General features: G+C 73.1%; 44 protein-coding genes (2 of these 44 cut by a window edge). 20 read left to right on the plus strand and 24 right to left on the minus strand.

Annotated features, from left to right (window positions below):
* Positions 1 to 35: the 5' portion of an iron-dependent transcriptional repressor DtxR gene (locus KHP12_RS24260; protein WP_037958355.1), read on the minus strand. It extends 658 nt beyond the left edge of the window; 35 of the gene's 693 nt are visible here — the first part of the coding sequence; its start codon is at positions 33 to 35; the stop codon falls past the left edge of the window.
* A 152-nt stretch (positions 36 to 187) separates the two neighbouring features.
* On the opposite strand from KHP12_RS24260, the gene KHP12_RS24265 reads away from it, so the two are divergent.
* Entirely contained in the window at positions 188 to 943 is a 756-nt protein-coding gene (locus KHP12_RS24265) for an SIS domain-containing protein (RefSeq protein ID WP_037958358.1), read from the plus strand.
* A gap of 115 nt (positions 944 to 1,058) precedes the next feature.
* Here the strand turns inward: KHP12_RS24265 and KHP12_RS24270 are convergent, their stop codons facing one another.
* Both KHP12_RS24270 and pdxH read right to left on the minus strand, forming a co-directional pair.
* Positions 1,059 to 2,621, minus strand: coding sequence for a PAS domain-containing protein (locus KHP12_RS24270; protein ID WP_086886201.1), 1,563 nt, complete (start codon positions 2,619 to 2,621; stop codon positions 1,059 to 1,061).
* Positions 2,622 to 3,132: 511 nt separating this feature from the next.
* A complete protein-coding gene (gene pdxH, locus KHP12_RS24275; RefSeq protein WP_037958364.1) occupies positions 3,133 to 3,834 on the minus strand; it encodes a pyridoxamine 5'-phosphate oxidase in 702 nt (233 codons plus the stop codon).
* A gap of 351 nt (positions 3,835 to 4,185) precedes the next feature.
* On the opposite strand from pdxH, the gene KHP12_RS24280 reads away from it, so the two are divergent.
* Entirely contained in the window at positions 4,186 to 5,289 is a 1,104-nt protein-coding gene (locus KHP12_RS24280) for a citrate synthase 2 (protein WP_037958368.1), read from the plus strand.
* Between the two features lie 91 nt (positions 5,290 to 5,380).
* On the opposite strand, the gene KHP12_RS24285 is transcribed toward KHP12_RS24280, so the two are convergent.
* From KHP12_RS24285 to KHP12_RS24325, 9 genes are all read right to left on the minus strand, one after another.
* Positions 5,381 to 6,049: a TetR/AcrR family transcriptional regulator gene (locus KHP12_RS24285; protein ID WP_086882753.1), complete on the minus strand. Its 669-nt coding sequence runs from the start codon at positions 6,047 to 6,049 to the stop codon at positions 5,381 to 5,383.
* Positions 6,046 to 6,897: an enoyl-CoA hydratase family protein gene (locus KHP12_RS24290; protein WP_244202929.1), complete on the minus strand. Its 852-nt coding sequence runs from the start codon at positions 6,895 to 6,897 to the stop codon at positions 6,046 to 6,048. Before KHP12_RS24290 ends, KHP12_RS24285 begins: the two co-directional genes overlap by 4 nt.
* Before the next feature lie 113 nt (positions 6,898 to 7,010).
* Positions 7,011 to 8,594 (minus strand): 4-coumarate--CoA ligase family protein, encoded by a 1,584-nt coding sequence (locus KHP12_RS24295; RefSeq protein ID WP_086882755.1) that lies wholly within the window; start codon positions 8,592 to 8,594, stop codon positions 7,011 to 7,013.
* 70 nt (positions 8,595 to 8,664) lie between these two features.
* On the minus strand, positions 8,665 to 9,825 hold the full coding sequence (locus tag KHP12_RS24300) for an acyl-CoA dehydrogenase family protein (RefSeq protein ID WP_086882756.1): 1,161 nt from the start codon (positions 9,823 to 9,825) through the stop codon (positions 8,665 to 8,667).
* 258 nt (positions 9,826 to 10,083) lie between these two features.
* The gene (locus tag KHP12_RS24305) at positions 10,084 to 12,039 is read right to left on the minus strand and encodes an ATP-binding protein (RefSeq protein WP_086882757.1); all 1,956 of its coding nucleotides are present in this window, start codon (positions 12,037 to 12,039) and stop codon (positions 10,084 to 10,086) included.
* 138 nt (positions 12,040 to 12,177) lie between these two features.
* Positions 12,178 to 13,776 carry an acyl-CoA carboxylase subunit beta gene (locus KHP12_RS24310; RefSeq protein WP_086882758.1) on the minus strand — a complete coding sequence of 533 codons (1,599 nt, stop codon included), beginning with the start codon at positions 13,774 to 13,776 and terminating at the stop codon, positions 12,178 to 12,180.
* Positions 13,777 to 13,855: 79 nt separating this feature from the next.
* On the minus strand, positions 13,856 to 15,556 hold the full coding sequence (locus KHP12_RS24315; RefSeq protein WP_211833723.1) for an acyclic terpene utilization AtuA family protein: 1,701 nt from the start codon (positions 15,554 to 15,556) through the stop codon (positions 13,856 to 13,858).
* Positions 15,553 to 16,431: a TIGR03084 family metal-binding protein gene (locus KHP12_RS24320; RefSeq protein WP_308289504.1), complete on the minus strand. Its 879-nt coding sequence runs from the start codon at positions 16,429 to 16,431 to the stop codon at positions 15,553 to 15,555. Before KHP12_RS24320 ends, KHP12_RS24315 begins: the two co-directional genes overlap by 4 nt.
* A 240-nt stretch (positions 16,432 to 16,671) precedes the next feature.
* Positions 16,672 to 19,527 carry an FAD-binding and (Fe-S)-binding domain-containing protein gene (locus tag KHP12_RS24325; RefSeq protein ID WP_211833725.1) on the minus strand — a complete coding sequence of 952 codons (2,856 nt, stop codon included), beginning with the start codon at positions 19,525 to 19,527 and terminating at the stop codon, positions 16,672 to 16,674.
* A 235-nt stretch (positions 19,528 to 19,762) separates the two neighbouring features.
* Here KHP12_RS24325 and serC point away from each other — a divergent pair, with 235 nt between their 5' ends.
* Positions 19,763 to 20,881, plus strand: coding sequence for a phosphoserine transaminase (gene serC, locus KHP12_RS24330; protein WP_086882517.1), 1,119 nt, complete (start codon positions 19,763 to 19,765; stop codon positions 20,879 to 20,881).
* Between the two features lie 66 nt (positions 20,882 to 20,947).
* Here the strand turns inward: serC and KHP12_RS24335 are convergent, their stop codons facing one another.
* Complete coding sequence (locus KHP12_RS24335) at positions 20,948 to 21,952, minus strand: hypothetical protein (RefSeq protein WP_086882516.1); 1,005 nt, start codon at positions 21,950 to 21,952, stop codon at positions 20,948 to 20,950.
* A 346-nt stretch (positions 21,953 to 22,298) separates the two neighbouring features.
* On the opposite strand from KHP12_RS24335, the gene KHP12_RS24340 reads away from it, so the two are divergent.
* Together KHP12_RS24340 and KHP12_RS24345 are read left to right on the plus strand one after the other, a co-directional pair.
* Positions 22,299 to 22,850 carry a hypothetical protein gene (locus tag KHP12_RS24340; RefSeq protein ID WP_086882515.1) on the plus strand — a complete coding sequence of 184 codons (552 nt, stop codon included), beginning with the start codon at positions 22,299 to 22,301 and terminating at the stop codon, positions 22,848 to 22,850.
* Between the two features lie 288 nt (positions 22,851 to 23,138).
* Entirely contained in the window at positions 23,139 to 24,134 is a 996-nt protein-coding gene (locus KHP12_RS24345) for an aldo/keto reductase (RefSeq protein WP_086882514.1), read from the plus strand.
* A gap of 176 nt (positions 24,135 to 24,310) precedes the next feature.
* On the opposite strand, the gene thpR is transcribed toward KHP12_RS24345, so the two are convergent.
* The 4 genes from thpR to KHP12_RS24365 all read right to left on the minus strand — a co-directional run bounded on the left by thpR (position 24,311) and on the right by KHP12_RS24365 (position 28,666).
* The gene (gene thpR, locus KHP12_RS24350) at positions 24,311 to 24,904 is read right to left on the minus strand and encodes an RNA 2',3'-cyclic phosphodiesterase (RefSeq protein WP_211833728.1); all 594 of its coding nucleotides are present in this window, start codon (positions 24,902 to 24,904) and stop codon (positions 24,311 to 24,313) included.
* A gap of 138 nt (positions 24,905 to 25,042) precedes the next feature.
* Positions 25,043 to 26,476, minus strand: coding sequence for an MFS transporter (locus KHP12_RS24355; protein ID WP_211833730.1), 1,434 nt, complete (start codon positions 26,474 to 26,476; stop codon positions 25,043 to 25,045).
* Positions 26,477 to 26,509: 33 nt separating this feature from the next.
* Positions 26,510 to 26,971, minus strand: a complete 462-nt coding sequence (locus tag KHP12_RS24360; protein ID WP_037960379.1) for a MarR family winged helix-turn-helix transcriptional regulator — start codon at positions 26,969 to 26,971, stop codon at positions 26,510 to 26,512.
* A 228-nt stretch (positions 26,972 to 27,199) separates the two neighbouring features.
* Positions 27,200 to 28,666, minus strand: a complete 1,467-nt coding sequence (locus tag KHP12_RS24365; protein ID WP_086882511.1) for an NCS2 family permease — start codon at positions 28,664 to 28,666, stop codon at positions 27,200 to 27,202.
* 209 nt (positions 28,667 to 28,875) lie between these two features.
* Here KHP12_RS24365 and KHP12_RS24370 point away from each other — a divergent pair, with 209 nt between their 5' ends.
* Together KHP12_RS24370 and KHP12_RS24375 are read left to right on the plus strand one after the other, a co-directional pair.
* The gene (locus KHP12_RS24370; protein ID WP_086882510.1) at positions 28,876 to 29,157 is read left to right on the plus strand and encodes a DUF2530 domain-containing protein; all 282 of its coding nucleotides are present in this window, start codon (positions 28,876 to 28,878) and stop codon (positions 29,155 to 29,157) included.
* A 445-nt stretch (positions 29,158 to 29,602) separates the two neighbouring features.
* Entirely contained in the window at positions 29,603 to 30,421 is an 819-nt protein-coding gene (locus KHP12_RS24375) for an SAM-dependent methyltransferase (RefSeq protein WP_086882509.1), read from the plus strand.
* Positions 30,422 to 30,482: 61 nt separating this feature from the next.
* On the opposite strand, the gene KHP12_RS24380 is transcribed toward KHP12_RS24375, so the two are convergent.
* Together KHP12_RS24380 and KHP12_RS24385 are read right to left on the minus strand one after the other, a co-directional pair.
* Complete coding sequence (locus KHP12_RS24380) at positions 30,483 to 34,061, minus strand: sacsin N-terminal ATP-binding-like domain-containing protein (RefSeq protein WP_246649146.1); 3,579 nt, start codon at positions 34,059 to 34,061, stop codon at positions 30,483 to 30,485.
* 1,264 nt (positions 34,062 to 35,325) lie between these two features.
* Positions 35,326 to 36,228, minus strand: coding sequence for a DUF3027 domain-containing protein (locus tag KHP12_RS24385; RefSeq protein ID WP_210610436.1), 903 nt, complete (start codon positions 36,226 to 36,228; stop codon positions 35,326 to 35,328).
* Between the two features lie 420 nt (positions 36,229 to 36,648).
* Here KHP12_RS24385 and KHP12_RS24390 point away from each other — a divergent pair, with 420 nt between their 5' ends.
* The 4 genes from KHP12_RS24390 to KHP12_RS24405 all read left to right on the plus strand — a co-directional run bounded on the left by KHP12_RS24390 (position 36,649) and on the right by KHP12_RS24405 (position 40,921).
* Positions 36,649 to 38,190 (plus strand): MFS transporter, encoded by a 1,542-nt coding sequence (locus KHP12_RS24390; RefSeq protein WP_372455224.1) that lies wholly within the window; start codon positions 36,649 to 36,651, stop codon positions 38,188 to 38,190.
* Between the two features lie 214 nt (positions 38,191 to 38,404).
* Positions 38,405 to 38,911 (plus strand): hypothetical protein, encoded by a 507-nt coding sequence (locus tag KHP12_RS24395; RefSeq protein ID WP_086881114.1) that lies wholly within the window; start codon positions 38,405 to 38,407, stop codon positions 38,909 to 38,911.
* Positions 38,912 to 39,035: 124 nt separating this feature from the next.
* Complete coding sequence (gene mqnB, locus KHP12_RS24400) at positions 39,036 to 40,010, plus strand: futalosine hydrolase (protein WP_211833737.1); 975 nt, start codon at positions 39,036 to 39,038, stop codon at positions 40,008 to 40,010.
* Positions 40,007 to 40,921, plus strand: coding sequence for a 1,4-dihydroxy-6-naphtoate synthase (locus KHP12_RS24405; RefSeq protein WP_244202691.1), 915 nt, complete (start codon positions 40,007 to 40,009; stop codon positions 40,919 to 40,921). The genes mqnB and KHP12_RS24405 overlap by 4 nt, the downstream gene beginning before the upstream one ends.
* Positions 40,922 to 41,195: 274 nt before the next feature.
* Here KHP12_RS24405 and KHP12_RS52475 read toward each other — a convergent pair whose 3' ends face one another.
* Positions 41,196 to 41,579: a cold-shock protein gene (locus tag KHP12_RS52475; RefSeq protein ID WP_014177506.1), complete on the minus strand. Its 384-nt coding sequence runs from the start codon at positions 41,577 to 41,579 to the stop codon at positions 41,196 to 41,198.
* Between the two features lie 167 nt (positions 41,580 to 41,746).
* On the opposite strand from KHP12_RS52475, the gene KHP12_RS24415 reads away from it, so the two are divergent.
* Positions 41,747 to 42,055, plus strand: coding sequence for a hypothetical protein (locus KHP12_RS24415; protein ID WP_051573697.1), 309 nt, complete (start codon positions 41,747 to 41,749; stop codon positions 42,053 to 42,055).
* A gap of 69 nt (positions 42,056 to 42,124) precedes the next feature.
* Here KHP12_RS24415 and KHP12_RS24420 read toward each other — a convergent pair whose 3' ends face one another.
* Complete coding sequence (locus KHP12_RS24420; RefSeq protein ID WP_086881116.1) at positions 42,125 to 42,766, minus strand: HAD family hydrolase; 642 nt, start codon at positions 42,764 to 42,766, stop codon at positions 42,125 to 42,127.
* A 66-nt stretch (positions 42,767 to 42,832) separates the two neighbouring features.
* Here KHP12_RS24420 and KHP12_RS24425 point away from each other — a divergent pair, with 66 nt between their 5' ends.
* Genes KHP12_RS24425 through KHP12_RS24435 form a run of 3 tightly spaced genes read left to right on the plus strand, consistent with a single transcriptional unit; the run spans position 42,833 to position 46,097 of the window.
* Positions 42,833 to 43,927, plus strand: a complete 1,095-nt coding sequence (locus KHP12_RS24425; protein WP_246643174.1) for a FecCD family ABC transporter permease — start codon at positions 42,833 to 42,835, stop codon at positions 43,925 to 43,927.
* A gap of 5 nt (positions 43,928 to 43,932) precedes the next feature.
* Entirely contained in the window at positions 43,933 to 45,105 is a 1,173-nt protein-coding gene (locus KHP12_RS24430) for a FecCD family ABC transporter permease (protein WP_086881119.1), read from the plus strand.
* A complete protein-coding gene (locus tag KHP12_RS24435) occupies positions 45,102 to 46,097 on the plus strand; it encodes an ABC transporter ATP-binding protein (protein WP_246648695.1) in 996 nt (331 codons plus the stop codon). The genes KHP12_RS24430 and KHP12_RS24435 overlap by 4 nt, the downstream gene beginning before the upstream one ends.
* Positions 46,098 to 46,177: 80 nt before the next feature.
* On the opposite strand, the gene KHP12_RS24440 is transcribed toward KHP12_RS24435, so the two are convergent.
* Positions 46,178 to 47,473 carry a hypothetical protein gene (locus tag KHP12_RS24440; RefSeq protein WP_210609441.1) on the minus strand — a complete coding sequence of 432 codons (1,296 nt, stop codon included), beginning with the start codon at positions 47,471 to 47,473 and terminating at the stop codon, positions 46,178 to 46,180.
* A gap of 186 nt (positions 47,474 to 47,659) precedes the next feature.
* Here KHP12_RS24440 and KHP12_RS24445 point away from each other — a divergent pair, with 186 nt between their 5' ends.
* A complete protein-coding gene (locus tag KHP12_RS24445; protein ID WP_211833738.1) occupies positions 47,660 to 50,806 on the plus strand; it encodes a helicase-associated domain-containing protein in 3,147 nt (1,048 codons plus the stop codon).
* A gap of 33 nt (positions 50,807 to 50,839) precedes the next feature.
* On the opposite strand, the gene KHP12_RS52920 is transcribed toward KHP12_RS24445, so the two are convergent.
* Entirely contained in the window at positions 50,840 to 51,736 is an 897-nt protein-coding gene (locus KHP12_RS52920) for a VanZ family protein (RefSeq protein WP_308036125.1), read from the minus strand.
* Positions 51,737 to 51,903: 167 nt separating this feature from the next.
* Between KHP12_RS52920 and KHP12_RS24455 the strand changes: the two genes are divergently transcribed.
* From KHP12_RS24455 to KHP12_RS24465, 3 genes are all read left to right on the plus strand, one after another.
* Positions 51,904 to 53,553, plus strand: a complete 1,650-nt coding sequence (locus KHP12_RS24455; RefSeq protein WP_086882466.1) for a DNA repair helicase XPB — start codon at positions 51,904 to 51,906, stop codon at positions 53,551 to 53,553.
* A 218-nt stretch (positions 53,554 to 53,771) separates the two neighbouring features.
* Positions 53,772 to 54,278, plus strand: coding sequence for a hypothetical protein (locus tag KHP12_RS24460; protein WP_246643172.1), 507 nt, complete (start codon positions 53,772 to 53,774; stop codon positions 54,276 to 54,278).
* A 264-nt stretch (positions 54,279 to 54,542) separates the two neighbouring features.
* Entirely contained in the window at positions 54,543 to 56,615 is a 2,073-nt protein-coding gene (locus KHP12_RS24465) for a HelD family protein (RefSeq protein ID WP_086882467.1), read from the plus strand.
* A 152-nt stretch (positions 56,616 to 56,767) separates the two neighbouring features.
* Here the strand turns inward: KHP12_RS24465 and KHP12_RS24470 are convergent, their stop codons facing one another.
* On the minus strand, positions 56,768 to 57,490 hold the full coding sequence (locus KHP12_RS24470) for a copper homeostasis protein CutC (RefSeq protein ID WP_211833740.1): 723 nt from the start codon (positions 57,488 to 57,490) through the stop codon (positions 56,768 to 56,770).
* Positions 57,491 to 57,634: 144 nt separating this feature from the next.
* Here KHP12_RS24470 and KHP12_RS24475 point away from each other — a divergent pair, with 144 nt between their 5' ends.
* On the plus strand, positions 57,635 to 57,671 hold the 5' end (the start) of the coding sequence (locus tag KHP12_RS24475) for an HD domain-containing protein (RefSeq protein WP_210609445.1). It continues 641 nt past the right edge of the window; 37 of the gene's 678 nt are visible here — the first part of the coding sequence; its start codon is at positions 57,635 to 57,637; its stop codon lies off the right edge, out of view.

A 57,671-nucleotide genomic window follows, 5' to 3' on the forward strand; every position in this document is an offset into this window, starting at 1 on the left:
AGATACATCTCCGTGGTGTCGATCAGTCCGGACATGCGTGCCCCTCGAAGTGTCGTGCGGTGGCCCTCAACCAATTCTGACGCATCCCACCGACAACGGGGCCGAGTCGGCCCCTTCCGCCACGAGGGACCGGGCTGCTATTCACAGCGTCATGATCGAAACCCCCCACAGGGAAGGCGACGCGTTGATGAGCGAGTCCAAACCGGCCGGGCGATTCTTCGACGCGGCCATCGGCCTGCTGCGGCAGGTGCGGGACGAGGAGGGCGAGCATATCGCCGCGGCGGGCACCCTGATCGCCGATACCGTCGCCGCGGGCGGCCGCCTCTTCACATTCGGCGCCGGGCACTCCTCCCTGCCCGCGCAGGACGTCGTCTACCGCGCGGGCGGGCTCGCGCTGATGAACCTGCTGCCGGTGCCGGGCGCGGTGGGCGTGGACGTCGTCCCCGCCACCCTGGGCAGCGCGCTCGAACGCGTCGACGGGCTCGCCACGACCGTCCTCGACAGCAGCCCGCTCCGGGCCGGGGACCTGCTGATCGTGATCTCGCTGTCCGGGCGCAACGCCCTGCCCGTGGAGATGGCCATCAGCGCGCGGGAGCGCGGCATCAAGGTGATCGGGTTGACCTCGGTCGGCTACGCGACCGGCACGACCTCGCGCAACCCTTCCGGTGGCTTCCTCAAGGACCACTGCGACCTGGTCGTCGACAACAAGATCGCGGTCGGGGACGCGGAGCTCACGGCGGACGGCGTCGGCGCGCCCTTCGCGCCCGCGTCCACCGTCGTGACGAGCGCGATCATGCAGTCCATGGTGGCGGCCGGGATCGGGGAGCTGGCCGAGCGCGGGATCGAGCCGCCCATGCTGAGGTCGGGGAACGTGGACGGCGGGCACGAGTGGAACCGTAAGGTGATGGCCGAATACGGGGACCGGATCTTCTACCGCCGATGACGGTCCGCCGCCGGTGCTCCACTGCCCGGTGCCCCCCGTGGGCACCGGGCGCGCGCCGGTTCCGGGTGCCGCGTCAGCGCCGCCCGGCACGCCGCCAGCACCGCCCGGCACGGCGTCAGCGCCTGCGTACGGCCAGGTCCACCGAGGCGGCGACCCGGGCCGCGACGTCCTCCGCGTACGTCGCGTCCGTCCGGTCGAAGCCCCGGCGGCTGGAGGTGCGCAGGAAGGTGACCACGCCGAGGGTGCGGCCGCGGCTGCGCAGCACCGCGCACAGGCCGTGCACCGCGCCCTCCGGCCATTTGCGGGTCGCCGCCCACTGGACCGCCCCCGACTCGTCCGAGCGTCTCGCGCTCGCCCGTACCGAACCGCAGCGCTCGACCGACTGGAGCGCCGGATGGCCCTCCGGGTAGGCCAACGGGATGCCGCCCGGGACGACGGGCGGGCAGGGGCCGGGGGTGCCGGTGGGCGTGGCCGCCGCCCGGACCAGCCGGATCCGGTCGGCCGGGGCGCCCGGCGGCGGGTCCAGGACCAGGTCGATCAGGGCGTGGTCGGCGAAGCCGGCCAGCGCGAAGTCCAGGTGGACCGAGGCGGCCTCCATCGGGTCCTCGCATTCGGCCGCCGCCCGCGCCGCCCGGTGCAGCTGGTTGCCCCGGAAGCGCATCCGGGCGCTCTCCTGCTCCTGGCCCTTCGCCTCCGTCACGTCCTGGAAGATCCAGGCCACCCCGAGCGGCGCCGGCTCCTCGGTGAGCGGTGAGGCCAGCCGGAGGAAGCCGCTGCGCCAGCAGCGGCGGCGCGCCGCCGCCCCGGTCTCGCCGCGGTCGGTGCCCTCGCCGCGCACGGCCTCGTCGTCGTCGAGCAGTTCGTAGCGGACACCCTCCGCGCCCTCGAGACCGTCCGCCGCGTCGGCGTCGGTGTCGGTGTCCCGCAGCGTCACCCACAGCTCGGTGGGCGCCGGGGGCGCGCCCTCCGCCAGGACGTGCTGGAGCGCGGCCTCCGCCTCCTCCACACCCTGGTCCAGGAAGTCGCCCAGCGGCCGTCCGGGCGCGGCCTTACGGGTGGTGCGCAGCGCGCCCGCCGCGTTGGCGTTGACGACGGCCACCCGCAGATCCGCGTCGACCAGGACCACGTTCCACGACGCGTCGTCCAGCAGCGCCTCGCTCAGCGCGATCGACCGCTCCAGGTCGACCTGGGCGTGCACCTCGCTGAAGGCGCAGTACACCCCGGCCGGGCGGCCGTCCGCGCCCGGCACCCCCGAGGACTGGGTACGGACCAGGACCCGGCCGCCGTCCTTGGTCAGCAGCGCGAACTCGTGCACCCGGCGCCCCGTGGCGCCCATGGCCTCCGTAAGGCGCGCCTCGACGTCCCGGGCGTCCCCCGGGCGGGCCGCCCAGCCGCCCAGCCCCTTGCGGCCGACCGCCTCCGCCGCCGTCCACCCGAGGATGCGCTCGGCCTCGTGGTTCCAGTGGGTCACCGTGCCGTCGGCGTCGAACGCGCACAGGGCGGCGTCCATCCCGTCGAGCAGCGCGGCGAGCAGTTCGGAGTCGGACCGCTCGGGGCCGTCCGGGCAGTCGGGGTGGCCGGACGCCGACGGGGCCGCGCCCGGCTGTCCCGGGACCCCCCGCGAGGACCGGGCGGAACGCGCTGGACGTGCGGGTTCGGAACGTTGTGAAGCGCTCACCTGACACCCCTTGCTGGACGTGGCTGTCTGTGGTGGGGCACGTCGGACATTGAACTCGAACGTGACGCGCGCCACACCGCATTCGTCGAAATCGTTGCCTCACGGAAATTCGCTTGTGTGTGGCAGGAGGGGGTTCTTAGTGTGGCGGTACACGAGAAGGGAGGTGGTTCGGCAGATGTATGAAATCCGGACGCGTGAGGTGACTGCGGGCTAGCAGTCCGTCGTCGCGCTCAGCGCATTCGCCGGACTTGCGCACCAGAGGTGCGCGGCCGGCCAATCCCAAGCAGTCACCCGACCCGCGGGTCGCCGGTACGTCCGACCGGCCCCCTACCGCCTCAGGGCGTCAGGGGAGAGACCCGCGGGTTGTCCGCGTTCTGAGGGCGTTCTGCGTACTCAGTGCGTTCTGCGTACTCAGTGCGTTCTGCGTGCTCAGGGCGCTCTACGTCCTCAGGGCGTTCTACGTGCTCAGTGCGTTCTACGTGCTCAGGGCGCTCTACGTCCTCAGGGCGTCCTACGGGTACAGCCGCTCGACCCGCCAGCCGCCGCCCTCCTCCTCGGGCAGCCGGACATACCGCAGCCGGTCGTGCAGCCGGTTCTCCCGGCCCTGCCAGAACTCCACCGCCTCCGGCACCACCCGGAACCCGCCCCACTCCGGCGGCACCGGCACCTGCTCGCCCGGTGGATAGCGGTCCGCCAGCTCCTCGTACGAGCGGTCCAGCTCCTCCCGCGAGCCCACCACCGTGGACTGCGAGCTCGCCCACGCCCCCAGCTGCGAGCCGTGCGGCCGGGTGCGGAAGTACGCCGCCGTCTCGTCACGCCCGGTGCGCCGCGCGGTGCCCGTCACGATGACCTGCCGGGCGATGGGGTGCCAGGGGAAGAGCAGGCCGACCTGCGGGTTCTCGCCCAGCTCACGGCCCTTGCGAGAGCCGTAGTTGGTGTAGAAGACGAAGCCGCGCTCGTCGAAGCTCTTCATCAGGACCGTGCGGGAGCTGGGGCGGCCCTGCGCGTCGGCCGTCGAGACGACCATGGCGTTCGGCTCGAACAGCCCGCTGCCGACGGCGTCCTCGAACCACCGGGTGAACTGCCCGAACGGATCATCCGCCAGATCCGCCTCGTCGAAGCCGGCCGCGCGGTAGTGCTCGCGCATGGCGGCCGGGTCGTACGTACGCGCGGAGGAAGCCGAGGGCTCCGAGTCAACGTGAGGCACGGGCATATCTTGCAACATCATCGGTCCGTCGCACGGGCGGCCCCGGAAGAGCGCTCTCCCTCCCCCGCCCCGGCACCCCGTAACCCTCCCGCGATCCGGAGGGGATGTGCCACTTCTCACGCTTCCCCATGGGCAGCGCACGCACCAGACTGAGCGGACCACGCGCCACCCGTTCGGCGCCTGGGCAGGCACCACCCCCCGTGTCCCGGAGGTCACTCCCCGCCACGGTTGGGTGACCACCACCCGCACGGGGCACATCACGGAGTGACCGGTACGGACCGCGAGCCGTGTCAGGCGGCCGCGTAACCGTTCCGGCATCGTCCGCCGCCGACCGTCGTCCGCATGAGGAGCCGCCTGATGTCCGACTTCGTACCCGGACTCGAAGGAGTCGTCGCGTTCGAGACGGAGATCGCCGAACCCGACAAGGAAGGCGGCGCGCTCCGCTACCGAGGCGTGGACATCGAGGACCTGGTGGGTCACGTCTCCTTCGGGAACGTCTGGGGGCTGCTGGTCGACGGCGCCTTCAACCCGGGGCTGCCGGCCGCCGAGCCGTTCCCCATCCCGGTCCACTCCGGGGACGTCCGGGTCGATGTGCAGTCCGCGCTGGCCATGCTCGCGCCCGTCTGGGGCCTCAAACCACTGCTGGACATCGACGAGGAGCAGGCCCGCGAGGACCTGGCGCGCGCGGCGGTGATGGCCCTGTCCTACGTGGCCCAGTCGGCCCGCGGCCAGGGGAAGCCGATGGTGCCGCAGCGGGAGATCGACAAGGCCGAAACCATCGTGGAGCGCTTCATGCGGCGCTGGCGCGGTGAGCCGGACCCCAAGCACGTGGCCGCCGTCGACGCGTACTGGACCTCGGCGGCCGAGCACGGCATGAACGCCTCCACCTTCACCGCCCGCGTCATCGCCTCCACCGGCGCCGATGTCGCCGCCGCGCTCTCCGGCGCGGTGGGCGCCATGTCGGGGCCGCTGCACGGCGGCGCGCCCTCCCGGGTGCTCGGCATGATCGAGGAGATCGAGCGCACCGGGGACGCCACCCGCTACGTCAAGCAGGCGCTCGACCGGGGTGAGCGGCTGATGGGCTTCGGCCACCGGGTCTACCGCGCCGAGGACCCGCGGGCGCGGGTCCTGCGGCGCACCGCCAAGGAGCTGGGCGCACCGCGCTTCGAGGTCGCCGAGGCGCTGGAGCGGGCCGCCCTGGACGAGCTCCACAACCGCAGGCCGGACCGTGTGCTGGCGACGAACGTGGAGTTCTGGGCGGCCATCGTGCTGGACTTCGCGGAGGTCCCGGCGCCCATGTTCACCTCGATGTTCACCTGCGCCCGTACGGCGGGCTGGAGCGCGCACATCCTGGAGCAGAAGCGGACCGGCCGTCTGGTGCGGCCGTCGGCCCGGTACGTCGGCCCCGGCACGCGCAGCCCGCACGAGGTCGACGGCTACGGGGACACCGCCTCGCGGTAGGCCCGCTCGCGATAGAGCCACTCGCGGTAGGCCAGCTCGCGATAGAGCCGCTCGCGATGGGTCCGCGCGCGACAGGTCAGCGCGCGACAGGTCAGGAGGCGGCCGGGGCGGGGTGGTCGTGGGCCGGGTGGTCGCCGGCCGGGTGGTCGTCCGGGTCCTTCTGGGCCAGGATCCCCTCCAGGATCCGCGACCACTGGGCCACCACCCGCTCCCGGCGGTGCCGGTCGTCCGTCAGCAGGTTGGCCAGGCCGAGGCCCCGCCCCATGTCGAGCAGGCCCTGGACGGCCTCCCGGACGCCCGGCACCGACTCGTCGGCGCCCAGCAGCTCCACCGCGATCCGATGCGTCTCCCGGCCGATCTTCGCCTCCAGCGCGCTCACCCGGGCGCCCAGCTGCTCCTCGTACGAGGCCGCCACCCACAGCTGGAGGGCGGCCCGGAAGAGCGGGCCGGTGTAGAGGGTGATCAGCGCCTCGACCACCGCGGGGACGCGGCCCTCCCGGTGCGGGGCGGGGAGGGCGCGCAGCTCCGCCGAGCGCTCCTCGGCGACATGCTCGACGGCGGCCGTGAAGAGGTCCTCGCGGGTCGGGAAGTGGTGCTGGGCCGCGCCCCGCGACACCCCGGCCCGCTCGGCGACCACCGCGACCGTGGAACCGGCCCAGCCGCGCTCGGCGAGGCATGCCACGGCGGCCTCCAGCAGCCGCCTGCGGGTGGCGCGGCTGCGGTCCTGCTTGGGGTCGCGCAATGCCGTACGGGGGGTCATCGGGACGCCCCGGCGGGGCCCGTGTTTCCTGCGGCCCCCTCGTCCCCCGCGTCCGGTATCGCCTCCGTGTCCGGTACCGCCTCCGCGTCGGACGCCGTCTGCCGCACCCACGCCGGATCGCGCCGCTCCAGGAACGACGTCATGCCCTCGCGCGCCTCCTCGGAGGCGAAGAGGCGGGCCGACAGCGCGGCCAGCGCCTCGCCGTCCCGGTCGAAGGCGCGCAGCACATCGGCGGTCACCAGCCGCTTGGACTCGGCCAGGCCCCGCGGGGAGCCCCGGCGCAGCCCGTCGAGGACCGGCGCCAGCGCCTCGTCCGCGTCCCCCTCCGGATCCGCGAGCGTGACCAGCCCGATCCGGGCCGCCTCGGCGGCGTCGAACCGCTCACCCGTGAGGTAGTAGCGGGCCGCCGCGCGCCGGTCCAGCCGGGGCAGCAGCGGCATCGAGATGACGGCCGGGGCGAGGCCGAGCCGGGCCTCGGTGAAGGCGAAGCTGGCGCCGCGCCCGGCCGCCGAGATGTCGCAGGCCCCGAGCAGCCCGAGCCCACCGGCCCGTACGTGCCCGGTGACGCGGGCGACCACCGGCTTGGGCAGCTCCACGATCGACCGCAACAGATCCACGAGACCGGACGCCCCGGACGCCGAGGGCGGTTCGCTCAGATCCGCGCCCGCGCAGAAGGTGGTGCCGGTGTGGGTGAGCAGCACCGCCCGCACACGATCGTCCCGCCCGGCCGCCGCCAGCGCCTCGCGCAACTCGGCGACCAGACGCGAGGAGAGGGCGTTGCGGTTGTGCGGCGAGTCCAGGGTGAGGGTGGTGATCCCGCGCGCGAAGGCGGACCGTACGAAGGGCATAGGTGCTTCGGCCGTAAGGCCGTCGCTCGTGGAGCCGTCGGCCGTAAGGCCCTCGTCCAGCGGGCGGTCGGTCAGCGGGCGGCCGGCCGTGGGGCCGGCCGTGGGGCTGTCGGTCATGGGGCGGTCGAACTCCTTTCCCTGGCGCGCAGTTCACGCCTGAGGATCTTGCCGGTGGCCGAGCGCGGCACGGCGTCCGTGAACTCCACACGGCGCACCTTCTTGTACGGGGCCACCTGTCCGGCAACGTAGGCGATCAGGTCGTCCTCCGAGATCCGGGTCCCGGGCCTGGGCACCACATACGCCTTGGGGATCTCATTGCCCGCCCCGTCCGTCACCCCGATCACGGCGGCGTCGACGACGGCCTCATGCGCGAGCAGCACGGCCTCCAGGTCGGCCGGGGCGACCTGGTAGCCCTTGTACTTGATCAGCTCCTTCACCCGGTCCACCACATACAGCCAGCCGTCCGCGTCCACATGCCCGACGTCACCGGTGTGCAGCCAGCCCTCGGGGTCGATCATCGCGTCGGTGTCCTCGGGACGGCCCAGGTAGCCCTTCATCACCTGCGGTCCCCGGATGACGATCTCGCCGTCCTCGCCCACGGCCACGTCCGTGCCGCCGTCCGGGTCCACGATGCGCATCTCGGTGCTCGGGAGCAGCTTTCCGACGGTCCCGGGCGGGGCGTTCTTCGCGTCGCGCGGCACCAGATGGGAGCCCGGGGACAGCTCCGTCATCCCGAACGCCTGAAGCAGCGGCGGTACGCCGAGCCGCTGGGCGCACGCCTCCGCGAGCCGGGCGTCCAGCGGGGCCGCCGCGCTCAGCACATACCGCACCGACGACAGGTCATGGCCGTCCACGGCCGGGTGCTTGGCGAGCGCGAGCACGATCGGCGGGGCCACATAGAGCGCCTGGGCGCGGTGCTTCTCGATCGCCGCGAGGAAGGTGTCGAGTTCGAAGCGGGGCAGCACGATCACGGTGCCGCCGTTGCGGAGCGGCGCGTTCATGAGCGCCGTAAGGCCGTAGCTGTGGAAGAACGGCAGGACGGCCAGCACCCGCTCCCCCGGCCGGTTGGGCACCAGCGTCTCCACCTGCGCGAGGTTGGTGGCGACGTTGCGGTGGGTGAGCATCACGCCCTTGGGGGTGCCGGTGGTGCCGGAGGAGTACGGCAGGACGGCGATGTCCTCGGCCGGGTCGATCTCCACCACCGGTTCGGGCGCGGTGCTGCTCAGCATCGAGCGCAGCGAACGGTGGCCGCTCGCCTCGTCGCAGACGAAGATCTCCCGTATCCCGCCCGCCCGTTCGGCGGCCTGCCGCGCCACGCCCAGCAGCGCCGAGACGGTGATGATCCACGACGCGGCCGCGTCCCGTAGCTGCTTGGCGAACTCCTCCGGCGTCGCCAGCGGATGCACCGTGGTGACCGCGGCCCCGGTGCGGGTGGCGCCGTAGAACGCCGGTGGGTACATGATCGAGTTGGGGCTGTGCAGGGCCACCACATCGCCCTTGCGCACCCCCGCCTCGGCCAGCGCGGCCCCGATCCGGCGCGACGCGCGGTCCAGCGCGGCATAGCTCAGGGCCGCCCCGGTCACGCCGTCCACCAGCGCGGTCAGGTCGCCGAACTCCTCGGCCGGGCGGGCCAGTACGGCGTCGTGGATGGGCAGATCGACGGGCGGTACATCGGGATACTCGCTGCGCAGCACCATGGCCGCTCCCCTCAGCTCTGATGGACCTACCTGTCCGTTCTGCCCTACCCGCGTACGGCTTGAAGCCCGCTCAGTACGACTTGGGCAGACCCAGGGTCTGGTGGGAGACGTAGTTGAGGATCATCTCGCGGCTGACGGGGGCGATCCGGGCCACCCGGGCGGCCGTGATCAGCCGGACCAGCCCGTACTCGGCGGTCAGGCCGTTGCCGCCGAGGGTGTGCACGGCCTGGTCCACCGCCTTCACCGCGGCCTCCCCGGCCGCGTACTTGGCCATGTTGGCGGCCTCGCCCGCGCCCGCGTCATCGCCCTCGTCGTACAGGTACGCCGCCTTCGCCATCATCAGCCGGGCCAGCTCCAGCTCGATATGGGCCTGGGCGAGGGGGTGGGCGATCGCCTGGTGTGCGCCTATGGGCTCCTTCCACACCTGGCGGGTGCGGGCGTAGTCCACGGCCTTGTCGAGCGCGTAGCGGCCCATCCCCAGCGCGAACGCCGCCGTCATGATGCGCTCCGGGTTGAGCCCCGCGAACAGCTGGAGCAGCCCGGCGTCCTCGTCGCCCACCAGCGCGTCGGCGGGCAGCGTCACGTCGTCCAGCACCAGCTCGAACTGCTTCTCCGCGGCGGCCAGCTCCATGGGGATGTGGTGGTGGGAGAAGCCGTGGGTCTCGCGCGGGACGATGAACAGACAGGGCTTGAGCTTCCCGGTCCTGGCGTCCTCGGTGCGGCCGACGATGAGAACCGCGTCGGCGTTGTCCACACCGGTGATGAAGACCTTACGGCCGTTGAGTATCCAGCCGCCGCCCTCGTCCCGGCGGGCGGTGGTGGTGATGCGGTGCGAGTTGGATCCGGCGTCGGGCTCGGTGATGCCAAAGGCCATGATGACGCTGCCGTCGGCCAGGCCCGGCAGCCAGCGCTCCTTCTGCTCGGCGGTGCCGAACCGGGCGATGACGGTGCCGCAGATGGCGGGCGAGACGACGAGCATGAGCAGCGGGCAGCCCGCCGCACCCAGCTCCTCCAGGACGATGGACAGCTCGGTGATGCCACCGCCCCCGCCGCCGTACTCCTCGGGGAGGTTGACGCCTAGGTAGCCCAGCTTTCCTGCCTCGGCCCACAGTTCGGCGGCCCCGTCGCCCTCCTGGGGGCCGCCCGGGGCGTGTCCCTTGGCGAAGGACGACACCGCGGCGCGGAGCGCCACGCGCTCCGGGGTGTCCACCGGCGTGTGCGAGCTGGTCATGGACGGCTCCTCCCACGTGCGTGCGTTGTGCGGGCCACGTGCGCTGTGCTGTGCGGGCCCCTTGCGGTGCGTTGCGCGGTCCGGCTGTGCTGCGGTGCGTCGCGGTCCCACGCGGCCCGTACGGAGTGGTGTGCGAGCTGTGCGGCCCGTACGGACGGTGTGGCCCGTACGGACGGTGCGGCCCGTACGGACGGTGCGGCCCGTACGGACGGTGTGGCCCGTACGGGCCGTACGGGCCACACCGTGTGCGGGGCCGGGTCACTCCCCCGCCGCCACGACGGCGAGCAGGGCTCCGACCTCGACCTGGCGGCCGGGGGCGGCGTGCAGGGCGGTGAGCACCCCGGCGGCGGGCGCGGTCACGCGGTGCTCCATCTTCATGGCCTCCAGCCACAGCAGGGGCTGTCCGGCCTCGACCCGGTCCCCGACGGCCACCTCGGCGACCCGCACCACCGTGCCCGGCATGGGCGCCAGCAGCGAGCCGGGCTCGGTGCGGGCGGTGGGGTCGGGGAAGCGGGGCAGCGCGGTGAACACATGGCCGCCCTGGGGCGTGTCGACACAGCGGCGGTCCCCATAGGCCGTCACCTCGAACGTCCGCCGGACCCCGGCCACGACCAGGACGACCCGCGCCGGCTCGGCCTCCCGCCCCGGCTCGGCGTCCCGCCCCGGCTCGACGCCCAGCAGCCGGACGTCGGAGAAGCCCTCCGCGAGCAGTCCGTCGCGGGTGAGGCGGTAGCGCACCTCGTGCTCGGTGCCGCCCGGTTCCGCGCGGTAGCTCCTCAGCTGCGGCTGGGACGGCACATTGCGCCAGCCGCCCAACCGCCCGGCCACGGTCGCCGGCCGCCGCGCCGCGTCGGCGAGGGCGGCGGCGAGGGCGGCGAGCGGGCCCGACTCGTCGTCGTCCGAGGCGGCGGTCAGCTCGGGCAGACGGCGTTCGAGGAACCCGGTGTCCATACGGCCCGCCGCGAACTCCGGGTGGCGCAGCACCCGTACGAGCAGCTCGCGGTTGGTCACCGGGCCGTGGATCCGGGCCCGCTCCAGCCCGTGGGCCAGCCGCCGCACCGCCTCGGCCCGGGTGGGGGCCACGGCGATGACCTTGGCCAGCATCGGGTCGTAGTGGACGCCGATCATGTCCCCGCCGTCCGGCCCGGAGTCCACCCGCAGCCCGGGGATCTCCAGCCGGTGCAGGATCCCCGTCTGCGGCCGCCAGTCGCGCGCCGGGTCCTCGGCGTACAGCCGCGCCTCGATCGCGTGCCCCCGGGGCGCGGGAGGCTCGGCGTCGAGCCGCTCCCCCTCCGCGATCCGCAGCTGGAGCGCCACCAGGTCGAGGCCGTGGATCTCCTCGGTGACCGGGTGCTCGACCTGGAGGCGGGTGTTCATCTCCAGGAAGTACGCCCGCCCCGAGGGCGAGACCAGGAACTCCACCGTGCCCGCGCCCTCGTAGCCGATCGCGCGCGCCGCGTTCGCCGCCGATTCGGCCAGGGTGCGCCGTAGTTCCTCGCCCAGCCCGGGGGCGGGGGCCTCCTCGATGACCTTCTGGTGGCGGCGTTGGAGGGAGCAGTCGCGGGTGCCGAGGGTCCATACCGTGCCGTGGGTGTCGGCGAGCACCTGGACCTCGACATGGCGGGCGCCCTCCATATAGGGCTCCACGAAGATCTCGCCGTCGCCGAAGGCGGAGGCCGCCTCGGCGCGGGCGGAGTCGAGTTCGGCGGGGAGCGCGTCGAGCTCGCGCACCACCCGCATGCCCCGGCCGCCGCCGCCCGCCGCCGCCTTGACCAGCACGGGCAGATCGTCGGCGGTGACCTCGGCCGGGTCGAGCGGATCGAGCAGCGGCACGCCCGCCTTGCGCATGATCTCCTTGGCCCGGGTCTTGGAGGCCATGGCCTCCATCGCCTCGGGCGGCGGCCCCACCCACACCAGCCCCGCCGCCCTTACGGCGCGCGCGAAGTCGGCGTGCTCGGAGAGGAAGCCATAGCCGGGGTGGACGGCGTCGGCCCCGGCGACCAGGGCCGCCTTCACCAGGAGATCGCCCCGCAGATAGGTGTCGGCCGGGGCGTCGCCCGGCAGCCTTACGGCGGCGTCGGCCTCGCGCGCGTGGGGCGCGCCGGCGTCCGCGTCGGAGTGCACCGCGACGGTGGCGATGCCGAGATCACGGCAGGTGCGGACGATACGCCGCGCTATCTCGGCGCGGTTGGCGACCAGGAGGGAACGGATCACGGGTTCCTCACTCACATCCGGAAGACGCCAAAGCGAAACCACGACGCGCGCCCGGCACCAACGCGGCGAGCGAGGCAAGCGAGGCAAACGAGGCAAACGAACGGGCGGACAAACAGGCACGGCTCACGGGTTCCTCACTCACATCCGGAAGACGCCGAAGCCACCGCGCGCGCCCTCGACCGGCGCGGTGTGCAGGGCGGACAGACACAGGCCGAGCACGGTGCGGGTGTCGCGCGGGTCGATGACGCCGTCGTCGTAGAGCCGCCCGGAGAGGAAGAGCGGCAGCGACTCGGACTCGATCTGCTGCTCCACCATGGCGCGCAGCGCGGCGTCGGCCTCCTCGTCGTACGGCTGCCCCTTGGCGGCGGCGGACTGCCGGGCGACGATCGACATCACCCCGGCGAGCTGCTGCGGCCCCATCACGGCGGACTTGGCGCTGGGCCAGGCGAAGAGGAAGCGGGGGTCGTACGCCCGGCCGCACATCCCGTAGTGACCGGCGCCGTACGAGGCGCCGATGAGCACCGACAGATGCGGTACGCGGGAGTTGGAGACGGCGTTGATCATCATGGCGCCGTGCTTGATGATCCCGCCCTGCTCGTAGTCGCGGCCGACCATGTAGCCCGTGGTGTTGTGCAGGAAGAGCAGCGGGATGTCGCGCTGGTTGGCGAGCTGGATGAACTGCGCGGCCTTCTGCGACTCCTCGCTGAACAGCACCCCCTGGGCGTTGGCCAGGACCCCGACCGGATAGCCGTGCAGCGCGGCCCAGCCGGTGGCCAGGCTGCGCCCGTACAGCGGCTTGAACTCGTCGAAGTCGGAGCCGTCGACGATCCGGGCGATCACCTCGCGCGGATCGAAGGGGACCTTCAGGTCGCTCGGAACGATGCCGAGCAGCTCCTCGGCGTCGTACTTCGGCGGTTCGGCCGGCCCCGGATCGGAGTGCGCCTTGCGCCAGTTGAGGCGGGCCACGACCCGGCGGGCCTGGCGCAGCGCGTCCGGCTCGTCGGTGGCGAAGTAGTCGGCCAGCCCGGAGGTGCGGGCGTGCATCTCGGCGCCGCCCAGCGACTCGTCGTCGCTCTCCTCGCCGGTGGCCATCTTCACCAGCGGCGGACCGCCCAGGAAGACCTTGGAGCGCTCCTTGACCATGATCACGTGGTCGGACATCCCGGGGATGTACGCGCCTCCGGCGGTGGAGTTGCCGAAGACCACGGCGATCGTGGGAATTCCCTCCGCGGACAGCCGGGTGAGATCCCGGAACATCGCCCCGCCGGGGATGAAGATCTCCTTCTGGGAGGGGAGATCGGCACCGCCGGACTCGACGAGGCTGACGACCGGGAGGCGGTTCGCCCGGGCGATCTCATGCGCGCGCAGCGACTTCTTCAGCGTCCACGGATTGCTCGCACCACCCCGCACGGTGGGGTCGTTGGCACTGATCAGGCACTCGACACCGGAGATCACCCCGATACCGGTGACGACGGACGCCCCGACCGGGTAGTCGCTGCCCCACGCGGCCAGCGGGGACAGCTCCAGAAAGGGCGTATCGGGGTCCAGGAGCAGTTCGATCCGCTCCCGGACGAGCAGCTTCCCGCGCTTGCGGTGCCGCTCGACGTACTTCTCGCCGCCGCCCGCCAGTGCCTTGGCGTGTTCGGCCTCCAGCTCACCGAGCTTGGCGAGCATCGCCTCGCGGTGGGCCGTGTAGTCGGCGCCTGCGGGATCGAGCGCGGACGCGAGCACGGTCACAGCGACACCTCCGGTATGTCCAGACGGCGAGAGGGCGACCCATCGCCAACGGCCGTGGCCGGGGGGCCGGAACGGGGGGTCACAGCAGTACCTCCGGTATGTCGAGGTGGCGGGAGCGCAGCCACTCGCCGACGGCCTTGGCCTGGGGGTCGAAGCGGGCCTGCGCGGCGACGCCCTCGCCGAGCAGCCCGTCCACGACGAAGTTCAGGGCCCGCAGCCGGGGCAGCGGATGGCGGGTGACGTTCAGTTCGGCCGTCTCCGGGAGCAGCTCCCGCAGCCGGTCGACGGTGAGGGTGTGGGCCAGCCAGCGCCAGGCGCCCTCGCCGCGCGCCCAGACGCCGATGTTGGCGCTGCCGCCCTTGTCGCCGCTGCGGGCCCCGGCGACGGCGCCGAGCGGGGCACGGCGGGTCGGGCCCGGCGGCAGCGGGGGCGGCAGCGGCAGCGGGGGTTCCGGCACCCGGACCCCGGCCGAGGTGGGCGCCGGGGGAACGGACAGCCGGGAGCCATCCGGCAGTACGGCGGTGTGCGGCACGGTGTCGGCCGGGGTCTCCACGGCCTCGAAGACGCCGTAAGGGGAGCCCTTTCCGGGCGGGGCGGTGACATGGAAGCCGGGGTAGCTGGCGAGGGCCAGTTCGACGGCGGCGCCGCTGATCACCCTGCCCACCGCCGCCGGGTCCCGGTCGCGCACCACCAGCCGCAGCAGCGCGCTCGCCTCCTCCTGGACGGCCGCGTCGGGGTGGTCGGTACGGGAGAGGGTCCAGCGGACCTCGGCGGGGCGGCGTTTGCTCATCGCCCCCTCCATCTGGTCCCGTACGAGCGCCGCCTTGGCCTCGATGTCCAGGCCGGTGAGCACGAACACCACCTCGTTGCGGTGGCCGCCGAGCCGGGTCAGCCCGGTCTTGAGGGTGCGGGGCGGCGCCTCGCCCCGTACGCCGTGGACGCGCACCCGGTCCGGGCCGTCCTGGGCCAGCCGCACCGAGTCCAGCCGGGCGGTGACATCCGGGCCCGGATAGCGGGCGCCCGCCGTCTCGTAGAGGAGCTGGGCGGTGACGGTGCCGACCGTGACGGCGCCGCCGGTGTGCGGATGCTTGGTGATCACGCTGGAGCCGTCGGGGTGGATCTCGGCGAAGGGAAAGCCGGGGCGGCGGACGTCGTGCTCGGCGAAGAAGGAGTAGTTGCCGCCGGTCGCCTGGGTACCGCACTCCAGGATGTGCCCGGCGACCACGGCTCCGGCGAGCGCGTCCCAGTCGTCGGCGGCCCATCCGAAGTGCGCGGCGGCCGGGCCCGTCACCAGCGCGGCGTCCGTCACCCGCCCGGTGACCACCACATCAGCGCCACCGCGCAGACAGGCCGTGATCCCGGCCCCGCCGAGATACGCGTTGGCGGTGACCACGCCCGGCCCCCAGTCGCGGGCGCCCAGAAGGTCGTCGCCCTCCACATGGGCCACCCGGCACGCGATCCCGAGCCGCTCGGCGAGCTCGCGGATCGCGTCCGCCAGCCCGGCCGGGTTGAGCCCGCCCGCGTTGGTGACGAGCCGTACGCCGCGCTCCATGGCGAGCCCCAGGGTGTCCTCGAGCTGGCGCAGAAAGGTCGTGGCATAGCCCCGCGCCGGGTCCTTGGCGCGGTCCCGGCCCAGGATGAGCATGGTCAACTCGGCGAGGTAGTCACCGGTCAGCACGTCCAGGGGCCCACCGGTGAGCATCTCGCGCAGCGCGTCGAAGCGGTCGCCGTAGAAGCCGGAGGCGTTGCCGATGCGGAGGGGGCGGGGCGGAGGGGTCACGGGGCGCCTCCGGGGCGGTGTCCGGGCACGTCGCCCTGCGGGGCGGGGCTTATGGCGTCACCTGGGGCATCACCGCCGTTGTGCTCCGTCCGCTGCCCCGGAGCGCGCCCCTTGCCGGGCGGGCCCGCGAACGCCTGGGCGATGTCCAGCCAGCGGTCCGCGTCCGGCCCTTCGGCGCGTACGGCCAGATCGTCGCGGTGGGCCCGCTGGGTCACCAGCAGACAGAAGTCCAGCGCGGGCCCGGTGACCCGCTGGCCGGCGGCCTCCGGCCCGTACGTCCACAGCTCACCGTCCGGAGCGGTGAGTTCGACCCGGAACTCCTCGGCCGGCGGCTCCATCCCCCGCGCCGCGTACGCGTAGCCCCGCGCCCGGACCCCGATCCGGGCCACATGGCGCAGCCGGGCGGTGGGGGCCCGGCGCACGCCCAGGGTGTCGGCGACGTCCTGGCCGTGCGCCCAGGTCTCCATCAGCCGGGCGGTCGCCATCGACATCACGCTCATCGGCGGCCCGTACCACGGCAGCCGGGCACGCGGCGGCTGCGCGGCCAGCGTCCGGAGCAACCGCTCCCGCCCCTCCCGCCACCGCCGCAGCAGCACCTCGGTCGGCACGGCCGCGCCGCGCTCGGCGCCCTCGTCCACGAACGCGTCCGGCGCGGCCCACGCCCGGCGCACCTCGTCCGCGAACCCCTGGGCGTCCTCGGCGGCTTGTACGGCCCGCTCGTCGGTCCACGCGAGATGGGCGATCTGGTGGGCGATGGTCCACCCGGGCGCGGGCGTCGCCAACCGCCACTCCGCACCCCCGAGCCCGGCCACCAGACCGTCCAACTCGTCCCCCTCCGCCCGCAGATCGCCGAGCAGAGCCTCCGTCTCGGACACGCGTCGCTCCCGTCGTCGGGTCTGTCGTGTGTCGGCCTTCTCTCGCCCTCGTCGAGTGCGTCGAGTGCGTCGAGTGCTCTCGACGAGCGAGGGTGGCAGCGCGACGAGAAACAATCAAGCACGCTTGCATGATTCAGCCGGTTGAGACGGCCCGTCAGGGCACGCCGACAGTGGGGCCGGCCGGCCCGATGGGGTGTGTGGCTCGGCCGACCGGCCCCCGGCAAACGCGACCGGCTCGCCTTACGGCAGCCGTTCCGCCAGGACCTCTGCCAGGTGGCGGCCCTTCTGCCCTGCGAGCTGGGTGAGTTGGGTGCGGCAGGAGTAGCCGTCCGCCAGGACTTCGGTGCCGGGTTCCGCGGCCCTTACGGATGGCAGCAGTTGCTCCTCGGCGCAGGCCGCCGAGACCTCGTAGTGGCCGTCCTCGAAGCCGAAGTTGCCCGCCAGGCCGCAGCAGCCGCCGCTCAAGGTGCCCGTAAGGCCCGCGCGTTCGCGGAGGCGGCGTTCGGCGGCGTCGCCCAGGACGGCGTGCTGGTGGCAGTGGGTCTGACCGACGACGGGGCGGTCGATCCTCGGGGGCTGCCAGTCGGGGGCGTGGCGCTCCAGCGCCTGGGCGAACGTCGAGACCGACTCGGCGAGGCGCGCGGCGCGCGGGTCGGTGGTGAGGAGTTCGGGGAGGTCGGTGCGGAGGGCGGCGGTGCAGCTGGGTTCGAGGCCGACCACCGGGAGCCCGGCGTCCAGGGCCGGGGCCATGACGTCCAGGGTGCGCCGCATGACCGTGCGGGCCCGGTCGAGCTGGCCGGTGGAGACCCAGGTCAGCCCGCAGCACACGGGCTTCGGCGGGACGACCACCCGCAGCCCGGCCGCCTCCAGCACGGCCACCGCCGAGCGGCCGACGGACGGGGAGAGGTGGTTGGTGAAGGTGTCCGGCCAGAGGACGACGGTCCGTCCGTGGTCGGGCCGCGCCGATCCCGGGCCCGGTCCGGTCCCCGTCCCGCGCGCCGCCTCGCGGACGCGGTCGCGCCACCACCTGGTGAAGGGCTCGTGGGCGAGTTCCGGGATGTCGCGTTCGGGGGCGATGCCGCCCAGGCGTTTGGCCAGGGTGGCGAGTGGGCTCACCCCGGCCAGCGCGTTGGCCGCCGGGGCCGCCCGCAGGAGGGACGCCGCGCGCAGCCACACCGGGAGCCAGCCCATCGAGTAGTGGGCGGCGGGGCGCATTCGGCCCTCGTAGTGGTGGTGCAGGAACTCCGCCTTGTAGGTGGCCATGTCGACCTCCACCGGGCAGTCGCTGCGGCAGCCCTTGCAGGACAGGCACAGGTCGAGCGCGTCCCGTACCTCCTCCGAGCGCCAGCCGTCCTGGACGACCTCGCCCGCGAGCATCTCGTGCAGCAGCCGGGCGCGGCCGCGGGTGGAGTGCTTCTCCTCCCCGGTCACGCGGTACGACGGGCACATCACCCCGGAGCCGGACACCGACTCGTTACGGCACTTGGCGACGCCCACACAGCGCCGGACCGCCGCCGAGAAGTCGCCCTTGTCGTGCGGATAGCCGAACTCGACGTCCACCGGGCGCCTCGGCAGCGGATCGAAGCGCAGGTTCTGGTCCAGGCGCTGCGGGCGGGCCAGAACGCCGGGGTTGAGGCCGCCCTCCGGGTCCCACAGGTCCTTGAAGCGGGAGAAGAGGCCGACCATCTCCGGCCCGTACATGCGCGGCAGCAGCTCGGCGCGGGCCAGGCCGTCGCCGTGTTCGCCGGAGAGCGAGCCGCCGTGGGCGACGACGAGATCGGCGAGGTCGGCGGAGAAGGCGCGGAAGACCCGGATGCCGGGCTCGGTCAGCAGGTCGAAGTCGATACGGACGTGGATGCAGCCGTCCCCGAAGTGCCCGTACGGCGTGCCGCGCAGCCCGTGCTGGGCCATCAGGCCGCGGAAGTCGCGCAGATACGCGCCGAGCCGGGGCGGCGGCACCGCGCAGTCCTCCCAGCCGGGCCAGGCCTCGCTGCCGTCGGGCGTCCGGGTGGCGGTCCCGGAGGCGTCCTCGCGCACCCGCCACAGGGCGCGCTGCCCGGCCGGGTCGGCGACCACGGTGTGGTCGGTGGTGGCCTCGGCGGCGGCGCGGGCCACCTCCTGGGCGCGGGAGAGCGCCTCCTCGCGGGTGGCGCCGCCGACCTCCACGAACAGCCAGGCGCCGCCCTTGGGCAGCCCGGTCGCCCCGGCGACCAGGTCGGCGGCCATGCCCTCGACGGTCAGCGGCCCGTACGGCAGCAGGGTGTGCGCGGCCTCGGCCGCCGCGCTCTCGTCGGGGTAGCCGAGCACGGCCAGGGCGCGGGCGCCGGGCGCCTCCACCAGCCTTACGGTCGCCTCGGTCACCACGCCGAGGGTGCCCTCGCTGCCGGTGAGGGCGCGGGCGAGGTCGGCGTTCTTCTCGGGCAGCAGCTCGTCCAGGGCGTAGCCGGAGATCCGACGGGGCAGCTCGGGGAAGCCGGTGCGCAGCAGGGCCAGATGCTGACCGGCCAGGGACCGTATGCCGTCGCGGAGCCGGGCGGGCAGGTCGTGGAGGCCCTGGGCGGCGCGCACCCGCTCCCCGCCGTAGGTGAGGACGTCCAGCTCGTGGACGTTGTCGGCGGTGGTGCCCCAGGCCACGGAGTGGGAGCCGCAGGAGTTGTTGCCGATCATGCCGCCGAGGGTGCAGCGGCTGTGGGTGGACGGGTCGGGGCCGAACGTCAGCCCATGGGCGCCGGCCGCCGTACGGAGGTCGTCGCAGATCACGCCCGGCTGGACGACGGCGGTGCGCCGCTCGGGGTCGAGCGAGCGGATGCCGCGCATATGGCGGGTGAAGTCCAGGACGACGCCGAGCCCGGTGGCCTGGCCCGCGATCGAGGTCCCGCCGCCGCGCGCGACCACCGGCACCCCGCGCTCCCGGCACACGGCCAGCACCGCCGCCACATCGTCGGCGTCGCGGGGCGCGACCACCCCGGCGGGGACCCGCCGGTAGTTCGACGCGTCCATGGTCATCAGGGCCCGGCTCGCCGTATCGAAGGAGACGTCCCCGCGAACGGCTCGTCGCAGCGCCTGCTCCAGCTCGTCTGCCTGGTGATCAGCCATGCCCCCCATGGTCCACGGCGAGGCGGCCCTTGAGAATGTCCAATTCCGATTCATGGCCGCTTCATGGCCGCCATGCATGGGCCGCATGACCCGCATGGCCGCCTTACGGCCGCCATGTTCCGCGTTCGGCCCCCTATACCGGCACATCCTCGCGCGTCAACAGGATGTGGATATATCGTCTCAGCCGCTGGACGCACGGTCGGAGCGGGGCGGCGGACGGATTAGGCTTCGGCTCGTGGCTGAGATCCGGATTCCCGATGACATCAAGCCCGCCGACGGACGCTTCGGCTCGGGCCCCTCCAAGGTGCGCACCGAGGCGCTGAGCGCCCTGGCCGCGACCGGAAGCTCCCTGCTGGGCACCTCCCACCGCCAGGCCCCGGTCAAGAACCTGGTCGGCGCCGTACGCGAAGGGGTGCGCGAGCTCTTCCAACTCCCGGAGGGGTACGAGGTCATCCTGGGCAACGGCGGCTCCACCGCCTTCTGGGACATCGCGACCCACGGGCTGATCGACTCCAAGTCGCAGCACCTGTCCTTCGGCGAGTTCTCCTCGAAGTTCGCCAAGGCGGCGAAGCTGGCGCCGTGGCTCGAGGAGCCCACGGTGATCACCTCCGACCCCGGCACCCACCCGGAGCCGCGCGCCGAGAGCGGCACCGACGTCTACGCCTTCACCCACAACGAGACCTCCACCGGTGTCGCCATGCCCATCCAGCGGGTGGCCGGTGCCGACGAGGGCGCGCTGGTACTGGTGGACGCCACCTCCGGAGCGGGCGGTCTGCCGATCGACATCGCCGAGACGGACGTCTACTACTTCGCGCCGCAGAAGTCCTTCGCGGCCGACGGCGGCCTGTGGATCGGCGTCTTCTCGCCCGCCGCGCTGGAGCGTGCCGCCCGGATCCACGCCTCCGGTCGGCACGTCCCCGAGTTCTTCTCGCTGCCGACCGCGATCGACAACTCGCTGAAGAACCAGACGTACAACACCCCGGCGCTGGCGACGCTCTTCCTGCTCGACGACCAGCTGAAGTGGATCAACGACCAGGGCGGTCTGGACTGGGCGGTCCGCCGCACCGCGACCTCCTCGCGCACGCTGTACGGCTGGGCCGAGGAGTCCAAGTTCGCCACCCCGTTCGTGGCCGACCCGGCCAAGCGGTCGCAGGTCGTGGGCACGATCGACTTCAACGAGGAGATCGACGCCGCCGCGGTCGCCAAGGCGCTGCGGGCCAACGGCATCGTGGACACCGAGCCGTACCGCAAGCTGGGCCGCAACCAGCTGCGGGTGGCGATGTTCCCGGCCGTGGACCCGGCGGACGTCGAGGCCCTCACGGCGTGCGTGGACTACGTCATCGAGCACCTCTGACGGCTCACTCCGAGCGCAAGGGGCCCGCGGCCGACCAGCCGCGGGCCCCTTCGCATACGTCGACGCTCAGCTCCGGCGGAAGAGCCTGCGCAGGCCGAGGAAGACCACCAGCGCGCCGACGAACGTGAGCCCGGCCTTGACCAGGTTGCCGTTCTTGTCCTCGTCGGTGAGCTTGCCGTCGACGCGGTCGGAGTACTCCCCGTTCTTCTTCTGCTCCTTCGCGGTGGCGTCCGGCAGCAGCTCCCCGCCGAGGTCCACCGGCGTCACCTTGGAGCCCGCGCCCTCGGTGCCGTACATGAGCGTGCCGCCGTCCGGGGTGAAGGTGACCGACTCGCCCTGCCGCTGGAGCGGCAGCCCCGGCTCCTCCTTCAGCCGCGTCGGCTTTCCGTTCCGCCAGCGGTACTCGGCGGCCGAGAAGTAGCCGCGGAGCACCAGCCGGGTGCCGTCCGGGGAGAACGCCCCGTCCGTGACCTCCAGGTCGAGGTCGGAGACCCGCTGGAAGACATTCACCCCGGAGGGGCTCAGCGTGGTCGGTCCGGCGTACAGCCCGGCGTCCTCGTCGCTCTTGCTGGCGATGTAGACGCGGCCCGTCTTGGGATGGACCATCAGCGCCTCGGCGTTGCGCGGCCCGCCCTGGTACTTGACGGTGAACTGGGTCGCGGTGACGGTGGTGTCCTTCAGCTGCTTCGGCTCCGGGAAGCGGTAGATCCACACATGGGACCACTGACCGCCCAGGTTGTCGCCGATATCGCCGACGTAGACATTGCCGTCCGGCCCTATCGAGATCGCTTCCACATCGCGGGGATCCCCTATCCCGCGCAGGGTGACGCGCGCGACCGTCTTCCCGGTCCTGCCGTCCACGGCGTAGACGTACGGGCCGTCCGAACTGTCGTTGTGCGTCCAGTAGACACCGGGGTGGAGACGGCTCGCGGCGAGGCCGCTGGACTCGGTGATCCGTGAATCCTGGATCGTGAAGGGGGACGGCGACGACGAGTCGCCGGCGGCGGCCGGGGCGGCTGCGGACACGGTCAGCAGCGCGGCGGCACCGAGTACGAACGGAAGCGGACGCATGGGCCCAAGCCTGCCATCCCGCCGGGGGCGTCCGGCGCCGGGACCACGCCGAGGGGCCCTTCCGGCCACGCATGGCCTCCGCCCGCGCCCGCCTCTCGTGATCAAAGCCCGCCTGCCGTGAGCCCGACTCCCGTGATCAAAGCCCGACTTCCGTGATCACGCATGACTTCCGCGATCACGGGCAGATAACGTCTGTCAATTATTTGTGCGGGCGGCCACCCCGAAATAACCCCGAGATTATTTGATCTCATCCGGGGATTATTTGGGCGAGAAATTTATCGGTCATTGACGGCATAGCGGGCGGCGGCATTGCAATGCAGAAAGGCCCCGCTTACGGTCTGAGCTCATGAGCGAATACAGCCAGTCCTCTTATGCGCAAACCGCACCGCCCGCCCATTCCGCCGGTGCCCCGAACCATGGTGCGGCACCGGCCGCGCCGTCCAAGAAGATCGCGATCTTCGCGATCGTCGGCTCGGTCATCGCGCTGGTCGGCTCCATGGTCAACTGGGTGATCTCCGACGCCGAGGGCGCCACCGGGGGCATCAAGGGCATCGACGGCGACGGCATCATCACGCTGATCGTCGCCCTGGTCGCGGCGATCCTGTTCATCGCCGCCATGGCCACCAAGAAGGCGGCGCTCTACCTGGTCGGCGGCGTTCTGGGGCTGGCCATGGCCATTGTCGCGGTCATCAACATGGCGGACCCCGAGCGGCTCGTCGTCCAGAAGCTGAAGGACGAGGAGGGGGTGTCGCAGCAGGTCGCGGAGAAGGCGGCGGAGCAGGCCGCGAAGCTGTACGACATGACCGCGGGGCCGGGGCTCTACATGGTCCTGGTCGGCGCACTGATGGCCCTGGCCCTCGGCGTTCTCGGCTTTATGAAGTCCCGCGCCGCCCGGTAATCCCAAAAGACCGGCCGCATTCGGCGGCCCCAAGTAGCGGCCATATCCGGCGACCCTGCTCGATTGAATTCAGACCGGAGCCGCAAAACCCCAAGACGCCCGCTTTTTGACCGCACGGGGGGCCAAAAAGCGGGCTTTCGGGTTTCCACGGGGAATTCTCGGCCCCCACGGGGAATTCTCGGGCTCCACGGGGAATTCTCGGCCGGGGCCCTGCCGCCGCCGATGACCGCGCACCCCCCGGCCCGCCCCCCTTGATTAGAGCGCACTCCAACGGCTTGGCTGATCTCCATGGAGTACACGCAGCTCGGACGCACAGGTCTCAAGGTCAGCCGTATCGTCCTCGGCACCATGAACTTCGGTCCGCAGACGGAGGAGACCGACAGCCACTCGATCATGGATGCCGCGCTCGACGCGGGCATCAACTTCTTCGACACCGCCAATGTGTACGGCTGGGGCGAGAACAAGGGCCGCACCGAGGAAATCATCGGGAGCTGGTTCGCCAAGGGCGGCGGGCGGCGCGAGAAGACGGTCCTCGCGACCAAGGTGTACGGAAACATGGCCGCCGAGGGTGAGCCCTGGCCCAACAGCGACAAGCTCTCGGCCGTGAACATCCGCCGGGCCGTGGACGCCAGCCTCAAGCGGCTCGGCACGGACTACATCGACCTCTACCAGTTCCACCACGTGGACCGCTCCACCCCGTGGGACGAGATCTGGCAGGCCATCGACGTCCTCGTACAGCAGGGCAAGATCATCTATGCGGGCTCCTCCAACCACGCGGGCTGGCACATCGCCCAGGCCAATGAGGCCGCGGCCCGCCGTGGTTCATACGGGCTGGTCAGCGAGCAGTGCCTGTACAACCTGGCCGAGCGCCGCGCCGAGATGGAGGTCATCCCGGCCGCGCAGGGCTACGGCGTGGGCATCATCCCCTGGTCGCCGCTGCACGGCGGGCTGCTCGGCGGCGCGCTCCGCAAGGAGCGCGAGGGCGGCGGTTCGCGCAGCACGTCCGGGCGCAGCGCCGACGCGCTGAAGAACGCGACGGTACGCGACCAGATCCAGCGGTACGAGGACCTGCTGGCCAAGCACGGCATCGAGCCCGGCGAGGCGGCCCTGGCCTGGCTGCTCACCCGGCCCGGGGTCACCGGTCCGATCGTGGGTCCGCGCACGGCCGAGCAGCTGGCGTCGGCGGTGCGGGCGTCGGAGCTGAAGCTGGGCGAGGAGGTGCTGACGGAGCTGGACGAGATCTTCCCGGGTCCGGGGCCGTCGCCGGAGGCGTTCGCCTGGTAGCCGAGGGCGAGAGCTGTGGGGGTGTGGGCCGCGCGGCGGCCCACACCCCTCCTTCTCAGCCTTCTCAGCCTCCGAGAGCGGCCGCCGCGGCGACGACGACGAGAATCAGCACCAGCGCGCCGCTCATGATCATGTTTCTGGTCTTGGGGTCCACACCTTGAGATTAGCCGGACCGCTCAGTGCCCCAGCAGCCAGGCCGCCACCACCTCGTAGCGCGGCTGCTGCCCCGGGACGCCCGGGGCCGGTGGATGGCTGCGCACCAGGCTGAGCTCGGACACGGTCCACTCCTGGCCCGCGAAGTCCGTGAGCCCGTCCACGTACGGCGCGAGGCTGGTGGCGGAGGTGTGGCGCGGGGAGCCGTGCCGCGAGGAGCGGGCGCGGGCGATGGTCAGATGCGGGTGGTACGGGCGGTGCCGGTCCATCGGGACCCCGGCCCGCCGGCCCCCCGCCTCGGCGGAGTCGGCCAGCCGCCGCAGGGCTTCGCTGTCGCCGTCGACGCCCACCCACACCACCCGGTCATCGAACCGCCCGCCACCCGCGAGCCGCAGCTCATGGGGGTGGTGCCGATGGGCGGCGCGGGCCAGCCGGGTGTGCAGCTCCGGCAGCACGTCCTCGGCCACCTCGCCGAAGAAGGCCAGCGTGAAGTGCCAGCCCTCCCGCTCGGTCCAGCGCAGCCCGTCCGCCCCCGGCAGCGCCCGGAGCGCCTTGACCCGCGCGGCCAGCTCGGCGACGGCCGCCTCCGGCGGCAACACGGCGGCGAAGAGTCTCATCCGCCCAGTCTCCCGCACAACTCAGCCCCTCCAGGGGGCGCCTCCCAGCGGTAGCTGGGGGAGTTTGCGGAGCGGGGCCCGGGGCGGGGTCCCGGCAAGGCCGAAGAGGCGGCGCCCCGGCAAGACCGAAGGGGCGGTTCAGGCCGTGGCGGCCAGCGACTTCTCCTCCGCCTCCGGGGTCCGGGGCACGAAGATCACATGCGGGTGGCCCCGGCGCAGATCCAGCTTCAGCCGCAGGCCGCCGACCCGTACCAGGATCAGCCCCACCGCGGCCGCGGCGGCCGCCGAGATCAGGCCGCCCGCGGCGAAGCCTATGCGGGCGCCGCAAGTGTCGGTCAGCCAGCCCACCAGCGGGCCGCCGATCGGCGTACCGCCGACGAAGACCATCATGAACAGGCTCATCACCCGGCCGCGCATCGCGGGGTCCGTCGCGAGCTGGACGCTGGAGTTCGCGGTCACGTTGAACGTCAGGCTGAAGATCCCGATCGGCACCATGAGCGCCGCGAAGAGCCAGAAGTACGGGGTGGCCGCCGCGACCATCTCCAGCACGCCGAACATCAGCGCCGCCCCGACCAGCAGCCGCCGCCGGGCCACCACCCGCCGGGCGGCGAGCAGCGCGCCCGTCACCGAGCCGATCGCGATCAGGGTGTTGAGCAGGCCGTACGTACCAGGACCGGCGTGGAAGACATCGTCGGCGAAGGCGCTCAGCCAGATCGGGAAGTTGAAGCCGAAGGTGCCGATGAAGCCGACGAGCACGATCGGCCAGATCAGCTCGGGGTTCCCCGCCACATAGCGCAGCCCCTCCCGAAGCTGCCCCTTGCCGCGCGGCGCCCGCTCGACCTTGTGCAGCTCGCCGGTGCGCATCAGCAGCAGCCCGATGATCGGGGCGCCGAAGGAGACTCCGTTGATCAGGAAGGCCCAGCCGCTGCCCACGGCGGTGATCAGCACACCGGCGACCGCCGGGCCGATCAGCCGGGCGGACTGGAAGTTCGCGGAGTTGAGGCTGACCGCGTTCCGCAGGTCCTTGGGGCCGACCATCTCGTTGACGAAGACCTGGCGGGTCGGGTTGTCGACGACGGTGACCATGCCGAGCAGGAACGCGATGAGATAGACGTGCCAGACCTGCACATGGCCGCTGAGGGTGAGGGTGGCGAGGGCGAGCCCGCACAGCCCCAGCGCGGTCTGGGTGAAGAGCAGCAGCCGGCGCCGGGGACATCGGTCCGCGATGACCCCGCCGTAGAGGCCGAAGAGCAGCATGGGCAGGAACTGGAGCGCGGTGGTGATGCCGACCGCGGTGGAGGAGCCGGTGAGACTCAGGACCAGCCAGTCCTGGGCGATCCGCGACATCCAGGTGCCGGTGTTGGAGATCATGGCACCGGTCGCGAACAGGCGGTAGTTGCGGATCCTCAGCGAACGGAAGGTCCCACCCCGGGTGCGTCCCGCGGTGATGCCGGGCGCGGGGTCGGATACGGGGATTCCGGAGTTGCCCGGGTTTCCAGGGCCTCCGGGACCTCCGGGGTGTGCGGGGTTCTTCGGTGCGGGTGCGGAGTCTGCTCCGGGTCCCGTACTCAAGTGCGTTCGCCTCCTGGCTGCCTCGGGTCGTTCCTACATGTGCGCGAGCTTCTCCAGCACGGGCGCGGCGGCGCGCAGCACCTCCCACTCGTCCTCGGTCAGCTCCCCGACCAGCTCGGCCAGCCAGGCGTTGCGCTTGCGTCGGCTCTCTTCGAGCATGGCCTCTGCCCGCTCGGTCGGCGAGACGACTTTCTGCCGCCGGTCCTCCGGATGCGGCTCGAGCCTGACCAGTCCCTTGGCCTCCAGCAGCGCCACGATGCGGGTCATCGACGGCGGCTGGACATGCTCCTTACGGGCCAGCTCGCCGGGGGTGGCGGAGCCGCACTGGGCCAGCGTGCCCAGGACCGCCATCTCGGTCGGGCTGAGCGATTCGTCCACCCGCTGGTGCTTGAGCCGCCGCGAGAGACGCATCACTCCGGACCGCAGTGCACTCACGGCGGCCGCGTCATCGGGGGGCGCCTCCGCCTGGTGCTGGGGGCGGGACAGATCCGGCATGGTCTTTAGCATAACTCATTACCTCGCCTAATGAAACCCTGGTGACTTCCCTATTTCTATTTCACCCGAACGAGTGAATTGACTCCGGGTAGTAACGTACGGCGGCACGCATGAGCGCCCAGGACCACGGGGGGTCCAGGGCGCTCGGGGCGGAACGCTCATGCGCCAGGCGGGACGGCGTACACCAGGGCGGGACGACGACTCGGCCCAGGCTGGGCCGAGCTCGGCTCAGGAGACGCCGAGTGCCTGTTCGATCGGGTTGAGCAGGAAGTACACCAGGAAGCACAGCCCCACCACGCCCAGCAGCCACGGGATCTCCCGGGCCCGCCGGGTGGCGATGCGCAGCAGCAGGAACGAGAGGACGCCCAGCCCGATCCCGTTGGTGATGCTGTACGTGAACGGCATCGAGATCATGGTCAGGAAGGCCGGGATCGCGATCGTGGAATCGCTCCAGTCGATCTCCTTGACGTTCGCCGCCATGATCAGGAAGCCGACGACCACCAGCGCGGGGGTCGCGGCCTGCGAGGGCACCACCTTGGCCAGCGGGGTGAAGACCAGCGCGAGCAGGAAGAGCCCGCCGGTCACCACGTTCGCGAGTCCGGTGCGCGCCCCCTCCCCGACGCCCGCCGTGGATTCGACGAAGCAGGTGTTGGCCGAGGCAGAGCCGAAGCCGCCGCCCGCCACCGCGACGCCGTCCATCATCAGGATCCGGCCCATGCCGGGCAGCTGACCGCGCTCATCGGTCAGCCCGGCCTCCTCGCCGACGCCGATGATCGTGCCCATCGCGTCGAAGAAGCCGGACAGCAGCACGGTGAAGACGAAGAGACAGCCGGTGAGCAGGCCGACCTCATGGAAGCCGCCGAAGAGGCTGACGTCGCCGACGAGGCCGAAGTCCGGCTTGTCGACCACCTTCTCCGGCACCGAGGGGATGGTCAGCCCCCACTGGGCGTCCGGGATCGTGGCCAGGGAGTTGATCACGATCGCGACCACGGTCATGGTCACGATGCCGATCAGGATCGCGCCGCGCGTCTTGCGGACGATCAGGATGAAGGTGAGCGCGAGACCGGCCACGAAGACCAGCACCGGCCAGCCCTGGAGCCGCCCGGCCACGCCCAGGCCCAGGGGGACGGTGGTGTGCGCGGAGTCGGGGTTACGGCTGACGAAGCCGGAGTCGACCAGGCCGATCAGGGCGATGAAGAGCCCGATGCCGATCGCGATCGCCCGCCGCAGCCCGGACGGAATCGCGTCCATCACCCGCTGCCGCAGCCCGGAGGCGACGAGGATCATCAGCACCAGACCCGCGAGCACCACCATGCCCATCGCGTCCGGCCAGCTCATCTTGGGCGCGAGCTGGAGCGAGACCACGGCGTTGATGCCGAGGCCCGCGGCCAGCGCGATGGGAACGTTGCCGACGATCCCCATGAGCAGCGTGGTCAGGCCCGCGATCAGGGCAGTGGCGGTGACCAGCTGGCCGTTGTTGAGCTGATGCCCGAACTTGTCCGTACCGGCCCCGAGGATGATCGGGTTCAGTACGACGATGTAGGCCATCGCAAAGAACGTGGCCAGTCCGCCCCGGATCTCCCGGGAGACCGAGGAACCACGCTCGCTGATCTTGAAGAACGTGTCGATGCCGTTGGCGGGGGGAGTCGGAGCCTGCTTACCGGCGTCGACCGGCGCGGTGGCCGAGGGGGACATGGAGGACCTCAGTGTGCGTGACCATCAACAGCGGGTCCTTTGGATGATCGAACCGGTTTGGACGATCGAACAAGACATTCCACTCAGACCCAGAAGTATTCAGTATGAAACTATTAAGGTCCGATCGCCAAACCGGTCCCCGGTACGGCCGCTGTGAGGTCCAGCACGACCCCGGCCGGGCCCATGACCGGCCCCCTTAAGCTGTGGCCATGACGAAGTGGACCCCCAAGCACGAGGCGCCGGAGCCCCTCGAGGGCAATGTCGTGGCCACGATCACCGGCGGCACGATCGTGTGGTTCGTCCTCTTCCTCACCCAGCTGCCCTTCTACGGCTGGTTCCACGAGCACGGACATCTGTGGTGGCTGTGGACCTGCCTGGCCGGCGGCGGGCTCGGGCTGCTCGGCATCTGGTACGTACGGGCCCGGGAGGCGGCGATCCGGCGCGGCTCGCGGAACGGGGACGCGCGGACGGCCGACGCGCAGAACGGCTGACCCGCGGTACGGCTGACGCGCGGAACGGCCGACGCTCGGTACGGCTGACGCTCGGAACGGCCGACGCTCGGACGGCCGACGCACGGAACGGCTGACGCTCGGACGGCCGACGCACGGAACGGCTGATACGCGGCACCGCTGACGCACAGAACGGCCAGCCCACTCCCGCGGCGGCGCGGCGCCGGGCCGTCCGCCGTTCCCGGCAGCGGCCCGGCGCCCTGGCCTGGTGCGCGGGCGCGCTCCCCTCCTCGCGACGCACCCGCTCACCCGTCTGTGGTGCGCACAGAAAGATGAGGGCCCCGCCGCGGGGACGCGCGGGCGGAGCCGGATGAGCCAACTGTACGATCTTCACGGGCTGTTCACAATGTTGCGGAAGCCTCACGACGGGCACTTTGTTCGGGAACTACCGTCTTGTGGTCACCAACTCACCAGTAATGTGAGGGATATGACCGGTAACCGCTTTCGTGCCGATGAGATCGACACCAGCAAGCCGCACTCGGCCCGCATGTACGACTACTTCCTGGGCGGCAAGACCCACTACGCAGTCGACACCCACGCCGCCGAACAGGTCGAGGCCGTCTGGCCCGACGTCAAGCCGTGGACCCGTGCCAACCGGTCATTCATGCACCGCGCGACCCGCTGGCTCGCGGGCGAGGCGGGCATACGTCAGTTCCTGGACATCGGCACCGGCATCCCCACCGAGCCCAACCTCCACCAGGTCGCCCAGAAGGCCGCCCCGGACTCCCGGGTCGTCTACGCGGACAACGACCCGATAGTGCTGGCCTACGCGCAGGCCCTGTTGCTCTCCACGCCCGAGGGCCGCACCGCCTACATCCACGCGGACGTCAGCGATCCGGAGGCGATCCTGGCCGCCGAGGATCTGAACGACACCCTCGATCTGTCCCAGCCGGTCGCGCTGTCGCTCAATGCGATCATGCACTTCATCGCGGACGAGCAGAAGCCGTACGAGATCGTGCGCCGACTGGTCGAGCCCTTGGCCTCGGGCAGCTATCTCGTGCTCTCGCACGGCGGTCTCGACCCCCGCCCCGGGGTCTCGGACGCGGTCACCAACCTCTACCGCAGCAGCGGCATCCATGTGCAGGGACGCACCCAGGAAGAGATCCTTCCGTTCTTCGACGGGCTGGAGCTGGTCGATCCGGGCGTGGTGATGCCGCACCGCTGGAAGCCCGAGAGCGAGCAGGCCAGGGCCGAGGCGGAGGCGGAGGAGCTGTGGATCTTCGCGGGCGTGGCCCGCAAGCCCTGACCGGGGAACGGGCCTTGCCCCGGGGCAAGGCCCGCGCGCACGCCCCGTACGCGCGCGCCCGTCAGTCGAACCAGCGGGCCCGTGCCAGCTCCTCCGTACGGGTCAGATCCTCCAGCAGGGCCGCCACCTCGAACCGGCGCGCCCAGTGGCCGGCGGCCCAGGACAGACCGGCCGCGACGCCCTCGACCGTCGAGGCGTGCAGGGTGCCGTCCACATACCGCCAGTCCAGCTCGATCTCGCCCGCACCCGCGCCCGAGCCCTCGCCCTCGCCCTCGATCAGCAGTTCCTCGTGCTCGATGTACGACAGCGGGGCGCCCGGGAGGAGTTCGCGGACCGCCTCGGGCACCTCGTGCGGATCGCCCTGTGAGGTCACCCGCGCCGGGTACGCCTCGCTCAGCCGCCGCACCTGGAACAGCTCGGCCAGCTCCGCCGCCCGCGTGGGCCGTACGGGCAGCAGCGCCCGGCCGTCCGCCTCGGCCAGCGGCATCAGGTCCGGGGCGTCCGCGACCAGCGCCTCGCCCGCCTCGACCACCGTCGGCTCGCCGTCCACGATGGCGCGCAGCTCGTCCGGCAGGGTCACCTGCTCCGGGTCCAGGTCGGCCAACTGCCCGTAGATGGCGTGCAGCTGGGCGGGGGCCACCTCGCGGTCCGGGTCGGCGAGGCGGGCCAGCAGTTCGGCGGCGCCGCCCGGCTCGTCCAGCAGCGAGGCGACGGAGGTCCGTACGCCCAGCGCCCGCAGCACCTGCTCGTCCTCGAACCCGGCCGCGTCCACCGCCTCGTACAGCCCCGCCAGCAGCGGATCGCCCCCGGCCGCGCGCAGCCCGGCGGGGCGGCGGCCGTCCAGCACCGGATGGCCGCGCAGCCACCACGCGGTGTACGAGCGCACGATCTCCGTCGTGCCGTCCGGCAGCAGCACCCGCACCGGCGCGGTCAGCGCGTCGCGCAGCGGCGGCTGGGCGAGCATGGCCAGGGCCCGCGGCCAGGCGTCGTCGTCGACCAGGTCCAGGTCGCGTACGGCCACGATCTCGGTGGCCACCGGCGGCACCGGCGTCTCCGGCAGCCGGTCCAGCACGTCCTCGCACCACACGTCGACGGCGTCCAGCACGCCGACGTCGTCCGGTTCGGTGAAATCGCCCTCGCGGGGCTCCAGTTCATCCGGGTCCAGCACCACATCGGTGGCCCTGACCAGCGTGAACCCCGCCAGCACACCGACCGCGGCGAGCGGCTGCTCACCCCAGCGCTCGGCCAGCTCGGCGTCGCACGCGGCCAGTTCGCCCTCCCGCATCACCTGCTCGAAGGCGCTGCCGGGGAGGACCAGCTCACCGGCCGGGGCCAGCTCACCGTCCTCGTCCGGGAGCGCGAGCGCGGCCAGCCACGGCTCGTCGCCGGGCGCCAGCCGGGCCTGCTGGACCAGGCCGAGGACCGTGTCGGCCAGCGTGTCGGCGTCCAGCGCCGCGCCCAGGCCGCCCTCGCCCTCCTCCGCGAACGGGTCGTACTCGTCCTCCGCCTCCAGCGAATGCGCCACGGCGGCCCGTACCTGCGGGGTCGTCAGCACGGCGCGGGGCGTGGCGGGGGTCGCGCCGAGCTTCTCCAGCAGCGGATGGGCGGCGTCCGGATGTGCAACTTTCAGGCCGAGGCGGGCGAGGGTGCGATGCGTATCGCTGACCGTGGCGCCGCGCTCGGGGGGCCGCGCGGATTCGACGGTTCCGGCGGACGCGGAGATTCCGGCGGACGCGGAGATTCCGGCGGGCTCGGTGGTGACTGCGGGCTCAGCGATTCCGGCGGACTCGGCGGTTCCGATGCTGTCCAGGCCGTGCGGGCTGTCCAGGCCGTGCGAGCCGTCCAGGTCGCCGTCGGCCTCGCCCGGCAGCGGCAGCAGCACCTGCCGGGGCCCGATCGTCGTCCGGCCGTCCGCCAGCGGCACCGGCAGCCCGCTGAGCCGGTCCGGGTCGATACCGCCCAGCGAGTCGTACAGCCGCCGCCACCAGGCCGGGGCGCGCTCCACGCCCGCGAGCCGGTCGATGAGCTCGCCCAGCGGTACCCGGGCCACGCCCAGCACCCGCAGCTCCGAGCGGCGCTCGAGACCGGCGGGCAGCAGCGTCGGGAACAGCTCGGCCAGCACCTCCACCGTCTCCGCGCCCGCGCCCTCGACGATCTCGGCGTCCCGGGGCCGCAGCGCGTACGGCTCGCCCTCGGCGCCGCCGCGCGCCAGCACGTCGTCGTCCCAGTCGGCCGGGGCGGGCGCGGACGGGGCGGCAGCCGGCTCGTCCGCCGCGGGGCCGCCCTGGGCGGCGTCCGGGCCGAGCGCCTCCGGCGAGCCGAGCCAGCCCGCCACGGCCTCGGCCACGGCCGCGTCCTGCGTGCCGCCCACGCCCACCGCCGGTGCGGCGGCACTGGGCAGGAAGGGCACCCTCGGCAGCCGCTCCAGCACCCGCTGGCGCAACTCCCCGTCCAGCTCGCCCCGGCCCAGCTGGCCCGGGACCAGGTCGATCGAGCCGACCGAGACCGGATGCCAGTCGCGCAGCAGCGTCGCGTACGCCTCGGCCGCGCGGTCCAGCAGGAAGTCCGTGAGCGGCCCGGGGGCGGTGTGGCGGCGGGTGGGTTCCAGCGGGAAGGACGCGATCAGCAGCGCGGGCATGCCCAGCGGCTCATCGGTCGGCGTCGGGGCGTGGACCACCGGGGCGGTCGCGGGGCGCGTCGGCGCGCCCTCCGCGTCCACCGGAACCGCCCAGGTCACCGACCACACCGGGCGCAGCCGCTCCTCCACCGGGCGGTCGGCGAGCAGCTCCGGCTCCAGCCGCCCCCCGATGCTCTCGGTGCGCCAGCGCGTCGTACCGCGGGCGCCGCTGTCCTCGACGACGGTGTACGGGCCGTCCTGGCGGCGGCGCAGCGTCCGGGTGCCCTCGACGGTCTCGACCACGACCTCGGCCAGGCCGGGGAGGGTCAGCAGCAGCGCGTCGTCGATCCCGGCCAGCAGCCGCTCGGCCACGTCCCAGGCGGCGCCGTCGCGCAGCGGCAGCACCACGACGGTGTCGTAGCCCTCCGGGGCGCTCCCCTCGGCGGGCAGCGGCAGCCGCAGCAGCGGTACGTGGCCGTCGCGGCGGCGCAGCTCCTCGGCGAGGCCGGGGCCGGGGCCGGCGGCGGTGGCGGCGGCGGTGGCGGCGCGCTGGGTCAGCTCCCGCGCCTCGGCCAGCGACCAGCGCACCCCGCCGGTGCGGCCCACGACCGCGGGCTCGTCGCTCACCGCGAGCACCGCCGCGAAGCCGACGCCGAACCGCCCGACCGCGCTCTCCGGCTCGTCCCGCTTGGCCGACGCCCGCAGGGTGGACAGCGACTCGACGCCCGCCGCGTCCAGCGGCGCCCCGGTGTTGGCGACGGCCAGCACGGCGGGCTCGCCGTCGGTGGCCGGCCGCAGGGTCAGCCGCAGCCGCCCGGGCACCCCGGCGCGGGCGGCGGCGTCCGCCGCGTTCTGGGCCATCTCGACGACCAGCCGGTCCCGGTGGCCGCCCAGCGCCAGGTCCTCCTCGGCGTTGGCGTCCTCCCGGAACCGGGCGGGCGACGCGGCCCAGGCGTCCAGCACGCCGCGCCGCAGCCGCGCGGTCCCGAACGGGTCCGCGTCCTCGGTCGCGCCTCGCACCATCGCCGTGCTGCTCACGTCTCGCCTCCGGAAGTTCCTGGTCGGGGTCCGTCCTGCGCCGCGGCGCCACACCGCCGAGTCCCCCGCGGTGCGGATCGCCCCACCGCGCTCGCCGTTCCCAAGCGTGCCGCGCTTGCTAGCCGCGAACGTACCTCTATCCGCCCCCAAACGACGCCCCGGGCCCCACACAACCGGATTCTCCCCCTCACCTTGGGCCCCTCGGACCCCTGGGCCGCCGGGTCCCTGCCTCGGGCACACAGGCGGAGGCGCACCCTCCGCCACCGCCGTGGCCCTGGCTGTGGCCGCCGTGACGCCTGCGGCGGGCTGTTCCCCTCCCGCCCCTTCCCACAACTGGGGCTTCGCCCCAGACCCCGGGGGTCCAGGGGCGAAGCCCCTGGTAGCGGGAAGGGGAGGGGCGGGGCGGGGAGGGGAAAGACCCACCGGTCACCACACCCCATAGGTGCCCCTGGGCGTCGCAGCCCCGGCCGTTGGGCGGCAGCCTGCGGGGAGGCCGCCCGCTGCGGGCGAACCAGGGCGGCCGGACTCACCATGGGGACCTGCCGACGACGCGGCGGACGGGCCGAAGTCGTACGACGCCGCGCCGCCAAGGCCTACGAGGGCCGGGGACGACCGGGACGCGCTGTGCAGGCCGCCGCCCGGGCGTACGGGTCCGGCCACACCCGACCGCACGTCGCCCGACCAGCCCCGGAGGCAACGCATCCGGGGCTACGGTGGGCAGCTTGCGCTGCCCGGCGGGGTGGCAGCCGCGAGGGGCCGGGGCGCCGGCGCCGCGACGCGCTGGTACGCGCGCCTCCGCCGGGGCGAGACTTCGCGGCCGCCGTCGCGGCGACCGTGCGCCGGGCGGCGGCCCCGGGGCCGTCGTTCCGCAGTAGCGGGGCCGGGGCCGTCGTTCCGTAGCAGCCCGGCCGGGGCCGTCGTTCCGTAGCAGCCCGGCCGGGGCCGTCGCTCCGTAGCAGCCCGGCCGGGGCCGTCGTTCTGTAGCAGCTCGGCCGGGGCCGTCGTTGTGGCGGGCCAGGGGCGGCATTCCCCAGCAGCCGGGCCGGGGCCGTCATTCCGCAGCAGCGGGACCGGGGCCGTCGCTCCGCAGCAGCCCGGCCGGGGCCGTCGTTCCGCAGCAGCCCGGCCGGGGCCGTCGCTCCGTTGCAGCCTCGCCCCGGCCCGTTCCGTTGTGGCGAGCCAGGGGCGGCATCCCCCAGCAGCCGGGCCGGGAGCGGCGCGGGGCGGGCCTGGCCGGGCCCCGGGTTCCTCAGCTGTGGCCCAGTTCCTCCGGGGGCGTGTCCGGCTCGACGGAGCCGCTTGTGCGGTCCGGGTGGAGGGGGAGGGGTTCGACGACCGTTTCGTCGATGACCGGGGGGGCCGGGCGGGGGGGCTTGGGCATGACGGCGGCCTCGGAGTGGGCGCCGCAGCCGTAGGAGAGGGAGACGACGCGGCCGTCCGCCGGGCTGAACTCGTTCGCGCAGACCCCGAACGCCTGCCCCAGCGAGCCGCCGACGGCCACCAGGAAGCCGCAGGTCGCGCAGGTGCCGGGGGCCGCCTGGGCCATGGGGGTCTTGGGGCCGTACGCCTCGTCCCAGCGGTCGGCCGCGTCGTGGAGGCCGTAGCGGGACAGCACCCGGGCGCGCCGCATGCCCAGCTCCTCGGCGACGGCCGCGATCGAGCCGGTCGTGGGCGGGGTCTGCGCCACGGGGGCGCCGGCCGTCACATCGGCCTCCTCCACCGCCGCGAGCTGCTGCATCTCCTCCGAGACCGCGGAGTTGGGCGGCGGGGCGTCCTCGCCCGAGTAGCCGGGCTCCAGGCGCGGGTCCTCGGCCTCGGTGGGGAGCAGATCGCCCGGCCCCATGTCGCCGGGGCGCAGCCGCTCGCTCCAGGGCACCCACTCCGGCGCGAGCAGCGCGTCGGGGCCGGGGAGCAGCACCGTCTCGTCCAGGGTGACGGCCTTGGCGCGGGAGGCGCGGGTCACCGTGACCGCCCAGCGCCAGCCGCGATAGCCCGGCTCGGGGCTCTCGAAGAGATGCGTGACCACGCGGTCGCCCTCGGCGACAGCGCCCAGATACTCGCCCACCTGCCCCGGATGGGCGGCTTCCTGAGCCGCCTCGCGGGCGAGTTCGACCGCCTCGGCGCACAGGCGGTCGGGGGTACGGCTTCGCATCGCACTCACAGGATCGATTCTCTCTTCCACGCCGTCGCAGCCGTCTGACCTGGTGCGCCAGCCGTACGGCCGTCGCGGGACCGCGGACGGAGCGGACCATGGGGCCGCGTCGACGTCCGCGCCCATCCGGCCTTGGGGCGCACCTTGTACGTCCCATTCTGCGGGATGACTACTCGGCACACGGCCAGGAACGACCCTCGGTGGCGCGGTTACGCACGCTACCTTGTCCGGCCGCACCGGCCCTACCCCCGTCTCATCCCGATCACACCCCACGGCGCCGTACGCCCCCTCCCCTCTCGCCCCCGTGAAAGCGCATTTCCGCTGGACAGCGGGGTGTTGCCGATCCCCGGCGACGGCGCCGCCATCCGGAAAGCCGTCGAAGGTCTGACGCTTCGGCCGCGTTGGCTGCACCATGGTCAGGTGGCAGGAACGCGGTGGTACAGCGGCGGCTCGACCAGGAGGTCGGGCCGTTGGGTCGTCCACGCGCTCCGTCTCCCCTTCGCGCTCCGCCTCCCTTTCACCGCGGCCGGGCGCGGCATCCGCCGGGCCACCCACGCCCACGGCGCCGGCGAGTCGGGGCTCGGCAAGCTGATCGAACTGCACGCGGTGAACTCCGCGGGCGACATGCTGATCACCGTCGCCCTCGCCTCCACGATCTTCTTCTCGGTCCCGACCGACGAGGCCCGCGGCCGGGTCGCGCTCTACCTGGTCATCACCATGGCGCCGTTCGCGCTGCTCGCCCCCGTCATCGGCCCGTTCCTCGACCGCATTCCGCACGGCCGCCGCGCGGCGATGGCGGGCGCGATGCTGACCCGCGTGGTGCTCGCGCTGACGATGGCGGGCGCGGTGGCGGGCGGCGGGCTGGAGCTGTATCCGGCGGCGCTGGGCGTGCTGGTGGCGTCGAAGGCGTACGGAGTCGTCCGTTCCGCCGTCGTGCCACGGCTGCTCCCACCCCACTTCTCCCTGGTCAAGGCCAACTCACGGGTCACCCTCGCCGGGCTGCTCGCCACCGGCGCGGCGGCCCCGCTGGGGGCCGGGCTGCATCAGATCGGGCCGAGCTGGCCGCTGTACGGGGCGTCCGTGATCTTCCTGCTGGGCGGATTCCTGTCGTTCACCCTGCCGCACAAGGTGGACTCCGCGAAGGGCGAGGCCAGGGCGCAGCTGACCTCGGGGCAGCGCCATCTGCATCTGCCGGTGACGGTGCGCAAACCCAAGGCCAGGGTGGGCGGGGCCTGGGCCGCCCCCGGGGCCGGTGGGGGCGGGACCGCCTCCTCCAGGACCGTCTTCTCCAGGACCGCCTTCTCCAGGACCGCCTTCTCCAGGACCGTCTCCAGGCTCGCCTTCTGGAGGGGCCGGTCCCGGCGGCCCGGCCTCAGTACGGTCGGCCCCTCCGTGCTGCACGCCCTTCAGGCGTGTGCCGCGCTGAAGACCCTGTCCGGGTTCCTCACCCTCTTCCTCGCCTTCCTCCTCCGCGACCAGCCGCTGGGCGGGCTAGGCCCCGAGGTCTCGCTCGGCCTGGCCGCGGTCTGCGCGGGCGGCGGCAACGCGCTGGGCACCGCGATCGGCGCCTGGCTGCGGGCGCGCGGCCCGGAGCTGATCATCGCGGTGGTGCTGAGCTCCGCCCTGGGCGTGCTCATCGTGTCGGCGGCCCTCTACGGCTCGGTGACGGTGGCCGCCGTGGCCGCCACCGCCGGGATCTCCCAGGCGCTGGGCAAGCTGTCGCTGGACGCGTTGATCCAGCGGGACGTCCCGGAGGAGGTCCGCACCTCGGCGTTCTCGCGGTCCGAGACGACGCTCCAGATGGCGTGGGTCGTCGGCGGCGCCATCGGCATCGTGCTGCCGCTCCACGGGGTGCTGGGGATGGCGGTCGCCGCGGCGGTGATCGCGCTGGGCGCGGCGCTGAGCGTCCGCGGACTGCTGAGCGCCTCCCGGCAGGGGGCGCCGTATCCGCGGGTGGCGTGAGTCCCGGGCCGCATCCGAGCCCGGCGGGACCGCCAACGGCGAGTCGTACCCGCGCGCGAGGCGGTCCGGTGGTGGTCTTGGGCAAGGAAGAATTGAGCTTGCGGAGTCGTACCCGCGCGCGAGGCGATCGGTGGGTCCATGGGCCGCTCGCGGATTTCGAGGATGCGTCGCACCCGCGCGCGAGGCGATCGGTGCGGCCAGATAGCCTGCCCGCATGACCGCTGCGCTGTTTTCCAGGGGCAAGGGCCGCCGCGCCGTCACCGCCGCCTGTGCCGTGTCCCTCGGGCTCGTCGCCCTCTCCGCCTGCGACAAGCCGACCCCGCTGGCAACGGTGACGGTCGGTTCGAACACCGTGACGACCGAGGCGAGCAACGGCTGCTACGGCGACGGCAAGGACCTGAGCTCGAAGAAGTTCAAGGACTGCCTGTCCGCCAAGCCCGAGAAGACGATCAAGGTGACCTCCGGGGACAAGGTACGGATCGGGGTGGACCCCGAGATCGCCAAGTCCAGCTGGGGCCTGATCGCCAACAACCCGGTCATGGCCGAGGCGAGCAAGGAGACGTACCGCAGCTTCGACAGCGATACGCTCTTCGCCCGGCAGAACCCGCAGACCGGCCAGACCACGCTCGAGAAGAAGGTCACGATCACGGTCGCCGAGCTCGGCAAGAGCAGCCAGGGCGTCAAGGGCATCTGGCGTTTCACGCTGGAACGGGACTCCTGACGGGACGCTTGGCGGGGCTCCTGACCAGCGCAACTCCGGACGGAGCACCGACGCGCGGGGCCCGGTCGCACCGGGTCACCGGCCGCGCCGTGACAGGGTTGTGTGTGACAAGGGGGAGTCACCCATGCGCGTACTGATCGTCACGGCCGTACCCGCCGAGCGGGACGCCGTCGTACGGGGCGTCGGCGCCACCGCCCCCGAGCTGGCCGAACTCCCCGTCCCCGGCGGGATGCTCCACCGGCTGAGCCCGGCGCCGCCCTCCGGGCCGCCGCTCACCGTGGACGTCCTGGCCGCCGGGGTCGGCCCGGCGGCCGCGGCGGCCGGAACCGCCGCCGCCCTGACCGTGGCCGCGGTCGCCCGCACCCCCTACGACCTCGCCGTGTCGGCCGGTATCGGCGGCGGCTTCAGCACCACGCGGCCCGCCGTCACAGCGCCCGCCGTCACAGCGCCCGGAGCCGCGGGGCCCGAAGCCGCAGGGCCCGAAGCCGCGGGGCCCAGAGGCGCGGCGCCCGAAGCCGCAGGGTCCAGAGGCGCGGCGCCCGGAGCCGCAGGGCCCGAAGCCGCAGGGTCCAGAGGCGCGGCGCCCGAAGCCGCAGGGTCCAGAGGCGCGGCGCCCGGAGCCGCGGCGACCGCCACCGCCCACCTCGGCTCCGTCGTCGTGGCCGACGCCATCGTCGCCGCCGACCTGGGCGCCGAGACCCCCGACGGCTTCGCCGCCGTCACCGACCTGGGCTTCGGAACCGTCGAACACCTCCCGCCCGCCCCGCTCGTCGCCGCCGTCGCCGAGGCGACGGACGCCGTGCGCGGCACCGTGCTCACCGTGTCGACCGTGACCGGGAGCGCCGAACGGGCCGCCGAGCTGCTGCGCCGCCATCCGCGCGCCGTCGCCGAGGCCATGGAGGGCTTCGGCGTCGCGGAGGCCGCCGCGGCCCAGGCCGTGCCCGCCCTGGAAGTACGGACGGTCTCCAACGCCGTCGGACCGCGCGACCGCGCGGCCTGGCGGATCGGGGAGGCCCTCGAAGCGCTCACGGGCGCCTTCGCGACCATCGCCCCCCTCCTCGGCACCTGGACCTTTGACCCGGAAGGAACCCGGCAGTGACTGAGCCCCTGAGCGAGCCCCTGGCTGAGCCTTCAACTGAGCCTTCGACTGAGCCTCTGAAGATCGCCTACTCCCCGTGCCCGAACGACACCTTCGTCTTCGACGCCTGGGCCCACGGCCGCGTCCCCGGCGCGCCCGCACTCGATGTCACCTTCGCCGACATCGACATCACCAACGGGATGGCCGAGCGCGGTGAGTTCGACGTACTGAAGGTGTCGTACGCCGTACTGCCGTGGGTGCTGGACGACTACGCGCTGCTGCCCTGCGGCGGTGCGCTCGGCCGCGGCTGCGGTCCGCTGGTGCTCACGCGGCAGCCCGGCGCGGGGCAGCCGCTCACCGGCAAGGACCTGGCGGGGAAGACGGTCGCGGTGCCGAGCGAGCGTTCGACCGCGTATCTGCTCTTCCGGCTGTGGGCCGCCGCCGAGGTGCCGGGCGGGGTCGGCGAGATCAAGGTGCTGCCGTTCCACGCGATCATGCCCGCGGTGCGGGACGGCGAGGTCGACGCCGGGCTCGTCATCCACGAGGCCCGGTTCACCTATCAGAATTACGGGCTGCACTGCCTGGCTGACATGGGCGAGCACTGGGAGCAGACCACCGGACTCCCGATCCCGCTCGGCGCGATCATCGCCAAGCGCTCACTGGGCACCGAACGGCTGCGGGAGCTCGCCGACGCCGCCCGGACATCGGTGCGGATGGCCTGGGACGACCCGGAGGCGTCGCGGGCGTATGTCCTGGAGCACGCCCAGGAGATGGACCCGTCCGTCGCCGATCAGCACATCGGACTGTACGTCAACGAGTTCACCGCCGACCTCGGCGAGAGCGGCTACGCCGCGGTGCGCGGGCTGCTGACCCGCGCGGCGGCCGAGGGGCTGGTGCCGCCCCTCGGCCCCGGGGCGCTGGACGCGGTCTGACGCCTCGGCACGTGGTCATACGCCAAGCGGAGCCGGACGGGTATCCATCCGGCTCCGCTGACGGGATGTCGTATGTGCCGATGCATGCCGAGCCGCTCAGGTCGAACTCGGCCCGGACTCAGCCCAGGCTCAGGTCAGACGTCGAGGGCCAGACGCCGAAGGTCAGACGTCGAGCGTCAGACACCGAGGATCAGACGCCGAGGATCAGACGCCGAGGATCAGACATCGAGGATCAGGCACCGAGGATCAGACGCCGAGGATCAGACGTCGAGGGTCAGACGTCGAGCTGGTCGGCCACCGCTCGCAGCATGCCCGCGATCTTGTGGCCATGTGCCTTGTCCGGATAACGGCCGCGCTCCAGCTGCTGCGTCACATTCTCCAGCAGGGTGGTCAGATCCTGGACAATGGACGCCAGCTCATCAGGCTTGCGGCGCTGGGCGGCCGCCACGGAGGGAGTCGGATCGAGAACGGTGACGGACAATGCCTGATCCCCGCGATTTCCGGCCACCACGCCGAATTCCACGCGCTGCCCCGGCTTCAGTGAGTCGACGCCTTCCGGAAGCACCGACGAGTGAACGAAGACGTCGCCACCGTCATCGCGGGAGAGAAAGCCAAAGCCCTTCTCACTGTTGAACCACTTGACCTTGCCGGTAGGCACGTCTGTCTCGTCCTCGTCGCTCGTCGGAAAACACGGAAAAACAGCTCTCGATAGCACTACAGCGGGTCGTAAGACCCGCCACCACAAGGCTAATGGTCCCGAGCCTGGTGACAAGACGTACCCGGGCGGTTCCTATGCGCGCTCTGGCACGGATCTACCCTGGTCCGGTGAGTAATGAAACCCCGCACCGCGGCGGCTCCCCCAGCCACCCCCGAGAGGCGCCCCTTCCCGGCGACCGGCTCATCCGGTCCGGCGTCATCGTCTTCGCCATCGGAGCGGTGGCCACGCTCGTCACCGTCGCGCCGCTTTTCCTGGGCGCGGACCCACTGCCTTCGGTGGCGTACTTCGTATGCATGCTGATGGGCGTCGGCTTCGCCCTCGCCGCCGTCGGTCTGCTGCGCTCCATCGCGGCACAGCGGCGGGAGGCCGCGGCGGCCGCCCAGGTGTCACAGCCGCCCGTACCGCCGTCCGGGTGAACCGGGTGCATCGGGTGAACCGGCCGAGCTCGTGAGCTCGTGAACACGTGAGCTCGTGAGCTGGGCGGGTCAGCCCGCCGTGCGATCACCTATGTAGCCCGACAGCCAGGCCGGGAACGCCGTCAGATCGTCCAGCACGACATCCGCGCCGGCCGCGAGCAGCTCGTCCACCGCGCAGGGTCCGGTGGCGACCGCCACGGAGAGCGCACCGGCCGTACGGGCGCCCCGGACGTCACCCGTGTGGTCCCCGACATACACCGTCGCCCCGTACTCCCGCAGCGCCTCCGCCTTGGCCTCGGCCCACAGCCAGCCGATGACCGCGTCCGCCTCGATGCCCAGATGGCTCAGGTGCAGCTTGGCGTTGGGCTCGTGCTTCGCGGTGACGACGATGGCCCGGCCGCCCGCCCGCCGCACGGTCTCGATCGCCTCCCGCGCCCCCTTCATGGCCGGGGTGGGCGCGATCGCGTACTCCGGGTAGAGCTCGCGGTAGAGCTCGCCCACCTCCTCCACGCGCTCATCGGGGAACCAGTGCACCAGCTCCTGCTCCAGCGGCGGGCCGAGCCGGGTGATGGCGAGGTCGGAGTCGATGTAGGTGCCGGTCCGTGCCGAAAGCGCCTCGTACGCCGCCTTGATGCCCGGCCGGGAGTCGATGAGGGTCATGTCGAGGTCGAAGCCGACGGTGGGAGCGGAGTGCGAAGACATACCCGCCATTGTGCCTTGGCCCACCCCATACACTTAGCCTCGCCTAACTTCGTAGCCGACGAGCGAACGGACGCGATGACCGCCGACCGGACCAGCAACCGCCCTCCCAGAGCCCCCCTGGTCCGCACCTCCCCGGTCCACACCTCTCCCGTACGCACCTCTCCCGTACGCACCTCCCTGGTCCGCCGCCGCCTCGGCTGGACGGCCGCGGCCGTTGTCGCCCTGCTGCTCGCGGTCCTGCTGAGCCTCGCCGTGGGCAGCCGCCAGATCGCGCCGAGCGCGGTCCTGGACGCGCTGCTGCACGGCGGTTCCAGCGACGCCGCCGACATCGTGCGGTCCCTGCGGCTGCCACGCACCCTCATCGGGCTGATGGTCGGCGCGGCGCTCGCCATGGCGGGCACCGTCATGCAGGGCGTCACCCGCAACCCGATCGCCGACCCCGGCATCCTCGGCATCAGCCAGGGCGCGTCGGTGGGCGTGGTGCTCGCGATCGCCTTCGCCGGGGTGCACACCCTCAGCGGCTATGTCTGGTTCGCCTTCGCGGGCGCGGGGGTGGCGTCGGTCGCCGTCTACGCCATCGCCACCAGCGGGCGGGGCGGCGCTACCCCGGTCAAGCTCGCGCTCTCCGGTGCCGCGATCAACGCGCTGCTGGTGTCCGTGACGACGGGCGTGCTGACGACGAAGGCGGCGGCCCTGGATGAGTTCCGCTTCTGGCAGATCGGCTCGCTCGCCGGGCGGGACACCGGGATCGTCGGCCAGATCTGGCCGTTCCTGCTGGTCGGCACGGTGCTGGTGATCGCGGTGGCACGCGGTCTGGACGCGCTGGCACTCGGCGAGGACGTCGCGAAGGGGCTCGGCCAGAACGTGGCGGTCGTACGGATCGTCGCCGCCCTCGGCGCCACGATCCTCACCGGCGTCGGGGTCGCCGCCGCCGGTCCGCTCGCGTTCATCGGCCTCGCGATCCCCCATATCGCCCGCGCGGTCGTCGGCACCGACCACCGCTGGGTGCTGCCGATGGCCGCCCTGATCGGCCCGGTGATGCTGCTGGTCTCGGATGTGGTGGGCCGAGTCGTCTTCCCGCCGAGCGAGGTCCCGGCGGGCGTGATGACGGCGCTGATCGGGGTGCCGTTCCTGGTCACGCTGGTGCGCCGGAAGGCGGTGGCCGCGTGACGGCGATGGAGAGCCACACCGTCCGCCCGGGGGGCCGCCCGGGGGTCCGCCCGGGGATCCGCCCGGGGGTCCGCCCGGCCGGGTACGGGCTGATCCGCATCAGGAGCAATGGGCGTGGCGGGCGAGGCGGGCGTGGCGGACATGGCGGATCGTTCCTGCTGCATCGCCGCTCGGCCCTTGTCGCGATCGGGCTGGCCCTGGCCACCGCCGCAGTCTGCGTGGCGTATCTGTGCGTCGGCGAGAGCTTCGTCGCCCCCGCCGACGCCGTGCGGGCCGTCCTGCACACCCAGTGGGGCCTCGGACCGGCCACCCCGAACGACCTCGTCGTCGGCACGCTGCGGCTGCCCCGGATGACGCTCGGCCTGATGGTCGGCGCCGCCTTCGGCATCGCGGGCGCGCTGATCCAGACGGTGGCCCGCAACCCCCTCGCGAGCCCCGACATCATCGGCGTCAGCCAGGGCGCGAGCGCGGTGACCGTGGGCGCGATGACCTACGGGGTCAGCTCCTACGCCGTCCTGCCGTACCTCTCCGTCCTCGGCGGTCTCGCCGCCGCCGCGCTGGTGTACGTCTTCGCCTGGCGCGGCGGGCTCCAGGCGGCCCGCTTCGTGCTCATCGGCATCGGCTTCGCCGTCGCGCTGCGCTCGATCACCCATCTCTTCCTGACCAAGGGCGACTATCTCGTGGCCCAGCAGGCGAAGGTGTGGATGACCGGTTCGCTCAACGGACGCGGCTGGGCCGAGGCCGCTCCGCTCGGCTGGGCGCTGCTGGTGCTGCTGCCCGGTGTGCTGTGGGCGGCGCGGGCACAGCGCACGGTGTCCATGGACGACGACACGGCGACCGCGCTGGGCGTACGGCTCGGACGGGTGCGGTTGGGCCTGGTGGCCCTCGGCGTCGTACTCGCGTCCATGGCGACGGGCGCGGCCGGCCCGGTGGACTTCGTGGCGCTGCTCGCCCCGCAGATCGCCCGCCGGATGACCCGGACCGCCCAGATCCCGCTGCTGTGCTCGGCCCTGACCGGAGCATTCATCGTCGTCACCGCCGATCTGCTGGCCCGCAAGCTGTTCGCGCCGACCGAACTGCCGGTGGGTGTGCTGACGGCCGCGGTCGGCGCCCCGTATCTGATCCACCTGCTGCTGTCTTCCGGGGGACGCGGCCGTAAGGGAGGCACCGCCGCATGACCGCTTCGGCGTCCACAACGGGAACGAGCCCGGAGACCGGTCCGGCGGAGACCAGTCCGGCGGAGACCAGTCCGGCGGAGGCCGGTCCGGACGAGACCGGTCCGGCGGAGACCGCTTCCGCGAACCGACCGGACCGGCCGGACGGGCCGGACGGGCCGGACGGGCCGGACGGGCCGGACGGGCCCTGTCGGCCGAACCGGCTCACCGCACGCGAGCTGACCCTGGCCTACGAGGACCGCACCGTCGTGGACGGGCTGGACCTGGACATACCCGACGGCGAGGTCACGGTCATCGTCGGCCCCAACGCCTGCGGCAAGTCCACCCTGCTGCGCGCCCTCGGGCGGCTGCTGCGGCCGCGCGGCGGCGCAGTGCTCCTCGACGGCACGGATCTCGCGCGCATCCCGACGAAGAAGATCGCCCAGTCCGTGGGGCTGCTTCCACAGACCCCGGTCGCGCCCGAGGCGATCACCGTCGCCGATCTCGTCTCCCGTGGCCGCCAGCCGCATCAGCGGTGGTGGCAGCAGTGGTCGGAGGACGACGAACGGGCCGTCACGGACGCCATGGAGCGCACGGACGTGACGGCGCTCGCCGACCGCCCGGTGGACGAGCTGTCGGGCGGGCAGCGGCAGCGCGTATGGATCGCGATGGCGCTCGCGCAGGAGACCGATCTGCTGCTGCTGGACGAGCCGACGACGTACCTGGACATCTCCCACCAGGTGGAGGTGCTGGACCTGGTGCGCCAGCTCAACCACGAACGCGGCCGTACGGTCGTCGCCGTCCTCCACGACCTCAACCAGGCGGCCCGCTACGCCGACCATCTGATCGCGATGAAGGGCGGCAGCATCGTGGCACGCGGCCGCCCGGGGGACATCGTCACGGCCGATCTGGTGCACGAGGTCTTCGGCCTCGACTCGGTGGTCGTCCCGGACCCGGTGACCGGCAGCCCCCTGGTCGTCCCGGGCACGCCTTGGCAGGCCGCCGAGCAAGACTGACCGCAAGACGCTTACGCGCCCGGCGTCAGCCCTTGCGCCTCGCCGCCCCGGCGTTCAGCCCTTGCGCCTTGCCCCGGCGTTCAGCCCTTGCGCCTCGCGGCGCGCCAGAGGAGGAACAGCACCGAGGCGATGGCCGCGCCCCGGACGACGTAGGGCCAGGTCTCGGTCAGGGCGTCCTTCCAGCCGTGTTCGGGGATCGGCTCGCCCCACTTGTGGTCGGCTCGGCCGTACAGCCAGATCGCGGCCCCGGCCACGACCAGGCCGGGCATGCCCAGCGCCGCCCACTTCGCCTCGGCCGGGGAGCGGCGGTAGGTGCTGTAGTACGCGATCACCCAGCCGAACGCGATCGGGATGATGTTGCCCAGGGCGGCGCCCGCCACGAGGAGCCCGACCGCCACCAGCAGCACCGGGCCGAGCCCGGACAGCCAGGTGGGGACGCCGCTCCCGCCCGCGGGCTGACCGGCGGCCTTACCCGCCTTACCGGGCCCGAGCAGTACGCGGCGCAGCCCGCCGCGCTGCTTGCCCCCGGCCTCCGCCTTCTTGGCCTCAGCCTTCGCCTTCGCCTCCGCGGCGGCCTCGGCCTCGGCTGCCTCGGCCTCAGCCGCCGCCTTCGCCTCGGCCTCCCGCCGCTCCTGGCGCTCCTGCTCGGCCGACTTGCCCTTACCGAGCAGTTCGGGGATCTCGATCCCGCCGGTGAACCCCTCGACCGCGCCGTACTGCGCGTCACGCTGCTCGGGCTGGGCGAACGGGCCCGGCTCGACGTGCCACCAGTCCATGTCGGACTCGCGCGGGCCCAGTTCGTCCTCGCCCGCGAGGTGCGGCGGCGAGGCGGCATTGGACGGGGGCGGGGCGGGGGTGGCGGGCCTCGGCTTGATCAGGGAGGGGGTGCCGTCGCCCGGGGTGTGGTTGGCGGGGCCGTTCCCGTTCCGGTCGTTCCCGTTCCGGCCGGTGCCGGGCGCCCCCGGGGCGTCCTCCTCGCGCGGGGCGGGCACCTTACCGGTGAGACCGCTGCTCTTGGCGAGCCCGGCCAGCTTGTCGCGGGCCGCCCGCGCCGCCCCGGCGGCTCCCCGTGGCGACGCGCCGCCGCCCGCACCGCCGCCCCCCGTACTGGGCCCACCACCCATTCCCCCCGATCCCGGATCGGGGCCTCGGCCACCCGCGGCGGCCACCACATCGGCCGGTGAGCCCAGCTTGGACAGGATCCGCTTCACCCCGGCCGGGCTGTCCGCCCCTCCGGTGGCCCGGCGATGGTCGATATCGGCACGGAGTCCGGAGACCAGCCGCATACGTTCACCGGACGACAGACCTTGTTGCTGAGCCAGGTCCCCGACACGGCTCAGATAGTCGTAGACGAGCTTCTCGCTCTCGATCCCCACCAAGACCCCTGAGTATGCGCACCGTCGGCGTATCAGTCGGCTCCGACGGTACCGCGCGGAACCGGAATCCCGCCGCATCCCCTCCGTCCCGCACCCCGCGGGTACTGTGGATCGAATGAGCAGTTCATGGAATCGAGAGGGCTGACATGCCCGAAGAGACCAGCTCGCGCAACCGGGAGGCATGAGTTGCCCGCAGACACCGGCCACGGGGACAGCGGTCCGCCGGATCGCGTCCCCCGGGGCGGCGGCCCACGAGACGGCGGCCACGGCGACCGTGGCCGCGGGGTGCCGCGCACCCTCGCCGAGGAGCTGCGCACCCGGCCCGACGACGCCCTCGCCGCCCTGCTGCGCGCCCGCCCCGATCTGCTCTCCCCGGTCCCGAACGACCTCACCCAGCTCGCCACCCGGGCGGGCACGCGCGCCTCGGTGGTACGGGCGGTGGAGCGTCTCGACCGATTCGCGCAACAGACCGCCGAGGCCCTGGCCGTCGCGCCCGACCCCTGCTCGTACGAGACCCTGCGGGACCTGCTGACGGGCGACGAAGGCCCCGAGGGGGCCGGGAGTCCGGAGGAGGCCAGGAGTCCGGAGAAGGCCAGGAGTCCGGAGAAGGCCGGGGGCCCGGAGAAGGCCGGGGAACCAGAGAAGGCCGGGGGCCCGGAGAAGGCCGGGGATCCAGAGAAGCCCGGGAGTCCGGAGGAGGCCGGGGGTACTGGGGCCGCCCGTAGTGCCGGGAGCGCCCAGCCCCCGGGGGATACCTCGGCCGCCGGGCCCGCGTCGGGCGTCGGCGCCGCTTCAGGCACCAGGGCCGCTCAGGGGCTCGGGCCCGCCGCGGGCACCGGGACCGCCGCGGGCACCGGGACCACCTCGCGCACCGGAACCGCCTCCGGCACCGGGACCACCTCGGCCGCCGGAGCCACCGCGGGCATCGGCGCGCCCCTGCGCGCCGAGGAACGTGCCGCGATCGTCGACGAGTTGCCGCGGGCCGTGGCCACGCTGCGCGAGCAGGCCCTGATCTGGGGTGGGGACGATCGGCTTCGGCTCGTCCGAACCGCTCGCGAGTTGCTCGCGCCCTCGCCCACCTCGCCCTCCCCCACCGGGCTCGGCCCGACCGTGCGGGAGGCCACGTCCGGGATGTCGCCGGGGCGGCTTCAGGAGCTGCTGGCGGCGGCCGGGCTGTCGCCCACGCACGATCCCGTCACGGCGGTGACGGCCCTGGCCGAGCTGTTCCGGGACCGCGCCCGGATGGCGGCGCTGCTCGACGGGGCGCCGGCGGGCGCGGCGGCCGTGCTGGCCAAGCTGACCTGGGGGCCGCCGTACGGGGAAGCGTCCGTCACCTCGCCCACCCCGCCCGTCGGCTGGCTGCTGGACCGCGCGCTGCTGCTGCCGTCCGGGCCGCGCAATGTCGTACTGCCCCGCGAGGTCGCCCTGCATCTGCGCCACGGCCGGGCACACCGCGCACCCGAGCCGTTCGCCCCGCCGCTCTCGCCCACCACCGAGCACGATCCACAGGTTGTGGACAACACCGCCGCGGGCCAGACCTTCACCGCCCTGGCCACTGTCGAGGAGCTGCTGGGGCAGTGGGAGACCGCCGGGCCGCCCGTTCTGCGCGCGGGCGGGCTGAGCGTCCGCGATCTCAAGCGGACCGCCGTGGCACTCGACGTGTCCGAACCGGTCGCCGCCTTCTGGATCGAGCTGGCGTACGCGGCCGGGCTGGTGGCCTCCGACGGCGAGACCGACGAGCGCTACGCCCCCACCCCCGCCTACGACGACTGGCTGCGGCTGCCCGCCGAGGAGCGCTGGGCGCGGCTCGCCGCCGCCTGGCTGCCCGCGACCCGTACGTCGGGCCTGGTCGGCGGCCGGGACAGCAGGGGCCGCACCCTCGCCGCGCTCGGCCCGGAGCTGGACCGCTCCCCGGCCCCCGAGGTCCGCCGCCGGGTCCTGGAACTCCTGGCCACCCTCCCGCACGGCGCCGCGGCCGCCCCCGACGTCCTGCTGGCCCGGCTGCGGTGGGAGCGGCCGACCGGCCACCGCGGGGCCCCGGCCCCCACCGCGGCCGCCCCCGGCGCGGCCGCCCCTTCCGCCCCCGCCCCCGGGGCCGCCTCCACCGCCGCCTCGCCCACCGCCGCCTCGCCCACCGGCGCCTCGCCCACCGGCGCCTCGCCCACTGGCGCCTCCGCCTCGCCCACCGGCGAGGACCTGCGCTCGCGGCTGGCCCGCTGGGCCGTCGCCGAGGCCGAAATGCTCGGGGTCACCGGCCGGGGCGCGCTCTCCGCCCATGGCCGCGCCCTGCTGGAACGCCATCCGGACGAGCCGACGGCCGCCGAGAGCGACCTCGCGTCCGCCCAGGCCGCCCGGCTGCTCGCGCCGCTGCTCCCCGAGCCGCTCGACCACGTCCTGCTCCAGGCCGACCTGACCGCCGTCGCGCCCGGCCCGCTGGAGCGGCCGCTCGCCGAGACCCTGGGCATCCTCGCCGACGTCGAGTCCAAGGGCGGCGCGACCGTCTACCGCTTCACGCCCGAGTCCGTACGCCGTGCGCTGGACGCCGGACGGACCGCCGACGATGTGCACACCTTCCTCGCCGCGCACTCCCGCACCCCGGTGCCCCAGCCGCTCGCCTACCTCGTGGACGACGTGGCCCGTAAGCACGGACGGCTGCGCATCGGCGCCGCCTCCGCGTATCTGCGCTGCGACGACGACGCGCTGCTCGCCGAGATCCTCGCCGACCGCCGTTCGGCGGGGCTGCGGCTGCGCCGCCTCGCCCCCACCGTGCTGGCCGCCCAGGCGCCGCCGGACACACTGCTGGAGGGGCTGCGGGCGATGGGGTACGCCCCGGCGGCCGAGTCCGCCGAGGGTGATGTGCTGGTCAGCCGGGCCGAAGCCCAGCGCACCCCGCCCCGTAGGCCGCCCGCCCCGGTCCCGGAGGGCCCCCCGGTGCCGGACGCCACCCTGCTGGGCGCGGCGGTGCGCGCCATCCGCGCCGGGGACCTCGCCGCGACGGCGCCCCACAAACCTGCGGCCGTGGCCGAGGCGAGGCCGGAGGCCGCTTCCGGCTCACGGCCTGGGGCCGCGTCCGGGTCCGCCGCCAGTGGCGACCGGCTCCCCCGCACCACCTCCGCCGACACCCTCGCCACCATGCAGGCCGCGGCCCTGACCGGCTCCAACGTCTGGATCGGCTACGTCAACGCGAACGGCGCGGCCACCCAGCGCGTGATCGCCCCGGTGCGGGTCGAGGGCGGCTTCGTCACGGCGTACGACCACACGGCCGACGAGGTCCGTACGTACCCCCTGCACCGCATCACGGGCGCCGCCGAACTGGCCGAGGACGCCACCTGACCCCACCTGGGCCGGAATCGTCCCGTCCGGCGCTCACGCCGCGGGCGGCGCCTCGGTCCCCCGCCGGGTCCACCGGTGCCACCAGTGGCGGCGGCGCGGATGCAGGGCCCGGCCGAGCCAACGGCCGACCACGACATAGCCGAGCAGCGCGCCCGAGGTGTTGAGGATGACGTCGTCGATGTCGAAGGCCCGGCCTTCGACGATGAGCCCCTGAGCGGTCTCGACGGCCACCATCACCAGGGCCGTCACCACGACCACCCGCACCGCGCCCCGCGCCTTCGGCACCAGCATCGGCAGCAGCACCCCGAAGGGCGCGCCGAGCAGCACATTGCCGCCGATCTGCTTCACCGTGTCCTGGAAGGCGGGCTGGTCGACGTAGGCGCGCAGCGAGCGTCCCGGATGCAGATTGGTGTGGACGAGGTCGACGGAGCCGGGCTGGGGCACGAGCGTGGCCTTGGCGAGCGCCGCCGCGAAGCCGACCATGCAGACGAACGCGACGAGCAGCACCATCGCCCGTGCCACGCGCGCGCCGAACGAGGTGCGCTGTAGCGGCGCCTTCTCCGGGGCGCCCTGGGGCTCGAGGGGTTCGGGGGGTTCGGCAACCCGGCCCTTCACGGGCGGCGCCTTCGTGGGCGGCGTCTTCGTGGGCCGCGCCTTCGTGGGCTGGGCCTTCGCCGTCCGGGCCTTCGCGGTCGGCGACTTCGCGCTCTGCTTCTTCGCGGCCACGGACCCCTTCGTCGGGCCCCCGCCCGTCCGCGGCCCGTTCTTCTGACCGGCGGCCGCGGCCGCCTTCTTCCGGCCCTGTCCACTCGTCTTCTTCTGGTCGCCCGTCGTCCGGGAACCCGTCTTCGGCTTCTTCTCCGCCGTCCGCTTTACCGTCGTCCTCTTCTCCGCCGTCCGCCGGATCTCCCATCCAGCGATGCTGATCACAGGGACTCGCCTCCCGCCCATGGCTCCGTTGTCGCCGCTGCGTCGGTCCGTTTTCCGTCTTCGCCGCTTGCCCGTAGCCGCCCGGAGTATCCCTGTGGCTCTCCGCCATGCCTCCTCGATGGGGGACACTGGTTCTTTGGCCGGCCAGCACGAAAGGACCCAGGCGCGTGAACGGACCCCTCATCGTCCAAAGCGACAAGACGCTCCTGCTCGAGGTGGATCACGAGCAGGCGGACGCCTGCCGCCGCGCCATCGCGCCCTTCGCCGAGCTGGAGCGAGCGCCCGAGCACATCCACACCTACCGGGTGACCCCGCTCGGGCTGTGGAACGCCCGCGCCGCCGGGCACGACGCCGAGCAGGTCGTGGACGCCCTCGTGGCGTACTCCCGCTACCCCGTCCCGCACGCCCTCCTCGTGGACGTCGCGGAGACCATGGCCCGCTACGGGCGGCTGCGGCTGCTCAAGCACCCCACCCACGGGCTGGTCCTGGAGACCAGCGACCGCCCGGTCCTCGAGGAGATCCTGCGGTCGAAGAAGATCCAGCCGCTGGTCGGCGCCCGGATCGACCCGGAGACGGTCGTCGTCCACCCCTCCGAGCGCGGCCAGATCAAGCAGACGCTGCTGAAGCTGGGCTGGCCCGCCGAGGACCTGGCCGGCTATGTGGACGGCGAGGCGCACCCCATCGAGCTGCGCGAGGACGGCTGGGCGCTGCGGCCGTATCAGACGCAGGCCGTGGAGGGCTTCTGGCACGGCGGCTCGGGCGTCGTCGTGCTGCCCTGCGGTGCCGGAAAGACGCTGGTCGGGGCGGGTGCTATGGCCACCGCCAAGTCGACCACGCTGATCCTGGTCACCAACACCGTCTCCGCCCGCCAGTGGAAGCACGAGCTGGTGCGCCGCACCTCGCTCACCGAGGAGGAGATCGGTGAGTACAGCGGTACGCGGAAGGAGATCCGCCCGATCACCATCGCCACGTACCAGGTGCTCACCACCAAGCGGAAGGGCATCTACCCGCACCTCGAGCTGTTCGACTCCCGTGACTGGGGCCTGATCGTCTACGACGAGGTGCATCTGCTGCCGGCGCCCGTCTTCAAGTTCACCGCCGACCTCCAGGCGCGGCGGCGGCTCGGGCTCACGGCGACGCTCGTCCGGGAGGACGGCCGGGAGTCCGATGTCTTCTCGCTCATCGGGCCGAAGCGCTTCGACGCGCCCTGGAAGGAGATCGAGGCGCAGGGCTACATCGCGCCCGCCGACTGTGTCGAGGTCCGGGTCAATCTGACCGAGACCGAGCGGCTGGCGTACGCGACCGCCGAGACCGACGAGAAGTACCGCTACTGCGCCACGACCGACTCCAAGCGGCAGATCACCGAGGCGCTGGTCGCCCGGCACAAGGGACAGCAGACGCTGGTCATCGGGCAGTACATCGACCAGCTCGACGAGTTGGGCGAGCACCTGGACGCGCCCGTCATCAAGGGCGAGACCACCAACGCCCAGCGGGAGAAGCTCTTCGAAGCCTTCCGGCAGGGCGAGCTGTCGGTGCTCGTCGTCTCGAAGGTGGCCAACTTCTCCATCGACCTCCCCGAGGCCACGGTCGCCATCCAGGTCTCCGGCACGTTCGGCTCCCGCCAGGAGGAGGCCCAGCGGCTCGGCCGGGTGCTGCGCCCGAAGGCCGACGGCCACCCGGCGGTCTTCTACTCGGTGGTCGCGCGCGACACGATCGACCAGGACTTCGCGGCGCACCGCCAGCGGTTCCTGGCGGAACAGGGGTACGCGTACCGGATCGTGGACGCGAGCGAGCTGCTCGCGGACGAGGACGTCTGACGTTCGGCCCCGGGGCCGGTCGCTCATGGCCCCATGACCCCTGACGCCATGTCCCTGGTTTCATGCCCCCTGGCCCCCTGGCCCCATGTCCCCATGCCCCCATGACTTCTGTCATGGGGGACCGGTGATGGGCGGCTCTGTCCGGGACGTTCCCCGCCCGGAAGGATCGTGAGTGTCAGCAGGACACGGCACCACATGACGCCGAAGGGGCGGGGGGCATGGGCATCAGCATCCGCAATCGCAAAGCCGAGACCGAGGCCGAGACCGAGGCCGAGACCAAGACCGAGACCAAGACCGAGACCAAGACCGAGACCAAGACCAAGACGAAGACCACCGAGGTCGATCTGAGCGGGATCAAGCCGCTGCCGCTGTGGTTCTTCGGCTTCGAGGGTGTCATGGGGGCCGCGTACGACCTGACCAAGGCGTGGGACGACGCATGGATGGTGCTCATCGGGATCGCCCTGGTGAACATCGCCGTCGGGGCGACCGTGCTGCGCCGCCGGGTGAAGCTGATGCGCGCGATGCTCAAGAACTCCCACACCCGGAAGATCGCCATCGGGCTGCTCGCGCTCCGCGTCGGCCTCCATCTCGTCCTCGCCGCACTCGGCGCCCCGGTCACCTCGGTCGCCGGGCATCTGGCCGTCGCGGTCCTGATGGGCACGGCGACGGTGACGCTGATGTGGTTCAACCAGCGCATGACCTTCCGCGCGCTGCGACTCGCCTGACCGGTCCGATGGTGACTCGTTCGAGGAGCCGCCCCCGGGCCGGGGGAGCCGCCTCCGGGGCGGCTCCCCCGGCCCCGTCATAATTCATTCGCCTCCCCGACATGCCCTGCCTACAATCGCCGGTCTTGCCGCCTCCCGCGTTCCGAACGGGAGAGCCGCCGCCCGGACGGAAACCGGTCGGCATCTCGTATCGCGCGTCCTGTACGTACCGCGCATCCGCTTTGTGCACTCGCTTGTGTGTACTCGCTCGCCGGAGGCTACGCCGTGCCCTCGCACGCCCCTGACCACTCAGACCCCCTCGCGCGGGAGCGCGCCCATCTGACCGCGTCCCGCGCCGCACTGCGCGTCATGCGCGCCGACGTCGAGGCCCTCGACCTCCGGGACGTCGCCGCGAACTGGGTCAACGCCGAAGCGCTGCACCACCAGGTCAGCGAGCGCATCAAGGCCCTCGCCGACCTCGCCGACACCCCGCTCTTCTTCGGCCGCCTCGACTATCTGCACGCGCCGGGCGCGGAGACGGCGGAGGGCGCCGAGGGAGAACGCTTCTACATCGGCCGCCGCCATGTGCACGACGCGGACGGCGACCCCATGGTCATCGACTGGCGTGCCCCCGTCTCCCAGCCCTTCTACCAGGCGTCCAAGAAGGCGCCGATGGACGTCGGGCTGCGCCGCCGCTTCGGCTATACGGGCGGCGAACTGACGGCGTACGAGGACGAACGGCTCTCCGACCCCACCGAGGACGAGCAGACCAGCAAGCTGCTCCAGTCCGAGATCGAGCGCCCGCGCGTCGGCCCCATGCGGGACATCGTGGCGACGATCCAGCCGGAGCAGGACGAGATCGTCCGCCAGGGGATCGGCGGCACCATCTGCGTCCAGGGGGCGCCGGGCACCGGTAAGACGGCCGTGGGGCTGCACCGGGTGGCCTATCTGCTCTACGCCCACCGCGAGCGGCTGGCCCGCTCCGGCACCCTGGTCATCGGCCCGAACCGCTCCTTCCTCCACTACATCGAGCAGGTCCTGCCCGCCCTCGGCGAGCTCCAGGTGGCGCAGGCGACCGTCGAGGACCTGGTGACCCGGCCGTCCCTGGGCGCGGTGACGCGGGGCACCGACTCCGCCGACGCGGCCCGTATCAAGGGCGACGCACGGCTGGCCGAGGTGCTGCGCCGCGCCCTGCGCTCGTACGTCACCCGCCCCACCGAGCCGTGCGTCGTGGTGCGGGGCTCACGCCGCTGGCGGGTGCCCGCGTACGAACTGGAGGAGATCGTCGAGGAGTTGCTCACCCGCGACATCCGCTACGGCGCGGCCCGCGAGGCGCTTCCGCGGCGCATCGCGCACGCCGTGCTGGTCCGGATGGAGCAGTCGGGCGAGGCGCCCGACGACCGGGTGCAGGACGCGGTGGCCCGTAACCCCGCCGTCAAAGCGGCCGTCAAGGCGATCTGGCCGCCGGTCGACCCGGCCAAGCTGGTGCTGCGGCTGCTCTCCGACGCCGACTTCCTGGCCGAGCACGCGGACGGCGTCCTCGACGCCGATGATCAGAAGACCGTCCTGTGGGCGAAGCCCGGGCGTGGTGTGAAGTCCGCGAAGTGGTCCCCGGCGGACCTGGTGCTGATCGACGAGGCCGCCGATCTCATCGAGCGCACCTCGTCCCTCGGTCATGTGGTCCTGGACGAGGCGCAGGACCTCTCCCCCATGCAGTACCGCGCGGTCGGCCGCCGATGCAGCACCGGCTCGGCGACCGTGCTCGGCGACATCGCGCAGGGCACCACCCCGTGGGCGACGGCCAGTTGGGAGGAGGCCCTGACCCATCTGGGCAAGGAGGGAGCAGGGATCGAGGAGCTGACCCAGGGCTTCCGCGTGCCGCGCGAAGTGATCGCGTACGCCTCCCGGCTGTTGCCCGCGATCGCCCCCGGCCTGTCGGAGGCCACCTCGATCCGCGAGGCGGCGGGCGACTTCTCCGTACGGGCCGTGGACCCCGCGGACCTGGACGCGGCCGTGATCGCCGCCTGCCACGAGGCCCTGGCCCACGAGGGCTCGATCGGGCTGATCGCGGCCGACGCCCGCATCCCGGCCCTGGCCCAGGCCCTCGACGCGGCGGGCCTGACCCACCTCACCCCCGGCGAGGAGACCAGCGCCGAGTCCCGCCTCACCCTCGTCCCGGCGACGCTGGCCAAGGGTCTGGAGTACGACTACGTGGTCCTGGACGAGCCGGCCGCCGTGGTCGACGGCGAACCCGACGAACGCACGGGGCTGCGCCGCCTGTACGTGGCCCTGACGCGTGCGGTGTCCGGGCTGACGGTGATCCACGGCGCGCCGTTGCCGGAGCGGCTGGCGACCTGACGGGGGTGGGGGGCGGTCTGGCGGGGCGGGGTGCGGTCTGGCGGGGGCGGGGGCGGTCCAGCGGGGGTGGGGCGCGGCCCGGCGGGGGCGGGGTGCGGCCCGGCGGGGGCGGGGCGCGGCCCGGCGGGGTCCGGCCCGGCGGTCGCCCCCGGTCAGGCCACCGGAACCGGCGCGTCCAAGACCGTGCGCCACTGGCCGACCGCGGTGGCGTCCACCGGGCCCGACCAGCCGTCGGGGCGGGCCGCGCCACCGATGTGGAAGGCGTTGATCCCGGCGGCGCGCAGGGCGGGCAGATGGTCGAGGCGCAGCCCGCCGCCCACCATGATGTGCGCTTCGTAGCCCGGGGTACCGGCCCGCTCGGCCTCGGCGAGCAGGGTGGGCAGACCGTCGTCCACGCCGCGCGCCGACCCTGCGGTGAGATATGTGTCGAGGCCGGGGATGTCCGCGAGCCGCTTGCGCAGGCCGTCGCGATCCGCGGCGCGGTCGATGGCCCGGTGGAAGGTCCAGCGGCTCTCGTCCACGCCGCCGCCCGCGCCCACGACCTCGGTCAGCGCGGTGACGGCGGCCAGGTCGACCCCGCCGTCGTCGGCCAGGAAGCCCAGGACGAACTCATCCGCCCCCTCCGAGTGCAGCGCGGCGGCGGCCTCGCACAGCGCGTCGAACGCGTTTCCGGTCGCGAAGCCGTCCGACGCGCGGAGCATCACCCGCACCGGCAGATCGACGGCCGAACGAACGGCGGCGAAGGTCTCACGGGATGGGGTGAGCCCGTCGGCGGCCATGTCGGTGACCAGTTCGAGGCGGTCCGCCCCTCCGGCCTGTGCGGCGATCGCGTCCGTGGGGGTCAGGGCGATCACCTCGAGCAATGGTCTAGACATGCAGGACAGCTTGCCACACCGCACAAGAGGGCAAACCGCTACCCCACAGTTGGCCCATGCCCACACCCGCACCCGCACCCACACCCGCACCCACCCGTCATCCGGCCCATGACGCGCTGCAAACCGCTACCCCACAATTGGCCCATGCCCACATCCGCACCCTCACCCGCCCGCCATCCGG

The sequence above is a fragment of the Streptomyces asiaticus genome (genome assembly GCF_018138715.1).
Taxonomy (GTDB): Bacteria; Actinomycetota; Actinomycetes; order Streptomycetales; family Streptomycetaceae; genus Streptomyces; species Streptomyces asiaticus.

What these genes read in the sequence shown, in the direction of transcription:
- pdxH (WP_037958364.1), bottom strand. Translation starts at nt 3,834, where the DNA reads ATGCCCGTGCCTCACGTTGACTCGGAGCCCTCGGCTTCCTCCGCGCGT.
- KHP12_RS24395 (WP_086881114.1), top strand. Translation starts at nt 38,405, where the DNA reads ATGACCGCTGCGCTGTTTTCCAGGGGCAAGGGCCGCCGCGCCGTCACC.
- KHP12_RS24375 (WP_086882509.1), top strand. Translation starts at nt 29,603, where the DNA reads ATGACCGGTAACCGCTTTCGTGCCGATGAGATCGACACCAGCAAGCCG.
- KHP12_RS24285 (WP_086882753.1), bottom strand. Translation starts at nt 6,049, where the DNA reads ATGACCCCCCGTACGGCATTGCGCGACCCCAAGCAGGACCGCAGCCGC.
- KHP12_RS24335 (WP_086882516.1), bottom strand. Translation starts at nt 21,952, where the DNA reads ATGCGTCCGCTTCCGTTCGTACTCGGTGCCGCCGCGCTGCTGACCGTG.
- KHP12_RS24460 (WP_246643172.1), top strand. Translation starts at nt 53,772, where the DNA reads ATGGGCATCAGCATCCGCAATCGCAAAGCCGAGACCGAGGCCGAGACC.
- KHP12_RS24420 (WP_086881116.1), bottom strand. Translation starts at nt 42,766, where the DNA reads ATGGCGGGTATGTCTTCGCACTCCGCTCCCACCGTCGGCTTCGACCTC.
- KHP12_RS24430 (WP_086881119.1), top strand. Translation starts at nt 43,933, where the DNA reads ATGGAGAGCCACACCGTCCGCCCGGGGGGCCGCCCGGGGGTCCGCCCG.
- KHP12_RS24300 (WP_086882756.1), bottom strand. Translation starts at nt 9,825, where the DNA reads ATGACCAGCTCGCACACGCCGGTGGACACCCCGGAGCGCGTGGCGCTC.
- KHP12_RS24340 (WP_086882515.1), top strand. Translation starts at nt 22,299, where the DNA reads ATGAGCGAATACAGCCAGTCCTCTTATGCGCAAACCGCACCGCCCGCC.
- KHP12_RS24360 (WP_037960379.1), bottom strand. Translation starts at nt 26,971, where the DNA reads ATGCCGGATCTGTCCCGCCCCCAGCACCAGGCGGAGGCGCCCCCCGAT.
- thpR (WP_211833728.1), bottom strand. Translation starts at nt 24,904, where the DNA reads ATGAGACTCTTCGCCGCCGTGTTGCCGCCGGAGGCGGCCGTCGCCGAG.
- KHP12_RS24435 (WP_246648695.1), top strand. Translation starts at nt 45,102, where the DNA reads ATGACCGCTTCGGCGTCCACAACGGGAACGAGCCCGGAGACCGGTCCG.
- KHP12_RS24280 (WP_037958368.1), top strand. Translation starts at nt 4,186, where the DNA reads ATGTCCGACTTCGTACCCGGACTCGAAGGAGTCGTCGCGTTCGAGACG.
- KHP12_RS24385 (WP_210610436.1), bottom strand. Translation starts at nt 36,228, where the DNA reads ATGCGAAGCCGTACCCCCGACCGCCTGTGCGCCGAGGCGGTCGAACTC.
- KHP12_RS24265 (WP_037958358.1), top strand. Translation starts at nt 188, where the DNA reads ATGAGCGAGTCCAAACCGGCCGGGCGATTCTTCGACGCGGCCATCGGC.
- KHP12_RS24290 (WP_244202929.1), bottom strand. Translation starts at nt 6,897, where the DNA reads ATGCCCTTCGTACGGTCCGCCTTCGCGCGCGGGATCACCACCCTCACC.
- KHP12_RS24425 (WP_246643174.1), top strand. Translation starts at nt 42,833, where the DNA reads ATGACCGCCGACCGGACCAGCAACCGCCCTCCCAGAGCCCCCCTGGTC.
- mqnB (WP_211833737.1), top strand. Translation starts at nt 39,036, where the DNA reads ATGCGCGTACTGATCGTCACGGCCGTACCCGCCGAGCGGGACGCCGTC.
- KHP12_RS24365 (WP_086882511.1), bottom strand. Translation starts at nt 28,666, where the DNA reads ATGTCCCCCTCGGCCACCGCGCCGGTCGACGCCGGTAAGCAGGCTCCG.
- KHP12_RS24380 (WP_246649146.1), bottom strand. Translation starts at nt 34,061, where the DNA reads ATGGTGCGAGGCGCGACCGAGGACGCGGACCCGTTCGGGACCGCGCGG.
- KHP12_RS24325 (WP_211833725.1), bottom strand. Translation starts at nt 19,527, where the DNA reads ATGGCTGATCACCAGGCAGACGAGCTGGAGCAGGCGCTGCGACGAGCC.
- KHP12_RS24295 (WP_086882755.1), bottom strand. Translation starts at nt 8,594, where the DNA reads ATGGTGCTGCGCAGCGAGTATCCCGATGTACCGCCCGTCGATCTGCCC.
- KHP12_RS24370 (WP_086882510.1), top strand. Translation starts at nt 28,876, where the DNA reads ATGACGAAGTGGACCCCCAAGCACGAGGCGCCGGAGCCCCTCGAGGGC.
- KHP12_RS24470 (WP_211833740.1), bottom strand. Translation starts at nt 57,490, where the DNA reads ATGTCTAGACCATTGCTCGAGGTGATCGCCCTGACCCCCACGGACGCG.
- KHP12_RS24345 (WP_086882514.1), top strand. Translation starts at nt 23,139, where the DNA reads ATGGAGTACACGCAGCTCGGACGCACAGGTCTCAAGGTCAGCCGTATC.